This is a genomic window from Brachybacterium endophyticum (assembly GCF_003130585.1).
Classification (GTDB): domain Bacteria; phylum Actinomycetota; class Actinomycetes; order Actinomycetales; family Dermabacteraceae; genus Brachybacterium; species Brachybacterium endophyticum.
Map to the genome: position 1 here is coordinate 226,900 of NZ_QFKX01000005.1, position 56,912 is coordinate 283,811.

50 protein-coding genes, 1 tRNA gene and 1 pseudogene (2 of these 52 only partly in view) are annotated in these 56,912 nt (G+C 71.7%); 36 read left to right on the plus strand and 16 right to left on the minus strand.

The genetic code is table 11. The features are described 5' to 3' along the window. Positions 1-271: the beginning of a ribokinase gene (locus tag DEO23_RS13155; protein WP_109276472.1), read on the minus strand. 716 nt of this gene lie to the left of the window's left edge; 271 of the gene's 987 nt are visible here — the first part of the coding sequence; the start codon lies at positions 269-271; its stop codon lies off the left edge, out of view. 87 nt (positions 272-358) lie between these two features. Here DEO23_RS13155 and DEO23_RS13160 point away from each other — a divergent pair, with 87 nt between their 5' ends. The 8 genes from DEO23_RS13160 to DEO23_RS13195 all read left to right on the plus strand — a co-directional run bounded on the left by DEO23_RS13160 (position 359) and on the right by DEO23_RS13195 (position 7,447). Next, entirely contained in the window at positions 359-1,780 is a 1,422-nt protein-coding gene (locus DEO23_RS13160; RefSeq protein WP_109276473.1) for a glutamate-5-semialdehyde dehydrogenase, read from the plus strand. Positions 1,781-1,896: 116 nt separating this feature from the next. Continuing rightward, complete coding sequence (locus DEO23_RS13165; RefSeq protein WP_109276474.1) at positions 1,897-2,118, plus strand: hypothetical protein; 222 nt, start codon at positions 1,897-1,899, stop codon at positions 2,116-2,118. A 33-nt stretch (positions 2,119-2,151) separates the two neighbouring features. Next, on the plus strand, positions 2,152-2,730 hold the full coding sequence (gene nadD / locus DEO23_RS13170; RefSeq protein WP_240613402.1) for a nicotinate-nucleotide adenylyltransferase: 579 nt from the start codon (positions 2,152-2,154) through the stop codon (positions 2,728-2,730). Continuing rightward, on the plus strand, positions 2,723-3,613 hold the full coding sequence (locus DEO23_RS13175; protein WP_109276476.1) for a hypothetical protein: 891 nt from the start codon (positions 2,723-2,725) through the stop codon (positions 3,611-3,613). The genes nadD and DEO23_RS13175 overlap by 8 nt, the downstream gene beginning before the upstream one ends. Next, a complete protein-coding gene (rsfS, locus tag DEO23_RS13180; protein WP_109276477.1) occupies positions 3,610-4,014 on the plus strand; it encodes a ribosome silencing factor in 405 nt (134 codons plus the stop codon). Before DEO23_RS13175 ends, rsfS begins: the two co-directional genes overlap by 4 nt. Further along, a complete protein-coding gene (locus DEO23_RS13185; RefSeq protein WP_109276478.1) occupies positions 4,011-4,646 on the plus strand; it encodes a histidine phosphatase family protein in 636 nt (211 codons plus the stop codon). Before rsfS ends, DEO23_RS13185 begins: the two co-directional genes overlap by 4 nt. Positions 4,647-4,719: 73 nt before the next feature. Continuing rightward, positions 4,720-4,792 (plus strand) — tRNA-Ala (locus DEO23_RS13190). 99 nt (positions 4,793-4,891) lie between these two features. Then, on the plus strand, positions 4,892-7,447 hold the full coding sequence (locus DEO23_RS13195) for an excinuclease ABC subunit UvrA (RefSeq protein WP_109276479.1): 2,556 nt from the start codon (positions 4,892-4,894) through the stop codon (positions 7,445-7,447). An 83-nt stretch (positions 7,448-7,530) separates the two neighbouring features. Here DEO23_RS13195 and DEO23_RS13200 read toward each other — a convergent pair. The 3 genes and pseudogenes from DEO23_RS13200 to DEO23_RS13210 all read right to left on the minus strand — a co-directional run. Continuing rightward, positions 7,531-8,568: pseudogene (locus DEO23_RS13200) on the minus strand (pyridoxal-phosphate dependent enzyme); the annotation flags it as partial. Positions 8,569-8,743: 175 nt separating this feature from the next. After that, positions 8,744-9,166 (minus strand): DUF6314 family protein, encoded by a 423-nt coding sequence (locus DEO23_RS13205; protein ID WP_205678969.1) that lies wholly within the window; start codon positions 9,164-9,166, stop codon positions 8,744-8,746. Further along, positions 9,163-9,747, minus strand: a complete 585-nt coding sequence (locus DEO23_RS13210) for a hypothetical protein (RefSeq protein WP_109276481.1) — start codon at positions 9,745-9,747, stop codon at positions 9,163-9,165. Before DEO23_RS13210 ends, DEO23_RS13205 begins: the two co-directional genes overlap by 4 nt. Positions 9,748-10,027: 280 nt before the next feature. Between DEO23_RS13210 and DEO23_RS13215 the strand changes: the two genes are divergently transcribed. From DEO23_RS13215 to DEO23_RS13235, 5 genes are all read left to right on the plus strand, one after another. After that, the gene (locus DEO23_RS13215; RefSeq protein ID WP_109276482.1) at positions 10,028-11,545 is read left to right on the plus strand and encodes an MDR family MFS transporter; all 1,518 of its coding nucleotides are present in this window, start codon (positions 10,028-10,030) and stop codon (positions 11,543-11,545) included. A gap of 61 nt (positions 11,546-11,606) precedes the next feature. Next, a complete protein-coding gene (locus DEO23_RS13220; protein ID WP_109276483.1) occupies positions 11,607-12,380 on the plus strand; it encodes an HAD family hydrolase in 774 nt (257 codons plus the stop codon). A gap of 158 nt (positions 12,381-12,538) precedes the next feature. After that, the gene (locus tag DEO23_RS13225; RefSeq protein ID WP_109276484.1) at positions 12,539-13,396 is read left to right on the plus strand and encodes a siderophore-interacting protein; all 858 of its coding nucleotides are present in this window, start codon (positions 12,539-12,541) and stop codon (positions 13,394-13,396) included. 6 nt (positions 13,397-13,402) lie between these two features. After that, entirely contained in the window at positions 13,403-14,089 is a 687-nt protein-coding gene (locus DEO23_RS13230) for a DNA-3-methyladenine glycosylase I (protein WP_109276485.1), read from the plus strand. A gap of 97 nt (positions 14,090-14,186) precedes the next feature. Next, positions 14,187-15,506 carry an O-acetylhomoserine aminocarboxypropyltransferase/cysteine synthase family protein gene (locus DEO23_RS13235; RefSeq protein WP_109276486.1) on the plus strand — a complete coding sequence of 440 codons (1,320 nt, stop codon included), beginning with the start codon at positions 14,187-14,189 and terminating at the stop codon, positions 15,504-15,506. Here the strand turns inward: DEO23_RS13235 and DEO23_RS13240 are convergent. From DEO23_RS13240 to metG, 3 genes are all read right to left on the minus strand, one after another. Next, a complete protein-coding gene (locus tag DEO23_RS13240; protein WP_109276487.1) occupies positions 15,478-15,684 on the minus strand; it encodes a hypothetical protein in 207 nt (68 codons plus the stop codon). The genes DEO23_RS13235 and DEO23_RS13240 overlap by 29 nt on opposite strands. Before the next feature lie 92 nt (positions 15,685-15,776). Beyond that, positions 15,777-17,270 carry a phytoene desaturase family protein gene (locus tag DEO23_RS13245; RefSeq protein WP_109276488.1) on the minus strand — a complete coding sequence of 498 codons (1,494 nt, stop codon included), beginning with the start codon at positions 17,268-17,270 and terminating at the stop codon, positions 15,777-15,779. Positions 17,271-17,318: 48 nt separating this feature from the next. Continuing rightward, on the minus strand, positions 17,319-19,112 hold the full coding sequence (gene metG / locus DEO23_RS13250) for a methionine--tRNA ligase (protein WP_109276489.1): 1,794 nt from the start codon (positions 19,110-19,112) through the stop codon (positions 17,319-17,321). A gap of 85 nt (positions 19,113-19,197) precedes the next feature. On the opposite strand from metG, the gene DEO23_RS13255 reads away from it, so the two are divergent. Further along, positions 19,198-20,577, plus strand: coding sequence for a UTP--glucose-1-phosphate uridylyltransferase (locus DEO23_RS13255; RefSeq protein ID WP_109276490.1), 1,380 nt, complete (start codon positions 19,198-19,200; stop codon positions 20,575-20,577). Between the two features lie 117 nt (positions 20,578-20,694). Here DEO23_RS13255 and DEO23_RS13260 read toward each other — a convergent pair whose 3' ends face one another. Together DEO23_RS13260 and DEO23_RS13265 are read right to left on the minus strand one after the other, a co-directional pair. Further along, positions 20,695-22,017, minus strand: a complete 1,323-nt coding sequence (locus tag DEO23_RS13260; RefSeq protein WP_133249880.1) for an acyltransferase family protein — start codon at positions 22,015-22,017, stop codon at positions 20,695-20,697. A 90-nt stretch (positions 22,018-22,107) separates the two neighbouring features. After that, complete coding sequence (locus DEO23_RS13265; protein WP_109276492.1) at positions 22,108-25,560, minus strand: bifunctional proline dehydrogenase/L-glutamate gamma-semialdehyde dehydrogenase; 3,453 nt, start codon at positions 25,558-25,560, stop codon at positions 22,108-22,110. Between the two features lie 247 nt (positions 25,561-25,807). Here DEO23_RS13265 and DEO23_RS13270 point away from each other — a divergent pair, with 247 nt between their 5' ends. After that, complete coding sequence (locus tag DEO23_RS13270) at positions 25,808-26,182, plus strand: hypothetical protein (RefSeq protein ID WP_109276493.1); 375 nt, start codon at positions 25,808-25,810, stop codon at positions 26,180-26,182. A gap of 209 nt (positions 26,183-26,391) precedes the next feature. Here the strand turns inward: DEO23_RS13270 and DEO23_RS13275 are convergent, their stop codons facing one another. Both DEO23_RS13275 and DEO23_RS13280 read right to left on the minus strand, forming a co-directional pair. Continuing rightward, entirely contained in the window at positions 26,392-27,003 is a 612-nt protein-coding gene (locus DEO23_RS13275; RefSeq protein WP_109276494.1) for a thymidine kinase, read from the minus strand. A 100-nt stretch (positions 27,004-27,103) separates the two neighbouring features. Continuing rightward, positions 27,104-28,339 (minus strand): GNAT family N-acetyltransferase, encoded by a 1,236-nt coding sequence (locus DEO23_RS13280; RefSeq protein WP_109276495.1) that lies wholly within the window; start codon positions 28,337-28,339, stop codon positions 27,104-27,106. A 111-nt stretch (positions 28,340-28,450) separates the two neighbouring features. Here DEO23_RS13280 and DEO23_RS13285 point away from each other — a divergent pair, with 111 nt between their 5' ends. From DEO23_RS13285 to holA, 8 genes are all read left to right on the plus strand, one after another. Beyond that, entirely contained in the window at positions 28,451-29,449 is a 999-nt protein-coding gene (locus DEO23_RS13285) for a sugar phosphate isomerase/epimerase family protein (RefSeq protein WP_109276496.1), read from the plus strand. Between the two features lie 142 nt (positions 29,450-29,591). Next, on the plus strand, positions 29,592-30,620 hold the full coding sequence (locus DEO23_RS13290) for a 3-oxoacyl-ACP synthase III (protein WP_109276497.1): 1,029 nt from the start codon (positions 29,592-29,594) through the stop codon (positions 30,618-30,620). Beyond that, positions 30,617-33,298, plus strand: coding sequence for an alpha/beta fold hydrolase (locus DEO23_RS13295; RefSeq protein ID WP_240613403.1), 2,682 nt, complete (start codon positions 30,617-30,619; stop codon positions 33,296-33,298). Before DEO23_RS13290 ends, DEO23_RS13295 begins: the two co-directional genes overlap by 4 nt. A gap of 32 nt (positions 33,299-33,330) precedes the next feature. Continuing rightward, positions 33,331-34,296, plus strand: a complete 966-nt coding sequence (locus DEO23_RS13300; protein ID WP_109276587.1) for an NAD-dependent epimerase/dehydratase family protein — start codon at positions 33,331-33,333, stop codon at positions 34,294-34,296. 10 nt (positions 34,297-34,306) lie between these two features. Then, positions 34,307-34,984, plus strand: a complete 678-nt coding sequence (locus tag DEO23_RS13305) for a vitamin K epoxide reductase family protein (protein ID WP_109276499.1) — start codon at positions 34,307-34,309, stop codon at positions 34,982-34,984. Between the two features lie 93 nt (positions 34,985-35,077). Then, entirely contained in the window at positions 35,078-36,100 is a 1,023-nt protein-coding gene (locus tag DEO23_RS13310; protein WP_109276500.1) for a ComEA family DNA-binding protein, read from the plus strand. A gap of 3 nt (positions 36,101-36,103) precedes the next feature. Beyond that, positions 36,104-38,449, plus strand: coding sequence for a ComEC/Rec2 family competence protein (locus DEO23_RS13315; RefSeq protein WP_109276501.1), 2,346 nt, complete (start codon positions 36,104-36,106; stop codon positions 38,447-38,449). 63 nt (positions 38,450-38,512) lie between these two features. Then, positions 38,513-39,499, plus strand: coding sequence for a DNA polymerase III subunit delta (holA, locus tag DEO23_RS13320; protein WP_109276502.1), 987 nt, complete (start codon positions 38,513-38,515; stop codon positions 39,497-39,499). 79 nt (positions 39,500-39,578) lie between these two features. On the opposite strand, the gene rpsT is transcribed toward holA, so the two are convergent. Beyond that, complete coding sequence (gene rpsT, locus DEO23_RS13325) at positions 39,579-39,845, minus strand: 30S ribosomal protein S20 (RefSeq protein ID WP_109276503.1); 267 nt, start codon at positions 39,843-39,845, stop codon at positions 39,579-39,581. Positions 39,846-40,163: 318 nt separating this feature from the next. Next, positions 40,164-40,790, minus strand: a complete 627-nt coding sequence (locus DEO23_RS13330; RefSeq protein ID WP_109276588.1) for a type II toxin-antitoxin system PemK/MazF family toxin — start codon at positions 40,788-40,790, stop codon at positions 40,164-40,166. A gap of 107 nt (positions 40,791-40,897) precedes the next feature. Between DEO23_RS13330 and DEO23_RS13335 the strand changes: the two genes are divergently transcribed. The 5 genes from DEO23_RS13335 to DEO23_RS13355 all read left to right on the plus strand — a co-directional run bounded on the left by DEO23_RS13335 (position 40,898) and on the right by DEO23_RS13355 (position 47,214). Beyond that, the gene (locus DEO23_RS13335; RefSeq protein ID WP_109276504.1) at positions 40,898-42,670 is read left to right on the plus strand and encodes a circularly permuted type 2 ATP-grasp protein; all 1,773 of its coding nucleotides are present in this window, start codon (positions 40,898-40,900) and stop codon (positions 42,668-42,670) included. Next, complete coding sequence (locus DEO23_RS13340) at positions 42,660-43,586, plus strand: alpha-E domain-containing protein (protein ID WP_109276505.1); 927 nt, start codon at positions 42,660-42,662, stop codon at positions 43,584-43,586. The genes DEO23_RS13335 and DEO23_RS13340 overlap by 11 nt, the downstream gene beginning before the upstream one ends. Positions 43,587-43,725: 139 nt before the next feature. Next, positions 43,726-45,618 carry a translation elongation factor 4 gene (lepA, locus tag DEO23_RS13345; RefSeq protein WP_109276506.1) on the plus strand — a complete coding sequence of 631 codons (1,893 nt, stop codon included), beginning with the start codon at positions 43,726-43,728 and terminating at the stop codon, positions 45,616-45,618. A gap of 5 nt (positions 45,619-45,623) precedes the next feature. Then, positions 45,624-46,814 carry a radical SAM family heme chaperone HemW gene (gene hemW / locus DEO23_RS13350; protein WP_109276589.1) on the plus strand — a complete coding sequence of 397 codons (1,191 nt, stop codon included), beginning with the start codon at positions 45,624-45,626 and terminating at the stop codon, positions 46,812-46,814. Between the two features lie 28 nt (positions 46,815-46,842). Continuing rightward, positions 46,843-47,214, plus strand: a complete 372-nt coding sequence (locus DEO23_RS13355) for an iron chaperone (RefSeq protein ID WP_109276507.1) — start codon at positions 46,843-46,845, stop codon at positions 47,212-47,214. A 124-nt stretch (positions 47,215-47,338) separates the two neighbouring features. On the opposite strand, the gene DEO23_RS13360 is transcribed toward DEO23_RS13355, so the two are convergent. Both DEO23_RS13360 and DEO23_RS13365 read right to left on the minus strand, forming a co-directional pair. Beyond that, the gene (locus tag DEO23_RS13360; protein ID WP_109276508.1) at positions 47,339-48,298 is read right to left on the minus strand and encodes a DUF4870 domain-containing protein; all 960 of its coding nucleotides are present in this window, start codon (positions 48,296-48,298) and stop codon (positions 47,339-47,341) included. Between the two features lie 145 nt (positions 48,299-48,443). Next, the gene (locus tag DEO23_RS13365) at positions 48,444-49,334 is read right to left on the minus strand and encodes a DUF3097 domain-containing protein (protein WP_165831838.1); all 891 of its coding nucleotides are present in this window, start codon (positions 49,332-49,334) and stop codon (positions 48,444-48,446) included. A 146-nt stretch (positions 49,335-49,480) separates the two neighbouring features. On the opposite strand from DEO23_RS13365, the gene hrcA reads away from it, so the two are divergent. From hrcA to DEO23_RS13395, 6 genes are all read left to right on the plus strand, one after another. Beyond that, entirely contained in the window at positions 49,481-50,494 is a 1,014-nt protein-coding gene (gene hrcA, locus DEO23_RS13370; RefSeq protein WP_109276509.1) for a heat-inducible transcriptional repressor HrcA, read from the plus strand. 62 nt (positions 50,495-50,556) lie between these two features. Then, a complete protein-coding gene (dnaJ, locus tag DEO23_RS13375; protein WP_109276510.1) occupies positions 50,557-51,684 on the plus strand; it encodes a molecular chaperone DnaJ in 1,128 nt (375 codons plus the stop codon). A gap of 24 nt (positions 51,685-51,708) precedes the next feature. Beyond that, the gene (locus DEO23_RS13380) at positions 51,709-52,497 is read left to right on the plus strand and encodes a 16S rRNA (uracil(1498)-N(3))-methyltransferase (protein ID WP_109276511.1); all 789 of its coding nucleotides are present in this window, start codon (positions 51,709-51,711) and stop codon (positions 52,495-52,497) included. 119 nt (positions 52,498-52,616) lie between these two features. Beyond that, the gene (locus DEO23_RS13385) at positions 52,617-53,615 is read left to right on the plus strand and encodes an ABC transporter ATP-binding protein (RefSeq protein WP_109276512.1); all 999 of its coding nucleotides are present in this window, start codon (positions 52,617-52,619) and stop codon (positions 53,613-53,615) included. Positions 53,616-53,749: 134 nt separating this feature from the next. Further along, positions 53,750-54,490 (plus strand): ABC transporter permease, encoded by a 741-nt coding sequence (locus DEO23_RS13390; protein WP_165831839.1) that lies wholly within the window; start codon positions 53,750-53,752, stop codon positions 54,488-54,490. Then, positions 54,483-55,346 carry an ABC transporter permease gene (locus tag DEO23_RS13395; protein ID WP_133249881.1) on the plus strand — a complete coding sequence of 288 codons (864 nt, stop codon included), beginning with the start codon at positions 54,483-54,485 and terminating at the stop codon, positions 55,344-55,346. Before DEO23_RS13390 ends, DEO23_RS13395 begins: the two co-directional genes overlap by 8 nt. A 138-nt stretch (positions 55,347-55,484) precedes the next feature. Here DEO23_RS13395 and DEO23_RS13400 read toward each other — a convergent pair whose 3' ends face one another. Beyond that, positions 55,485-56,027 carry an NADPH-dependent FMN reductase gene (locus tag DEO23_RS13400; protein ID WP_109276515.1) on the minus strand — a complete coding sequence of 181 codons (543 nt, stop codon included), beginning with the start codon at positions 56,025-56,027 and terminating at the stop codon, positions 55,485-55,487. A 147-nt stretch (positions 56,028-56,174) separates the two neighbouring features. Between DEO23_RS13400 and DEO23_RS13405 the strand changes: the two genes are divergently transcribed. Further along, on the plus strand, positions 56,175-56,534 hold the full coding sequence (locus DEO23_RS13405) for a histidine triad nucleotide-binding protein (protein ID WP_420808028.1): 360 nt from the start codon (positions 56,175-56,177) through the stop codon (positions 56,532-56,534). Then, positions 56,531-56,912, plus strand: the start of a protein-coding gene (locus DEO23_RS13410) for a PhoH family protein (protein WP_109276516.1). It continues 683 nt past the right edge of the window; 382 of the gene's 1,065 nt are visible here — the first part of the coding sequence; it begins with the start codon at positions 56,531-56,533; its stop codon lies beyond the right edge, outside the window. The genes DEO23_RS13405 and DEO23_RS13410 overlap by 4 nt, the downstream gene beginning before the upstream one ends.

Here is a 56,912-nt window from a genome sequence, read left to right on the forward strand (position 1 = left end):
GGGCATCGGAGGCCATGGCGTCGGTGCCCACGGCACCGACCATCGCCACCCGGCCTCCCATCAGAGCGGCCGCGGCCGCCTGGTTCGCACCCTTCCCTCCCGGGCGCACCTGGCCGCCGGTGCCGTGCAGGGTCTCGCCCGGGCGGGGATGACGAGAGACCCGGGTGCTGAGGTCGGCGTTGATGGAGCCGACCACGACGATAGGGGCGGAGGCCCCGGACTCCGAGGGGAGATCGGTCGGACCGGCAGCAGGGCGGACGGAGTCGTTCATGCCCTGATTGTCCCGCACCGCCGAGGTCGATATCGCCGTCGGCGGACGCCGCTGGGGTTCGCGGGGCGGTCCCTCTAGTCTGGAGTTATGGACGAGACGACGACATCGACGCCCATCACGAACACCGCGGCACCGGCCGGGGCCGCCCCCTCGGTCGCGCCCGCTGCCGCGAGCGGTGACAGCAGCGCGCAGGCCCCGAGCGCCGGCGATGCCTCGACGCCCTCCGTCGAGAGCGCCGTGCTGGAGGCCGCAGCACGCGCGAAGGACGCCCAGCCCGCTCTCGCCGCCCTCAGTCGCGAGCGCAAGGACACCATGCTGCGCGCGATGGCCGATGCCCTCGTGGCCCGCGACACCGAGATCATCGAGGCCAACGCTCGCGACATCGCCGAGGCCGACGCCACCGGGATCGAGGCCGGTCTGCGGGACCGCCTGCTGCTGGACTCCGACCGCGTGGCGGCGATCGCGCAGCAGTTGCGCGACGCGGCATCCCTTCCCGATCCCATCGGCGAGGTGGTGCGCGGCGGGCTGCTCGCCAACGGCCTCGAGCTGCGCGAGGTGCGAGTGCCCCTCGGCGTGATCGGCATGATCTACGAGGCGCGCCCCAACGTGACCGTGGACGCAGCGGGACTCTCGCTGAAGGCCGGCAGCGCCGTGGTGCTGCGCGGCGGCTCGGCCGCTCTGCACTCCAACACCGCACTGATCGCCGTGCTCCAGGACGTCCTGGAGGAGCAGGGACTGCCGCGGGACCTCGTGGTCGGCATCGACGAGCACGCGCGCGCAGGGGCCGACGTGCTGATGCGCGCCCGCGGCCTGGTGGACGTGCTGATCCCGCGCGGCGGAGCGGGCCTGATCCGTCGCGTCGTCGAGACGGCGAAGGTGCCGGTGATCGAGACCGGCACCGGCACCACGCACGTCTTCGTCGACGCCTCCGCCGACGTCGAGCAGGCCGCCGCCATCGTCGAGAACTCCAAGACCCAGCGGATCGGCGTGTGCAACGCGCTCGAGACGCTGCTGGTGCATCGCGATGCCGCCGAGCAGGCGCTGCCCGAGATCGCGAGCGCTCTGGCCCCGCACGGAGTCACCCTCCACGCCGACGAGACCGCGCAGGGCATCCTCTCCCGCGCCGAGGGCGCCGACTCGCGGCCCCATCCGGTCGTGGTCCCCGCGACGGAGGAGGACTGGGAGACCGAGTACCTCTCGCTGGACCTCGCCGTGCGCGTGGTCGAGGACATCGACGAGGCGATCGCCCACATCCGCCGCTACTCCTCGGGGCACACGGAGTCGATCCTGACCCGCGACCTCGCCTCCCAGCGCCTGTTCACCACGGCCGTGGACTCGGCGGTGGTGATGGTCAACGCGGCCACCCGCTTCTCCGACGGCGCCGAGTTCGGCTTCGGCGCCGAGATCGGGATCTCCACCCAGAAGCTGCATGCCCGCGGGCCGATGGGTCTGCCCGAGATCACCTCCACCAAGTGGATCGTGATCGGCGAGGGCCATGTGCGCCCCTGATCGCTCGGGCGGGGGCCGCCCCTGAGAATCCGCGCACGACGCGGACGGCCGACGGGGCCGAGCCCGCGCAGGCTATGGGATGATGGGCGCGTTCACGTTCATCGAAAGGTGCACTCATGCTCGACCACGTCATGATCCTCGCCGAGGGTGCTTCTCACGCGGAGGAGGGCGGCGTCCCGCCGATCCTCGTCGGCGGAGCCATGTTCATCGGCCTGCTAATCCTCCTGGGCATCACCTACCTGTTCAGCGGCCAGAACCAGCGCCCCGCGAGGGGGCACGGCAGCTCGCATGAGCGCGAGGGCCAGGGGTCGACGTCCTCGGACTCCACCCGGCACTGACGGATGGAGGGCCAGCGGCGACGGATTGGCGTGATGGGCGGGACGTTCGACCCGATCCATCACGGCCACCTCGTGGCCGCCAGCGAGGTGCAGAGCGTCTTCGGTCTCGACGCGGTCGTCTTCGTCCCCACCGGCCGGCCGTGGCAGAAGGCCGAGAAGGACATCTCGGACCCGGAGCACCGCTATCTGATGACGGTGGTCGCGACGGCGGCCAATCCCGTGTTCACGGTCTCGCGCGTCGACATCGACCGCCCCGGCGCGACCTTCACGATCGACACCCTGCGGGACCTGCACGACCAGCACCCCGATGCCGACCTGTTCTTCATCACCGGTGCGGACGCCCTGCAGTCCATCCTCACCTGGAAGGACACCCGGGAGATCTTCGAGCTGGCGCACTTCGTGGGGGTCACCCGACCGGGCCACGAGCTCGAGACCGAGGGGCTCCCCGCCGACCGCGTCACCCTGATCGAGGTCCCCGCGATGGCGATCAGCTCGACGGACTGCCGCGAGCGCGTGGCCGCCGACCAGCCCGTGTGGTACCTGGTGCCCGACGGCGTGGTCCAGTACATCAACAAGTACGCCCTGTACACAGGAGGTGACGGCAATGAGTGAGAGCGACGCCGAGCAGTCGACCCGACGCCACGGACGCCGAGCACGTCGGCTCACGCCGGAGGAGACCGCCCAGCAGCAGGTCCTCGCGGCCCAGCACACCGGGGAGCAGCCGCGCACCTCCGCGTCACCCTCGGAGCCGTCGCACGACGAAGCCGGGCCCGCCGATGCGGCTGCCGCGTCCGCGGGCAGCTCCCATGTCGACGAGGGCACGAGCAGCTCGGCCCTTCCCGCCGGCAGGCCCGCCTCCCGCGGTGCGGTCGCGCCGCCCACGGCCGACGCCCCCGTCCCCAAGCTCCGCAAGTTCGGCAAGCGCGCCCGCATCGTCGAGGTCGAGCCGGATCCGGACGAGGCGCGCGACGACGCGACGGCCGGCGACACGGACGGCTCGGCGCAGAGCAGCGGCGAGAACGCCGCGGCGGCCGACGGGGCTGCGGAGGCCGACGGGGCCGGCGCCTCACGCGGCGAGCACTCGAGCGCCGGGGGCCACGCCCCCGCGAGCGCGTCGCGGTCCACGTCCGGTCCCGCCGCATCCGCGCCCTCGAGCTCCTGCACGTCCACCGCCACCATCGAACGGGACGCCGACGGCGTCGAGCTCGGCGAGCTCACCGTCTCCGAGGCGCCGGGCCCCAAGCCCGCGCCCCGCTTCGAGGGTCGTGTGCTCAGCCGCCCGGAGCAGGGCCGGGGACGGCCCCTGCTGTGGATCGTCTGGGTGCTGATCGCCCTCGCCATCATCGCCCTAGTGGTCCTGCTCGCCACGGGCGTCCTCGGCCCCGGCTCCGCCCAGGCGCAGGGTCTCGCCGATCATCTCTACGGTGCGGCCGCCGCAGCCGATCCGTCCCCGTCACCCGCCACTCTCTCCGACCTGGAGGTCACCTCCGCGTGAGCGCTTCGCCCGAATCCCTCGACCTCGCCCGCGCTGCCGCGCAGGCCGCCTCCGACAAGCTCGCCGGGGAGGTCATCGGCCTGGACGTCTCCGAGCAGGTCGTGATCACCGACGTGTTCATCGTCTGCAGCGGCTCGTCCGAGCGACAGGTCAGCGCCATCGTCGGCGGCGTCGAGGAGGAGCTCATCAAGGAGCACTCACGCAAGCCGCTGCGCCGGGAGGGGGAGCGCGACGCCCGGTGGGTGCTGCTCGACTACGGCGACATCGTCGTGCACGTCCAGCACTCCGAGGACCGCGCCTTCTACGCCCTCGAGCGCCTCTGGCGCGACGCGCCCGTCGTCGACCTTCAGCTCGACGAGCACCACGGTCCCGAGGCGGACGGATCCGGCGCCCCGGCATGAGCGATCCTCGCAGCCGGCTGCTGCTGGTCCGCCACGGGGAGACCGACCACAACCGCGAGGGGCGCCTGCAGGGACAGGTGGACATCCCCCTGAACGCGACCGGTCGGGACCAGGCCCGTGCGATCGGCCGGACCCTGGCCGGCCACCACTTCGACGCCGTGCTCAGCTCCCCGCTGGGGCGCGCCCGCGACACCGCCCAGGTGATCGCCGAGGCATGCGGCCTCAGCGACATCGAGATCGAGCCCGGCGTCATCGAGCAGAGCTTCGGGTCCTGGGAGGGACTGACCGGGGAGCAGATCCGGACGGACTGGCCGGATCTCCACACCCGCTGGCGGGCGGGTCAGCCGGTTCCGGGCGTGGGGATCGAGGACCGCGCGGTGGTGGGGGAGCGGGTCGCCGCCGCATGCCTGCGCGCTCTCGAGGAAAGGCCCGGCGGGACGGTGCTCGTGGTCTCCCACGGCGCGGCGATCCGCGCGGGCGTGACCGCCCTGATCGGGCTCGACCCGCGGGCCTTCCACGGCATCGGCGGGATGGGGAATTGCCACCGCAGCCTGCTCGAACCCTTGCGCAGCGATGCCGACGGACTGCTGATGAGGTTGCTGTCACACAACGTCCCACCCGATTTCACGTGATGCTGGGGAGCCTGTAGACTCATCGAGTCGTTGCGGCGGACCGAGAGGTCAGAACCGCTCCGGCACCCGATACGGGGCTATGGCGCAGTTGGTAGCGCGCTTCCATGGCATGGAAGAGGTCAGGGGTTCGATTCCCCTTAGCTCCACTCGAGAAACCGTGAGACAGTGACTCGTGTCGAAGGCCCCCACCGGATGGTGGGGGCCTTCGTCGTCCGAGCGGCCCCGGCCCCGAGAGCGAGGAGCATATGGACACCGAATCCGAGCGCCCGCGGATCGACCGCATCTCAGTGCGCGGAGCGAGCGAGCATAATCTGCGCGACCTCGACGTGGACATCCCCCGCGACACGGTGGTCGCCTTCACGGGCATCTCGGGATCCGGGAAGTCCTCGCTCGCCTTCGGGACCCTCTACACCCAGTCCCGTCAGCGCTATCTCGAATCGGTCTCGCCCTATGCGCGTCGGCTGATCGATCAGGGCGCCGCACCGCGGGTGCGCCGCATCTCCGGACTGCCACCCGCGGTGGCCCTGCGCCAGCAGCACAGCGCCGGCTCCCGCTCCTCGGTGGGGACGGTCTCGAGGATCTCCAACGTGCTGCGCATGCTCTTCTCCCGCTCCGGCACCTATCCCGAGGGTTACCGGCCCGCGGACCTCGCCGGATCCTTCCCACGGGATGCCGCCCCGCTGGACTCCGACAGCTTCTCGCCGAACACGGCCGTGGGCGCCTGCCGGGTGTGCTCGGGACTGGGGCGACAGCTCCAGGTCGACGAGTCACTCCTGGTGGGGGATGCGGACCTCAGCATCGAGGACGGCGCCATCGCCGCCTGGCCAGGTGCCTTCGGCGGCAAGAACTACCGCCGCATCCTGCGGATCCTCGGCGTGGACGTCGACGCCCCCTTCCGGAGCCTCCCGGCCGGGACCCGCCATTGGGTCCTCACCACCGACGAGCAGCCGACGGTGGCGGTGGACCGGCGTTACAAGGGCACCTACATGAGCCCGAAGCGGTGGGTCGAGCACACGTTCAAGGACTCGCCCTCGGCGCGGAACCGCGCCAAGGCCGCCGCGTTCATGTCCGACCAGGTGTGTCCGGCCTGCCACGGCAAGCGACTGAACCCCGAGGCCCTCGCCGTCACCATCGCCGGGCACGACATCGCCGAGGCCTCCCAGCTGCCGCTCGTGGACCTGCGGGAGCTGCTGGCGAGCGCCCGCACCCATCCCGACACCCAGGAGCTCGCCGCCGAGCGGCACCAGGCCGCGCTCGCCCTCGTCGACGTGCTCGAGGAACACCTGGCGACCCTCATCGACCTGGGGCTCGGCTACCTCGCCACCGGCCGTCCCACCTCGACCCTCTCCAGCGGAGAGCTGCAGCGCCTCCACCTGGCCACGCAGCTGCGCAGCGGACTGTTCGGCGTGCTGTACGTGCTCGACGAGCCCTCCGCCGGCCTCCACCCCAGCGACACCGAGCTGCTGCTGGACGCCCTGGCCCGCCTGCGGGACGAGGGCAACACCGTCTTCGTCGTCGAGCACAGTGCGACCCTGATCCGCTCCGCCGAGTGGATCGTGGACATGGGCCCCGGGGCCGGGCGCTACGGAGGCGACGTCCTGTTCAACGGGCCCGCCGAGGGGCTGGGCGACGTCACCGGCTCGGCGACGGCCCGTTATCTGCGCGAGGACCCACCCGTCGTGCCCGGGCCACCCGCCCCGCGCACCCCGAGCGGTTGGATCACCGTGCACGGCGTCACCGGCCACAACCTGGACGGGGCCGACGTGCGCCTCCCGCTGGGCGCTCTCAGCGCGATCACGGGCGTGTCCGGATCGGGCAAGACCAGCGTGCTCACGGTGCTGGCCGACGCCGTCCGCGATCGGCTCGACGAGTCCCCCGCCGACGACACGGAGAGCACCGCCGGCGAGTCCGCGACCGATGCGCTCACCGAAGGCGTGCCGCTGTGGGACCTCGGCGTCGACGAGCTGCACAGCACCTCGGCCGAGGGCCTGGAGGCGATCGACCGTCTGGTCGTCGTCGACCAGAAGCCGATCGGCCGCAGCTCCCGCTCGAACCTCGCGACCTACACCGGTCTCTTCGAAACGGTGCGCCGCCTGTTCGCGAGCCTGCCGGCGGCGAAGGAGCGCGGCTTCGGCGTCGGGCGCTTCTCCTTCAACCAACCGCAGGGACGCTGCCCGCACTGCCTGGGCGACGGCGTGGTCAGCATCGAACTGCTCTTCATGCCCACCGAGACCACCACCTGCCCCGTGTGCCGGGGCCGGCGCTACAACCCCGAGACCCTCGAGGTCGAGTACCGCGGGCACAGCATCGCCGACGTGCTGGCCATGAGCGTCGACGACGCCGCCGAGCTGCTCGCCGACGTCCCCGCCGCACACCGCATCCTGCAGCTGCTGACCGGCATCGGTCTGGGCTACGTGTCGCTGGGGCAGAGCGCCCCGACGCTCAGCGGGGGAGAGGCTCAGCGCATCAAGCTGGTCTCCGAGCTGCATCGCGCCCCGCGCGGGCACAGCCTCTACCTGCTGGACGAGCCGACCACGGGATTGCACCCGGCCGACATCGACCTGCTGATCGGCCAGCTGCAGAAGCTCGTGGACGGCGGCAGCACCGTCGTGATCGCCGAGCACGACGTGCGCACCCTCGCCGCCTGCGACCACCTGGTCGACATGGGACCGGGCGCCGGGGACGACGGAGGACAGGTGATCGCCGAGGGCACGCCCGATGCCGTCGCCACGACGGAGCACAGCCGCACCGCACGCCACCTGCGGGCGGCGGTCGAGAAGCGACGCGCAGCCGCCGGCTGACGTCGAGCACCCCCACCGGCTCCTCCGGGCTGCGACAGGCGGCTGCGACGTCCGCCGGAGGGCTCGACGGGCAGGTCTCAGACGCTCGGGTGCTCGAGCGACTCGGCGAGCTCCCGGCGGACCTCCTCGGGCACCAGGGAGGTCTGCTCCTCGACGTCGAAACCGTGCTCGCGCATCCAGTCGTCCGCGAAGATCTTGCCGAGGTAGCCCCGGCCATGATCGGGGAGCACCGCGACGACGACCGCCTCGGCGGGCAGCTCCCGCGCCGCCCGCAGCGCCGCGACGACGGTCATGCCGCTCGATCCGCCCACCAACAGCCCCTCCTCGCGGGCGAGCCGTCGGGTCATCGCGAAGGACTCGGCGTCGTGGACGCGGTGGAAGGCGTCCACGATCACGGGGTCGAAGGTCTCGGGGAAGAACGTGAGCCCGACGCCCTCGACGAGGTTGGCGTGGACCTGGTCGGGATCCGAGGGGTCGGCCGAGTAGACGGATCCCTCGGGATCCGCGCCGATCACCTGGACGCGCCCCTCGGACGCCTCCTTGAGGAACCGGCCCGCTCCCGTGATCGTCCCGCCGGTCCCGATGCCGGCGACCAGGTGAGTCACCGTCCCGTCGGTGTCGCGCCAGATCTCCGGGCCCGTGGTCTGGAAGTGGGCCAGCGGCCCGCCCTGGTTCACGAACTGGTTGGGCTGGAAGGCACCCGGGATCTCGCGGGTGAGGCGGTCGGCCACGCTGTAGTAGGAGCGAGGGTCCTCCTTCGCCACGGCGGCGGGTGTCACCACCACCTCGGCTCCGTAGGCGGTGAGGATCGCCCGGCGATCCGCGCCGACCTTGTCGGGCACCACGAAGACCGTCCGGTAGCCGCGCTGCTGGGCGATCAGAGCCAGCCCCACACCGGTGTTCCCGCTCGTGGGCTCGACGATCACGCCGCCCGGGCGCAGCCTGCCCTCCCTCTCGGCCGCGTCGATGATGGTGCGAGCGATGCGGTCCTTGGAGGACGCACCGGGATTGAGGTACTCGACCTTGGCCAGGACGGTCGCGTCGATCCCCTCGGTGACGCGACGCAGACGGACCAGGGGAGTGGAGCCGACGAGATCGGCCACGGAATCGGCGTAGTGCACGGACGTTCCTCGGGTAGGACCAGGCTGTACCGCAGCGCACCGGCGGTGCGTGAGGGGTCAACCGTAAGCATCGCGCCGTCGGCGGCCAAACGGTGGCCGGCGTGAGCGAACTCCCTCGCGCGGGTGCGCCCGCGCGGGTGAGCCCGCTCGGCGGCGTCGTGGTCGCGTGGCGGCGTCAGCTCAGGGTGCTGCGGATGCTCAGGTCCTTCCGAGGCCCCCGTACGTGCCAGGTCACGTGCCAGCTCCCGTCCCCGGGCACGTCGATGCGTCCGTCGTAGACGTCGCTCCCGCACGGATGCACCACCTGTGTGCCCGGCGCCCAGGAATGGAACTCACGGCCGTCGGCGAACAGCACCATCCATCCCTCCACCCGTTCCTCGACGAGCAGCTCGCGGCTGACCGGGATGCGGCTGCCGTCACCGCGCACCATGGTCCCGGTCTCGGTCCACGCCACTCGTCCGTCCTCCCGCCGGGAGAGCTCGGTGCTGCCGGTGACGTGCAGCCGCTCGCCGGAGGCTCGGTCCTCGATGGTCCGGGTCAGGGTCCAGGTGCCCAGCAGGTCCGGCGGTGTGGTCCGCTGGGATGCAGCGGCCGTCACCGGGGCCGGCCCTCGCTCCCGTCGGCCGGCGCCGCTCCCTGGCGTGCGTGCCATGCCTCGCGCCGACGCGCCCGCTCGGCCTCGTCGGCCTCGCGCGTGCCGCGCACCCAGCGGCTCGACGCGGGCAGGTACAGGAGGACGAGGACCGCGATCCACAGCAGGATGGTCGGCGCGAGGCCGTTGCCGGCGTTGTAGAAGATCTGGCCGAGGACGAGGAACGTCAGCCACGTCCTCGTGCCGGTGCCGACGCTGCGGGGGAGCCGTGCGACGAGCACGGCGACGATGGCGAGGACCATGAGATGCACCAGCGCGATGATGACGCTGACGAACGATGCACCCAGTTGCTGGCCGGTCGGCGAGACCCCGGTGAGAGCCCCGCGAACGGCCATGAGCACGACGCCGATCACCGACAGCGCGAGCGCGATCCAGCTGATCACCACCGCCGCGGTCACCGTGCCGGGGGCCCCGGGGCGTTGCACGGGGGAGCTCGTCCCCTGGGCCGACCCCTGGCCGCGCTGAGCTGCGGGTGTCGGTGCGGGTGCCGGTCCGGTCGGCAGGTGCTGGTGCTGCTGGTCGCTCATCCCTCGAGGCTAGCGGCCGGGACGCACGCCGGCAGCGGTTCACCGCCCGCGGTGGAAAAGCCCGTGACATCCGGGCCGCCACGCGGGAATACTTCCCCGGGCGCCGACGTTCCCCGAGGTGCCGTTCCGCGCAGATGCCTGGCGCCGGATCCGGCGCTGTCGTCATCGGGGCGGCCCGTACCTCGTCACCGTCACCCCATCGCCGATCCCGACGCGCTCGAGGATCCTCCGACACCGCGTCCCACGCTCCGGCGTCCGCCGCCCTGACCCCAGGAGAACGATGTCCTCCTCCGATGCCTCCCGCACCGCGCCGTCGGCACCCGAGATCGACCCGCAGGGGATGCGGGTGATCTGGCTGCTGCTGATCGCCGCCTTCGTCGCGATCCTCAACGAGACCACGATGGCGATCGCCATTCCGCACCTGAACGCCGACCTGGGCGTCGCTCCCGAGAACGGCCAATGGCTCACCAGCGGGTTCATGCTCACCATGGCCGTGGTCATCCCGACCACGGGTTTCCTGCTGCTGCGCCTGACCACACGGCAGGTCTTCCTCGCCGCGATCACCGCCTTCTCCCTGGGCACCCTGATCTGCCTGACGGCGCTGGGCTTCCCGCAGCTGCTGGTGGGAAGGGTCGTGCAGGCCGTCGGCACCGGCATCATGATGCCGCTCCTGATGACCACCATCATGAACGTGGTCCCCGCCCACTCCCGCGGCCGGATGATGGGCCGCGTGGGCCTCGTGATCTCGCTCGCCCCCGCCATCGGCCCCACCCTGTCCGGTGCCGTCCTGGACACCCTCGGGTGGCGCTACCTGTTCGGGATCGTGCTGCCGATCGCCGTGATCGCCCTGCTGCTCGGCGCCCGCTGGATGACGAACCTGGGGGAGACGCTCCGCGTGCCCCTGGACGTGCTCTCCGTCGTCCTCTCCGCGCTCTCCTTCGGCGGGATCGTCTACGGGCTGAGCCTGCTGGGCTCCGCCGAGTCCGCGGGGTCCGGAGGCGGGGGCTCCACGCTGCCCGGCCTCGGTGCGGCCGGATCGGCCGCGGTGCTGATCATCGTCGGCCTGGTCCTGCTCGCCCTGTTCAGTCTGCGCCAGATCTCGCTGCAGCGCCGTGACGACGCCCTGCTGGACCTGCGGGTCTTCCTCTCGCGGAACTTCACCCTCTCGGTCGTGATCATGGGCGTGGTCGCGATGGCGATGTTCGGGACCCTGACCCTGCTGCCGCTGTACCTCCAGAACGTGGCGGGGCTGGACGCGCTGCTGTCCGGTCTGATCCTGATGCCCGGCTCGATCCTGATGGGCGTGCTGGGCCCGTTCATGGGCAGGCTGTACGACAGTCACGGCCCGCGGGTGCTGCTGATCCCGGGCACCATCGTGGTGGCGGCCTCGCTGCTGTTCTACTCGACGGTCGGCGAGGACACCGCCTGGCCCGTGCTGATGGTCGTGCAGACCGTGATGTCGGTCGGGCTGGCGATGACCTTCACCCCGCTGTTCTCCGCCTCGCTCGGCTCGTTGCGCCGGCGTCTGTACTCCCACGGCTCCGCGGCCCTGAACACCCTGCAGCAGGTGGGCGGCGCGGCCGGTGTCGCGGTGCTGATCGGCCTGTACTCCTCGATCCTGCACCAGGGGGAGGCCGAGGGCCTGAGCACGAGCGCGGCCGGGGCCCCCGGCGCCCGAACGGCCTTCCTGGTCGCCGGGATCATCGCGCTGGTCCCGGTGGTGCTGGCCTGGTTCGTCCGCGCTCCCGAGGAGAACGAGGAGACCGACGCCGAGGTCCCGCTCGAGGCCGTGGCCTGAGCATCCCTGTGCACCCGCTCCCGAGCCCGCGCTCAGCGGCCCGGCGCTATCGTCGCTGAGCATGGATGACGCTCCGACCCTGGGACTCGACCTCGACGCCACCTTGATCCACGGCGCCCTGGGCACCGTTATCGCCGACCTCGGCCGCGACATCGAGGTCGAGCAGGGCATCGCCGGGATCCACGACCAGGTGATCGCCGAGGGGCACCGCCTGGTGGGGGAGGACCCTGCCCTCGCCTACGACTGGCAGGCCACCGTGGCGCGCATCTGCGCCACACGCGAGGCCGTCGTGCCCTTCGACATCGCCGAGCGTCTCGCCGAGGTGGCCGACGAGCGCACGCTCCTGCTCGAGGACGCGACCGTCCCCGTCCTGCGCACGATCGGCGCCCGGGGCTGGAGACGGGTCGTGCTGACCAACGGCTGGCGCCGCTACCAGGACCCCGCTCTGCGCGCGGTGGGACTGACCGAGGTGATCGACGACGTCGTCACGGCCGACGCCGTCGGCGCCCCGAAGCCCGCCGCCGCGATGTTCGCGGCGGCACGGGGTGAGCACGGCGGAGGGCTCGTCCACCTCGGCGACCGCCTGGACGACGACGTGCTCGGCGCGCACGGCGCCGGCGCGCGAGCGATCCTGTACTGCCCCTGGGCGCCGACCGCCGTGCACGGCCCCTGCGACGAGGTCGGGCAGGGCGCCCTGCGGGGCTTCCTCCGCGACCTCGCGCAGCGGCAATCGGCACGGGTGCACCCCGCGGATCCCCAGGTGCGGCCCGATGCGGTGATCACCACGATCGAGGACCTCCCGGCGCTGCTGCCGGCCTTCGCAGAACCCGTCTGAGACCGCTCCGGGACAACTCTCCACGGCCAGTCCTCAGCCGCCCGGCGGGAGCTGATCCGAGGAGGCGCCGCACCCGGTGCCGGACATGTCCCCACACGGCGTGCGACCTGCACCGCAGCCATGGATCGGACTCCGCCGCCTGCCGTAGAGTCGAGGACATGACGCATGCGAACGGACCGGACACTCCCGCCGCGGAGCAGGACGAGCGCCCCCAGCGCCCCAAGCGCGTGCAGGCGGTGCTCGAGGTCATCGGCAAGCAGCGGATCACCCCGAATCTCTTGCGGGTGGTGCTGGGCGGCGAGCAGGTGAGCCTGCTGCGCGACAACGACTGCACCGACAAGTACGTGAAGCTGCTGCTCGCCCAGCCGGGCAGCGGCCTTCAGCCTCCCTACGACCTGGAGGGCCTGCGCGAGAGGGCGCCCGAGTCCCTGCCCTCGCGCCGCACCTACACCGTGCGCCACTGGGACCGCGAGAAGGGCCAGATCACGCTGGACTTCGTCATCCACGGGGAGGGCACCATCGACGGCATCGCGGCGGCCTGGGCCGATGCCGTGCTGCCCGGCGACGTCATCGCCGTCAGCGGCGCGGGCGGCAAGTACTCGCCGAACCCCGACAGCGGCTTCCACCTGCTGATCGGCGACCATTCCGCGCTGCCGGCGATCTCCTCGGCCCTGGAGGCCATGGATCCCGCCGCGCGCGGCGTGGCCCTGATCCACCTCGACCACGCGGAGGACAGGCAGGAACTCGACCACCCGGCAGGCATCGACGTGCGATGGGTGCAGGGCGAGCGATCCCAGCTCGTCGACGAGGTCGCAGAGCTCGAGATCCCGACCGACGACGTCCAGGTCTTCGCGCACGGGGAGCGCGGTGTCATCAAGCAGATCCGACGGAACCTCGTGAAGGAACGGGGCATCGAGAAGTCGCGGGTCTCGATCTCCGCCTACTGGGCCGACGGCCGCATCGAGGACCAGTTCCAGGCCGAGAAGCGCGAGCCCGTCGGCCGCATCGAGGACTGAGCGGCGATGGACGAGACCGCGGGTGAGCCCCTGCAGGAGCTGGTGATCGGCGAGGACGGGCTGGCCCGACCTCTCTGGGCGAGCAGGCACCAGGACCTGCAGGACTACTACGACCATGAATGGGGGATGCCCCTGTACGGCGAGGACGAGGTGTTCGAGCGACTCGCCCTCGAGGGCTTCCAGTCCGGCCTCTCCTGGGCGACGATCCTGCGGCGGCGCGAGGGGTTCCGGCGCGCCTTCGCCTGCTTCGATCCCGACGCGGTCGCCCGCTTCGACGAGGACGACGTCGCCCGGCTGCTCGCCGACGAGGGAATCATCCGTCACCGCGGGAAGATCGAGGCGACCATCGCCAACGCGCGGGCCGCCCTCGCCCTGCGCGGCACCGAGGGGATCGGAGCACGCGGCGACCTGCCCGCGGGCTCCACCCTCGCCGATCTGGTGTGGTCCTACCGGCCCCCTCGCAGCCCGGCGCCCCGGACCTTCTCCGAGGTCCCCACCACCTCCGAGGAGTCCCGAGCGCTCGCCCGGGAGCTGAAGAGCAGGGGCTTCCGCTTCGTGGGCCCCACCACGATGTATGCGCTGATGGAGGCCCTGGGCATCGTCGACACCCACCTGGTGGGCTCCCACCGTCGTGGCAGCTCCGGGCTGTGGGACGAGAGCGGCGCACCCCGGGATCGCACCGGAGCGGACTGACAGGACCCCGTCGGACGGACACACGCGGTCACACTGCTGGGACCGGCGCCGCCGTGCGCGCCACAGTGGGGGAGTCCGTTCCACGGGAGGAGAGGTCATGTCGACGCAGGCTGTGCATGCCGGATGGGACGCCCGCGGGGAGCACGGACCGATGGTGCCCCCGGTCTACGCCACGTGCGCCTACGCCCACCCGTCGCACGACTCCCTGAAAGCGCTGTTCGCGCGCGAGACCAAGGGGTTCGCCTACTCCCGCTCGGGCAACCCCACCACCCGGGTGCTCGAGGAGAGGATCACGGCGCTGGAGGGCGGCGTCGATGCGATCGCCGTGGCCAGCGGCCAGGCCGCCATGACGATCGCCCTGTGCGCGCTGCTCGAGCCGGGCACGCACGTGGTGGCCTCCTCGCGCCTGTACGGCGGGACCACGGAGCTGCTCGACGACACCCTCGCGGACCTGCGGGTCGATTGGACCGCCGTGGACCCCGCGGATCTCGACGCCTGGCGCGCGGCGCTCCGTCCCGAGACCCGCGTGCTGCTGGTGGAGTCGATCGCCAACCCCGGGGCCGAGCTCGCCGACATCGACGCGATCAGCGAGATCGCCCATCGGCACGGGGCGGTCGTGGTCGCGGACTCGACCCTCGCCAGCCCCGCGCTCTACCGGCCGGGAGAGCACGGCGCCGACGTCGTCGTCCACTCGGCCACGAAGTACCTCGCCGGCCACGGCGGGACCTTCGCCGGTCTGCTCGTGGACACGGGCTGCTTCGATCCGCGGCGATGTCCCGAGCGCTGGCCCCGACTCACGGAGCCGAACTCCCGCTTCCATGTCACCTTCGCCGACGAGTACGAGCGCGGAGGATCCGGCCTGATCGCCTATGCACGTGCGAAGTACGTGACCGACTTCGGGGCGACCCTTCCCGCCCAGAGCGCACGCGAGGTCCTCGTCGGCATCGAGACCCTCGACCTCCGACTCGAGCGGATCAGCGCGAGCGCGCTGAGCATCGTCGGGGCCCTGCAGGACTCGCAGGGCATCGAGCGGGTCAACCACCCCAGCTCCCCGGGCCGCCCCGACCGTCACCTGCTCGCGCGGGACTTCCCGCAGGGTGCCGCAGGGGTGTTCTCCGTGGACCTGGCCGGAGGGGAGGTGGCAGCGGCCGCCTTCTGCGACGCGCTCGAGCTGTTCTCCCTGGCCGTCAACATCGGTGACGTGCGCTCTCTCGTCTGTCATCCGGCGAGCACGACCCACGTGCACCTGCGCGAGGAGCAGCGCGCCGCCTGCGGGGTCGGGCCCGGAACGGTGCGCCTCAGCATCGGGCTCGAGGACGTCGAGGACCTGCTCGCGGATCTCGGACGCGGGCTCGCAGCCGCTCGAGGAGCCGCTGCCGGGGAAGCACTCAGCTCCCGGAGCGCCGCCCTCGTGTGAACTTCTTGACCCGCTCGAACCAGCCGGCGGTGGCCACGGCTCCGCCGACCCCGCCGTTGACGGCGCCGCCGACCGATGCCGCGGTGAGACGGTCCGCGCAGCGCGAGCACAGGGTGCGGCCCGTGATCGATGTCCGGGCCGTGCCTCGGATCTTCTGTCGGCACTGTTCGCATCGCATGGGTCCGATGGTGCCAGATCTCCACCCCGAGCGTCCGCGATCGACCGGGTGTTCCTCGGGCGCCGGGTCGTCCTCGGTCGGACGGCCTGTGGTCAGGCGCCAGGACCGAGCTCCGGCAGCCGCCGGATCCCGAAACTCTCCCGCAGCACTCGCCGGGCGGCGTGCAGACCGCTCATGCCGTGCACACCCGGCCCGGGCGGCGTCGCCGAGGAGCACAGCCACGCGCCGGTGTCGCCCAGTCGATAGGGGTCCCAGGCGGCCGTCGGCCGGACCACCAGGTGTGCGAGGTCCGCGCGGCCCTGGGTGATGTCACCGCCCACCAGCGAGCGATTGTGCCGGGACATCTCCGCCGCGGGGATGCCGTGCGCGGCGACCACGAGGTCCCGCACCCCCGGGGCCGCCTCTTCCAGGCGCTGCAGCACGGCCTCGGTCGGGTCGCGCGGGTCCCCGAGCGGCACGTGCGCGTACGCCCAGATCGGCCGGAGGCCGTCCACCTCACGCGAGGGGTCCACGAGTGTCGGGTCGCTCAGCAGCACCATCGGCTTCTCGGGCATGCGGCCGGCGGTGACCTCGAGCTCTGCGCGCTCCATCTCCGCTCGGGTCCCGCCCAGGTGCACGGTCCCGGCGCGTCCGACGTCCGGGTCTTTCCAGGGGATCGGGCCGGAGAGCACCAGGTCGACGGTGGCGGCGGCGGCGCTGCCGGCGGGGAAGCGACGGATCGCCCGCGCAAGTCTGCGCGGTGCCCTCGTGGCCAACATCCGCAGGGCGACGTGGGCCGGCGTGTCCAGGAGGACGGCGCGGGAGGGTGGCAGCTCCCGCAGGTCGCGGACGGGGGAGTCCGTGAGCACCTCGCCCCCGTGGGCGCGCAGGTCCTCCAGGAGCGCGGCGGTGATCGCCTGCGACCCGCCGACGGGGATCGGCCAGCCCGGCCCGTGTGCGAGCGCGGCGAGCATGATCGCCGTCCCGCCCGCACCGAGCGAGGGCAGCGGGCTGATGGTGTGGGCGGAGACGCCCGTCAGCAGGGCCCGGGCACGTTCGGTGCGCAGCGAGAGGTCCCAGGCGCGGGATCCCTGGGCGAGGGTGCCCAGGCCCAGGGCCGCGGCGGTGGCCAGTCCGCGAGGGGACAGGGTCTGCGGCGGGATCGAGCGCTTGTCACCGAGGGCCAGCGCGGCCAGCGCGCCCGGGTTCGCGGCCGCGACGCCGAGCAGGCGCCGCCAGGCCGGACCGTCCCGTCCCAGGTCGGAGGCGGTGCGCTCGAGGTCGTGCCACGCGATCGCAGCGGGCTCGTCGGTCAACGGCTGGGCGTAGGAGGCCTCCGGGACCACGAGCTCGACCCCACGGGAGGGAAGGTCGAACGCGCCCAGGAACGGGCTCGCGATCGCGAGAGGATGGACGGCCGAGCAGATGTCGTGGACGATCCCCGGGGCGAGCCCCAGGTCGATCGTGCGGGCACCGCCGCCGGGCACGTGCTCGGCCTCGTGGACCTGCACCGACAGGCCCGCACGGGCGAGCACCACCGCCGCGGCCAGCCCGTTGGGGCCGGAACCGACGACGACGGCGTCCGGGCTGCTGGCGGCCGAGGTCATGGGAACGAGCCTAGACGCCTGCCGCGGAGCGGGGTGAGGCGAGGGGCCTCAGGCCTCCGTGTCGAGCCTGTCGAGCTCCTCGTCGACGACCTTCGGATCGAGCTTCACGAAGATCGGCGAGGGCTTGGCGACCGGACGCCCGACCTCGACCTCGCGGTGCTCCCAGGCCGGGACGCCGGTGTAGTCGCCCGTGATGATCGCGTAGGAGGGGCCGCCGTCGAGATCGTCGACCTCTCGTGCTTCCGGCAGCGGAGCGATCACGCGCGCACCGCCCAGCGCCTTCTCCACCTGGTTCGCGGAGAAAGGCAGGAACGGCGAGAGCAGCGTGTTCAGATCGGTGACGGCCTGGGCGAGCACGTGCAGCACCGTGCGCAGGCGCTCCTGCTGCTCCGGGGCCTTGAGCTTGAAGGGCTCGGTCTCCGAGACGTAGCGGTTCGCCTCGCCCACCAGGCGCATCGCCTCGGCGATGGCGGCTCGCTGCCGGTGGATCTCGATCAGATGGCCGACGGTCGTGAAGCCCTCGCGGATCTGGTCGAGGAGTGCGCGGTCGACGTCCTCGAGCTCACCGGCCGCGGGGATCTCCCCGACGTTCTTCGCGATCATCGCCGCGGTGCGGTTGACGAGGTTGCCCCACCCGGCGACCAGCTCGTTGTTGGTGCGCGAGACGAACTCCGACCACGTGAAGTCGGCGTCCTGGCTCTCCGGACCCGCCGCGGAGATGAAGTAGCGCAGTGCGTCGGGCTGGTAGCGCTCCAGGACGTCCCGCACGTAGATCACGATGTTCTTGGACGAGGAGAACTTCTTGCCCTCCATCGTGAGGAACTCGCTGGAGACCACCTCGGTGGGCAGGTTCAGCTCGCCGAAGCGGCCCGGCTGTCCGCCCTTGTCGCCCTTGCCGTTCTGCGCGATCAGCTCGGCGGGCCAGATCTGCGAGTGGAAGACGATGTTGTCCTTGCCCATGAAGTAGTAGGTGAGGGCCTCGGGATCGTTCCACCACTTCCGCCAGGCCTCCGGATCGCCCTGGCGGCGCGCCCACTCGATCGAGGCCGAGAGGTAGCCGATGACGGCGTCGAACCAGACGTACAGGCGCTTGGTGGGCTGGGACTCCCAGCCCGGCACCGGGATGCCCCAGTCGATGTCGCGGGTCATCGCGCGCGGCTTGATGTCCTTGAGGATGTTCTGGCTGAAGCGGATGACGTTCTGGCGCCACAGACCGGTCGCCTCGCGCTCGTCGAGCCAGCGACCCAGCTCCGCGGCCAGCGCCGGCAGATCCAGGAAGTAGTGCGTGGTCTCGATGAACTCCGGCGTCTCCCCGTTGATGCGGGAGACGGGGTCGATGAGGTCGGTCGGGTCCAGCTGGTTGCCGCAGGCGTCGCACTGGTCGCCGCGCGCACCCGGCGTGCCGCAGATCGGACAGGTGCCCTCGATGTAGCGATCGGGCAGCGTGCGACCGGTCGAGGGAGAGACCGCCCCGGAGGTCGTCTGCTCGAGCATGTAGCCGTTGTCGCGCACCGCGACGAACATGTCCTGCACCACCTGGTAGTGGTTGCGGGTGGTGGTGCGGGTGAACAGGTCGTAGGACAGGCCGAGTGCGACCAGGTCGTCGACGATGATCCGGTTGTTGCGGTCGGCGAGCTCACGGGCGCTCACGCCCTCCTTGTCCGCCTCCACCAGGATCGGCGTCCCGTGCTCGTCGGTGCCGGAGACCATGAGCACGTCGTTGCCCGCCATGCGCATGTAGCGGGAGAAGACGTCGGAGGGGACGCCGAAGCCGGCGACGTGACCGATGTGGCGGGGACCGTTGGCGTACGGCCAGGCGACCGCGGACAGGACTGTGCTCATGGTCCCCGATTCTACGGACCCGCCGGGCCCCCGCGGACCCGACGTGCCGCAGGAGGGGTTCGGTGAGGACCGATACGCTGGCCGCATGAGCACCCAAGGCCTTGCCGCAGCACAGCAGAAGATGCGCGACGGGGGCGTCGCCCCGACGGCGATCGACGTCTTCTCCCGCTACTACCAGCAGCTCGAGGAGGGCGTGACCGGATCGATCCCCGAGGACACGATCCAGCCCTACCTGGACCCGCCGCGTCTGGACGACGTGACGATCGACCCCTTCCAGGCGAAGGAGGCGTTCGACCGCCTCGCCATCATCAACCTCAACGGCGGCCTGGGTACGTCGATGGGCATGGACCGCGCGAAGTCCCTGCTGCCCGTGCGGGACGGGAAGTCGTTCCTGCAGATCATCGTCGAGCAGGTGCTCGCCGCCCGGCGCGGCACCGGCTCGTCCCTGCCGCTGCTGTTCATGGACTCCTTCCGCACCCGCGACGACACGCTCGCGGTGCTCGAGCAGTACCCCGACCTGCCCGTGGGCGATCTCCCGCTGGACTTCCTGCAGAACAAGGAGCCCAAGCTGCGGACCGACGACCTCACGCCCGTGAGTTGGGGCGCCGATCCCGATCTCGAGTGGTGCCCGCCCGGTCACGGCGACCTCTACACCGCCCTGCAGACCTCGGGCGTGCTCCGGAAGCTGCTGGATGCGGGGTACCGCTACGCCTCGGTCTCGAACTCCGACAACCTGGGGACCCTGCCCAACCCGGTGCTCGCCGGCTGGTTCGCCGCCTCCGGCGCGCCCTACGCCGCCGAGCTGTGCCCGCGCACGCCCGCCGACCGCAAGGGCGGGCACCTGGCCGTGCGTCGTTCGGACGGTCGCCTGATCCTGCGGGACACGGCGCAGACGCCCGAGGAGGAGATGGACTTCTTCACCGACGAGCACCGCCACCCCTTCTTCCACACCAACAACCTCTGGCTCGACCTCGAGAAGCTCGACGAGGTGCTGCGCGCGAACGACGGCGTGATGCCGCTGCCGCTGATCCGCAACACCAAGACCGTCGACCCCTCCGACAAGACCAGCCCGGAGGTCTACCAGATCGAGTCCGCCATGGGCGCGGCGATCGAGGTGTTCGAGGGCGCGAGCGCGATCGTCGTCGGCCGGGATCGCTTCCTCCCCGTCAAGGCCACCAGCGACCTGCTGCTGGTCCGCTCGGACGCCTACGAGCTCGACGAGAAGCAGGCGCTCGTCCAGCAGGTGGAGTCGGCGCCGAGCGTCTCGTTGGACTCCGATCACTACAAGCTGATCGGCGACTTCGACGCCCGCTTCCCCCAGCGCGTCCCGTCGCTGAAGGAGGCCACCTCGCTGCGCGTCGAGGGGCGACACACCTTCGGGAAGGACGTCGTGGCGCGGGGCGATGCCGTGGTCGGTCCGGACGACCCGGAGCAGATCCCCGACGGGACCGTGCTGGGCGGCTGAGCGCCCGCCGAAGAGCCACGAGGGCCCCGATCCGCAGCGTGCGGGTCGGGGCCCTCCGTGTCCGTGCGCAGGGTCCGCGTGCGCAGGACCCGCGTGGGAGGCGGTGGCGTGCCGGGGCTACGGCTTCGTCGCGGCCGGCGCCGTGCTGCGTCCCTCCGGCTCGCGCACCAGGAACTTCTCGATCGGGGGAGAGGTCACCCAGGAGAGCGCACGCACGACGGGGCCGCGCGAGAGGAGCACCACCAGGGCGAGCGCCATCGCCACCGCGATCACCGTCTGCCAGTCCTTCGTGACCGCGTCCGACCACTCGAGGTTCCTCGGGATCTGCAGCAGAGCCGCGTGGGCCAGGTAGATGGTCAGGGACTGCACGCCGATCTCGGTGTACCAGTGGTGGCGCCGCGGGGAGACCATCACCACGGCGAGGGAGAGCACCGTCCCGCAGATCAGCACCATGATCCGGGTGACGACCCCGTACCAGGCGGCCACGTCCATGTCGGCGTAGCTGCGGGAGAGGGTGAAGATGTCGGTGCTGAACATCCCGTGGGTGAGGACGGCGACGAGGAAGGCGCCCACCAGGGCGACCGCTCCGATCGCGCGCGCACCGGGCAGGTCGCGCAGCTTGCGCAGGTGCTCGGGGGTGGCGACGAAGCCGAGCACGAAGAACGGCAGGAAGCTGAGCACGCGGGCCCAGGTGAGCTCCGTCCCGACCTGCGAGTCCAGCGGGGCGATCACCGAGATGGCGACGGCGAACACGAGGGGGTAGCGCAGCACGCGCAGCACGGGCGTGAACAGCCGCCAGAAGACCAGCGCGAGCAGGAACCACATCGTCCACGACGGGTCCCACAGGCTGATCGAGATCGGCTTGCCGTCGATCACGTTGTTCTCGACGGTGTGGATGACCTGGAAGATCAGGTAGGGGATGAGCATGCTCGTGAGCAGGCGGGCGACCTGGCGCGGCTCACTGCGGTAGGAGCGCGAGAGGAACCCGGTGATGACCACGAACGCCGGCATGTGGAAGGAGTAGATCCACGTGTAGACGATCTCCGCGAGCGGGGTGTGGATCTGCTCGAGCGTGTGGCCGACCACCACGAGCGCGATCAGGATCGCGCGGGCGTTGTCGAGCAGCGGGTCGCGGGCCTTCTTCTTCGGAGCGGGCGATGCGGCCTCCGGCCCCTGGGGCGACGCTGCCGGTTCCGGCGGGGGTGTCGGCGCCGCCTGGCCGGACGTGGGAGCCGCCTGCTGGGAGGACGCCGACGCCGCGGCCGGTGCGCTGCTCGTGCTGCGCCGCTCCACGGCGGGCCCCTCCGAGCGGTGGGAGCGCGGGGCTCGCCGCGGCCGGGTGACCGAGGAACGCTGCGGGACGGGCCGCTGAGCGGCGCCCGCACCTCCTGGCTGATCCTGCTCGGAGGACCCTGGGGGTGGATCCGTCTGTCCGGACATGGCCGTCCTTCTGCTCGGGGGGCTGCATGGACGGGCCGATGCTAGGACTCGGTGGCGGCGCGGCCCAAACCGCCGCGCCGCCACGTGGGATCAGTCGCGTCCGCGCTCGTAGCCGCGGCCGCCCGTGACGTCGAGCCGCTCGGGCAGGATGTTGCCGTAGCGGTGGTCGGTCGCGCTGATCGCCTGCTCGTGCAGGAAGCTCAGCAGCTCGATGCGACCGCTGGCCGTGACGGCTCCCCGGAACAGCGCCACCTCGACGCGCCGCGAGATCGCCTCCAGCAGCGCCTCGTCGGCCGTGCCGACGAGCCGGATCCGCGTGCGCTCGAGGGTCTCGACCCGCTCGGCGAAGTCCTCGGCGGACTCGACGCGGACCTCGACGCCGGAGCCGGCATCGGCCGAGGCGATCTCGCGCAGTGCCTCCTCGGCCACGGAGACCTCGATGTCCGCGCCGACGGTGCGGGCGGCGTGCAGCACGCGGCGCAGCTCGACGGCGCGGGAACCCTCGGCGGCGCGGACCACGGTCGGGATCTGCACGTACCGCAGCACGTTGATCTCGCCGTGCAGGTCCTGGGGATCCCGGGCCACGAAGGTGCTCGCCCAGTGCGCACGGTCCGAGGTCCGCGCGGTGGTCAGCCACGCCTCCTCGTCACGGATCGTGCCGTCGGGCGCGCGGCGGCCGACGACGTCCGAGGCGTCCATCAGGTGCACGAGGTAGTTCGGGCCGCCGGCCTTCGAGGTCTCGCCGATCGCGGAGCGCTTCCAGCCGCCGAACGCCTGGCGCTCGACGATGGCGCCGGTGATCCCGCGGTTGACGTACAGGTTCCCGGCCTCGACGTGCTGGGTCCACCAGGCGATCTCCCCGTCGTGCAGGGAGTGCAGGCCGGCGGTGAGCCCGTAGGCCGTGCCGTTCTGGATCGCGGTCGCCTCCTCGAGGGTGTCCGCGTTGACGATGCCCAGGATCGGTCCGAAGTACTCGGTGAGGTGGTACTCCGAGCCCTCCTTCACACCCTCGCGCACACCGGGGCTCCACAGCAGGCCGCTGTCGTCGAGCATCTGCGGCTGGGCGAGCCAGCGCTCCCCGTCGCCGAGCGTGTGCAGGCCGTCGGCGAGCTTGCCCTCGGGCTTCTCGATCACGGGCCCCATCTGCGCGGTCGGATCCGTGGGGTATCCGACGTGCAGGCTCATCACGGCGTCGGCGAGCTGCGAGGAGAAGCGCCGCGAACGGGCGACGGAGCCGACGGTGATCACCAGGCTCGCGGCCGAGCACTTCTGGCCCGCATGGCCGAAGGCGCTCATCGCGACGTCCTTCGCGGCCAGGTCGAGATCCGCGTGCGGGCTCACGATGATCGCGTTCTTGCCGCTGGTCTCGGCCTTGATCGGCAGCTCGGGGCGCCAGGACGCGAACATCGCGGCGGTGTCGTAGGCGCCGGTGAGGACCAGCTGGTCCACGCGCGGATCGGTGATCAGCGCCTTGCCCACCTCGTCCTCCGGCACGTCGACGATCTGCACCAGGTCCTCGGGGATGCCGGCCTCGTGGATGAGCTTGCCGATGAGTGCACCGCAGCGCTTGGCCTGCGGGGCCGGCTTCATGACCACGGCGCTCCCGGTGACCAGCGCGGAGAGCACGCCCCCGGTGGGGATGGCGACGGGGAAGTTCCAGGGCGGGGTGACCAGGGTCAGGGCGCGGGGCGTGAGCACCGCGTCCTCGAGCTCCTCGAGCATCTCCGCCTGCTCGGCGTAGTAGAGGGCGAAGTCCATCGCCTCGCTGATCTCCGCGTCGCCCTGCTCGAGGACCTTGCCGGTCTCCGAGGCCATCACCTCGAGGAGGTCGGCGCGATGGGCTGCGAACACGCGGGCCACGCGGCGCACGGCCTCGGTGCGCTCGCTGGACCCGCGGGCGGCCCACTCCTTCTGGGCCGCGAGCGCCCTGGTGTAGACGGCGTCGACGCCGTCGTGGGTGCTCACGTGCGCGGCCTCGATCTCGTCGATGCCCAGACGCGAGGTGCGCACCCGGTGGATGATGCCGGCCGCCCAGGCCTGGTTGACGGCCGTGGACATGTCGGTGTCCGGCGTGTTGGCGAAGGCCCCGGGCAGCGCCGGGATCACGGACGAGCCCAGCTCGGGGAGGTCGCCGCGCGCCTCGGCCGCGCGGTCCTGATCGCGGTTCGTGGCCACGGGCTCCTGCTCGATCGCCCGCGCGAGGGAGGCCTCGAAGCGCTTCTGCTCGCGTGCGAACAGCTCCTCGCTGTCCTCGAGCTCGAACACGGCCGACATGAAGTTCTCGCTCGAGGCGTTCTCCTCGAGACGACGCACGAGGTAGGACACGGCCACGTCGAACTCGTGAGGGGTCACCACCGGCACGTACAGGCGCATGGAGCCCACGGCCTCGCGCACGACCTGCTGCTGACCGGGGGCCATCCCGGCGAGCATCTCGAACTCGACCGCGTCGGTGCCCTCGAGACCGCGCTCGCCCATCAGCAGGTGGGCGAAGGCGACGTCGAACAGGTTGTGGCCGGCGATGCCCAGGTGGACGGCCCGGAGGTTCTCCTCGGTCAGGGAGTCCAGCAGGATCCGCTTGTACTGCGCGTCGGACTCCTCCTTGCTGTGGAAGGGGGCGCGGTCCAGTCCGTGCAGGAAGGCGTCGACCCGCTCGAGAGCGAGGTTCGCACCCTTGACCACGCGCACCTTGATGGGGGCGCCGCCGCGGGCCACGCGGTCCGTGGCGAAGCGACGCAGGCGCTCCATGGCCGCGCTCGAATCCGGCAGGTAGGCCTGCAGGACGATGCCGGCGTGCAGGTCCATCAGCTCGGGGCGGTCCAGCAGCTTCTCGAACACGTCCAGGGTGAGCTCGAGGTCCCGGTACTCCTCCATGTCCATGTTGAGGAAGGTGGGGGAGTCCTGGCGGGCCGCATCGAGGTAGAGCGGGAGCAGCGTCTCCACGACGTGGTCGACGGTCTCCTCCGCACCCCACAGCGAGAGGTGCTCGACGATCGAGGAGACCTTGATGGAGACGTAGTCGACATCCTCGCGGCTCACCATCGAGCGCACCGCGGCGAGTCGCCGCCCGGCCTCGCGGGTGCCGAGCACCGCCTCGCCGAGCACGTTGATGTTCAGGTCCGTGCCCTCGTTGCGCAGGCGTCGCACGGAGCGCGCCAGGTACGGGTCACGGGAGTCGAGGATCAGGTGCGAGACCATCCGGCGCATCACGGCCTGGGCCGTGGGCACCACCACGTGGGGGAGCGTGCGCGCGGTCGCGCCGCCGAACGAGATCACGCGGCGCAGGGGAGCGGGCAGGAAGGCCGGCGGGTCGGCCGCCAGACGCCTCAGCTCGCTCGCGGCGGCCCGCGGGTCCTCGGTGCGGATCACGCGATCCACGAAGGCGACGGTGAAGTCCAGCCCCTTGGGGTCCTTCAACAGATCTGCCAGCAGCTGGGCGGAGCGGGGGACGGGCCGATCGGCGGCCTCGTGGACCCAGTCCCTGACCTGCGCAGCGACCGTCTCCGGGGCAATGGACGTGGTGCGGATCCCCGTGGTGGTGGGCAACGCTGTTCTCCTGGTTCGTCAAGCTCATCGCGGCGGGCACTCCCCGCACGCTCCCACCGGAGCCGGAGCGGAGCAAGGACGGTGATCATCCCGCCCGTGGCGGGTGCGGGCGACGGTGCCCGGTTCGTCCCAGGACTCGTGCAATCCCGTGGGACCGTCATCGTACGTCTGCGCACCGGGTGGTGTGTGCCACGATGGGTCCATTGCGGCAGTGTCCGAAGCTGCCCCGGACGGAAGGCAGAACATCATGAAGAAGGTCATCTTCCTGCTCGGCCTCGTGCTCGGCTTCTTCGCCGGCTCCCGCATGGGCCGCGGACCGTACGAGACGCTGGAGACCAAGGCCCGCGAGCTCGCCGACGATCCGACGGTGCAGCAGAAGGCCGCCGACGCGAAGGAGAACGCCGGCGCCTTCGCGCAGCGCGCGAAGGAGAAGGCCCCGGACGTCGCCGACTCCGTCAAGGGAGCGGCCACCGGTGCCGCCTCCGCGGTGAAGGACCGTGCGACCCATCGCGGCGATGAGGGCAACGGTGCGAGCAGCTCCGATTCCTCCGCGTCCACCGACAGCACGGCCGGTGGCGACGCCGAGGTCGGCGACAAGCCGCTGAGCGCCGGGGACCGCTGAGCCCCTGCACCGCGGGTCGCGGCATCCCCGATGCAGCGACCCGCGGTGCCCATCACGTCAGCGAGCGCGCCGACCCCGCGGGGTCGGCGCGCTCTTGTGTTGACGGCAGGGGCAACCGGGCCGGCAGGGGCAATCGGGTCGGCAGGGGCAACCGGGCCGGCGGCTCCGGGCGTGCGCCGGCGGCTCCGCTGGTCCGCCCGCCGCTCGGATCAGCCGATGACGCGGACGCCCGCCCGCTCCTGCTCCTGCATGAAGCAGGCCCCGCACAGGGATTCGTAGCGCACCTCGGCCCGGTCCTCGATCTCGACCTGGTCGCCGGAGAAGACGGGACGCCCGTCCACGGTGCGGCAGTTGAACTCGGCCTGGGAGCCGCAGCGACACATCGTCGGCAGCTTCTCGAAGTTGTCGGCCAGCTCGAACAGACGCCTGCTGCCGGGGAACTCCCGGGTCAGGAAGTCCGTGCGCAAGCCGTAGCAGATCACCGAGATGCCCTCGGTCTTGGCGATCAGGAACAGCTGGTCCACCTGCAGGGGCGTCAGGAACTGGGCCTCGTCCACGAGCACGCAGTGCAGCGGCCGGGCCTCGAGCTCATCGGCCGCGGCCGTGATGCGGGTGCGCAGGTCGTCGTCCTCCGCGACGAGGACGTCTACCCGGCGGCTGGCGCCACCGCGGGCCACCACCCAGTCCTCGCCCTTGGTGTCGATCGAGGGCTTGACCGTGAGGGTCGCCAGGCCCCGCTCGGCGTAGTTGAACGCCGTCTTGATGAGGGTGTCGGACTTCCCGGAGTTCATCGCTCCGTACTTGAAGTGCAGCTTGGACATGGGGTGGCGGCTCCGGGGTCTCGGGTGTGGTCGGGAGGCGGGAGATCGGGCGATCGGGCGATCGTGGAGGGGGCAGCACGGATCCGGGCCGCCGGTCGGGTCAGAAGGCGTCCATGACGCTCGGGCGCGGCCCGGCCAGCACGGCGTCGAGCAGGCGCTCGGCCGGAGGATCGGACTCGGCCCTCAGCCCCAGGCGGCGGGCATCGGCCAGCGAGCGCCCACCGCTCAGGAGGAGCGCGGCCGCGTGCACGTCGAGCTCGACGCGGCCGAGAGAGCCCTCGAGCGACGCGGGAGCGGCATCGGGATCCAGCTGCTCGACCTCGATCGCCCCGTCGTGCACGTCCACTCGCCAACCACCGGCGGCACGACAGGAGGCGGCGGCGGGCGTCGTGTCCTCGACCCACAGGTCCAGCGTCCCGCGACAGTGCTCGGGAGCCGGCCTGGCGCGCAGCGCACGGGCGGTGTCGACCAGCCGCATCATCACCAGCGGGACGATGTCGTCCGGGGTGCGCAGCCCCCCGCCGGGGAGCAGGTCGAGGACGGGGTCCTCGGTGCGCAGGCGGAGCCGTGCCGCGTAGGTGACCGTCGACCAGCTGCCCAGGTGGTGCAGCAGAGCCAGGAGGTCCTCGCGATCCCGGCCCAGGACCTCGTGGACCTCGAGGCCGGCGCCGTCGGACCCGGGGGAGATCCTGGAGAAGGAGAGGTAGCCGCGATCCCGGCCCTCGTCGTCCTGCAGCAGGATCGCGCCCCACGGCGCGGCGGGGAGGCCCTCGGGGAACAGCGGACCTCTCCGGCGGAGCATCCCGTTGTCCCCGGCGGTGAGCTCCTCGTAGAGCGCACGGAGCCGGGGCATGGTGTGCTCGGTGACCGCGACCGTGCGTCGCCCGGGCACCCGGGCGACCCGCTGCAGCTCGCCCAGCGGCAGGACGATGGCGTGTGTGCGCGCGATCAGCTGGTAGCCGTGGCGCCGGTAGATCGCCGGGTTCGAGGGGTAGAGCATCGAGAACGCCATGCCCTCGGCGGCGCAGCGGCCCAGGGCGGCATCGATGAGCTCGGAGAACAGGCCGACGCCGCGATGGGCGGGATGGACGGCGAGTCCGCCGATACCCCCGCAGGAGGCCGTGCCGCCGCCCAGTGCGATCTCGTCGCGGCGGATGCAGGCACCGGCGGCCAGCATCGTCCGCTCGTCCCCGGGGACGACGGCGGCGTCGATGCCGATCGGGATCTGGGCCGGGGAGAACGGCGCGGGCACCTCGGAGGGGACGCCCCCGAAGGCCTCGGCCGTCAGCCGTCGGTAGGCTGCGAGGTCCTCGGTCGTCAGATCGCGTGCGGGCATGCGCAGAAGTCTAGGGGCGGCTCCTCCCGGCCGACGACCGGCTGATCCCCAGGCGGTGCCCCGGTGGGCTGGCTTAGGGTGAGCGTCGTCCCCGGCCCGAAGGAGAGACTCGTGAAAGCACGCTCCCGGCATTCGACGCTCCACCAGCGCGCGCCGCGCAAGCCCATCACCCGGACCAACACGGCCAAGCACACCGGCCGCGAGGACCTGACGCGTCGCCTCAGCGCGGGAGCCGCCCTCAGCGAGCAGCAGCCCCGGCGCCACATCCCGGTGGGCCTGTCGACCTCCTCGGTGTTCCCGCTCGGGGTCGAGGACTGCTTCCGTCTGGCCTCGCACATCGGCTACGACGGCGTCGAGGTGATGGTCTCGGTCGACAACGCCAGCCGGGACCCCGACCTGCTGCGCGCCTACGCCGAGGAGTACGACCAGCCGATCCTCTCGTTGCACGCGCCGACCCTGTTCTTCCTGCAGTTCGTGTGGGGGCGTGACCCGTGGGTGAAGCTCGAGCGCACCGTCCAGATGGCCGTGGAGGTGGGCTGCCCGACGGTCGTCGCGCACCCGCCGTTCCGCTGGCAGGGCGAGTACGCACGCGACTTCGTGGGCGGCGTGCATCGCCTCGAGGAGGAGTACGGGATCGCGATCGCGGTGGAGAACATGTACCCGTGGCGCCTGGGCGTGCGCGAGGCGATGGTCTACCTGCCCGACCACGACCCCACCGACGAGGAGTACGACCACGTGACCGTGGACCTCTCCCACGCGGCCACCGCGGGCGACGACGCGCTGGCGATGGTCGACCGGCTCGGGGACCGTCTGAGCCACCTGCACCTGGCCGACGGCACCGGGCGCACCACCAAGGACGAGCACCTGCCGCCGGGGGAGGGCACCCAGCCCTGTGCCGAGGTGCTGCGGCGCCTGGCCAACCGCGGCTGGCAGGGATCCGTGCTGCTGGAGATCAGCACCCGCGGCGGATCGCGCAAGCGCCCCACCCATCGCGAGGACCTGCTGCGCCAGAGCCTGCTGTTCGCCCGGCACCACCTCGGCCACCATCTGGACGAGCGGCTGCTGCGTGGAGGATCGGCGCCGGAGGACAGGGCCGAGAGGACGGGCTGACCACCCGCCTCCCTGCCCACGGGACCCGGGTGTGATCGGACACGGGCCCCGCACCGCCCCAGGATCGGGGTGAAAGAATGCCGCGAGCGGACCCTCTGCCCCGGGGACGCCGCAGAGACTACGACGCGCGAAGGTGACCGGTGTGAGCGAGAACTCGGGATTCGTCCATAGGAACACGGCGCTGCTGGCGGTGGAGGCCACCGAGGCCCAGGTGCCCGTGTCCTCCGACGAGATCGACGAGATGCTCGCCCCCGCCCGCCGCCGCCTGCGCCTGCCGCGAGGGATCCTCCAGCGCGTCGCCGGGGTCCACGAGCGCCGCTGGTGGCGCGACAAGGAGTCCGGCTGGAAGCAGGGCATCGTGCTGGCCGCAGAGCGCGCCATGTCCCGGGCCGGCATCACCCGCGACCAGGTGGGCGTGCTGATCAACGCCTCGGTCTCCCGTCAGCACCTCGAGCCCGCCGTCTCGACCTCCGTGCACGACGCACTCGGCATGCCCCGCAGCTGCATGAACTTCGACATCACCAACGCCTGCCTGGGCTTCGTCAACGCGATGACGGTCGCCTCCGGCATGATCGAGTCCGGCCAGATCCAGTACGCGCTGATCGTGGGCGCCGAGGACATCGAGGAGGTCCAGCACGGCACCATCGGGCGCCTGAACGCCAAGGGCGCGACGCGCGAGGACTTCAACAACCAGTTCGCCTCGCTGACCCTCGGCTCCGGCGCGGCAGCGGCCGTGCTGGGGCGCGCCGACGCCCACCCCGAGGGCCACCGGATCACGGTCACCCAGGCGCGGGCAGGCACCGAGCACCACGAGCTGTGCATCGGCGACATGGACGACATGCGCACCGACAGCGAGGGCCTGCTGGAGAACGGGATCGAGCTGATCCTGGACACCTGGAAGGACGCCAACGCCGCCGGACACGACTTCGCCTCCATCGAGCACGTCATCCCGCACCAGGTCTCGATGGTCTACACCCGCAACTTCTCGAAGATCACCGGGGTGGGCATGGAGCGCATCCCGATCTCGTTCCCCGAATGGGGCAACGTCGCCTCCGAGGCGGTCCCGATGACCCTGGCGCGACACCAGGAGAACATCGCGCGCGGCGAACGCGTGCTGCTGCTCGGGGTCGGCTCCGGTCTGAACACCGCGATGATGGAGGTCCAGTGGTGAGCGCAGCCTTCGCCCGCACGCCCCGCGCCGCCGCCGGTGCGCCCGAGCTGCCCGGGGTCGATCCCCGGGCCTCCCGGGTCGTCGAGGCCCGCGATCACGACGGCGAGCTGCGCAGCTGGCACCTGCTGGACTCCGCTCCGCTGCTCGCCGAGCGCGGCGTCACGCCGCGCGGCACGCTGCTGGCCGTCCACGGCAACCCCACCTACTCCTTCCTGTACCGCTCACTGATCCGCGAGGACATCCCCTGGCGGGTGATCGCCGTGGACCAGCTGGAGATGGGCTTCTCCGAGCGCACGGGCACCGAGCGCCGCCTGCAGGACCGCATCACCGACCTCTCGCTGCTCACGGACACGCTCTCGCTGCGCGGCCCGGTGGTCACGGTCGGCCACGACTGGGGCGGGATCGTCTCGGTGGGGTGGGCGCTGGACAACCGCCACGACGTCGCCGGCATGATCCTCACCAACACCGGCATCCACCAGGAGCTCGGCGAATCCCTCCCGCGGGCCCTGCAGCTGGCGACGGCCCCGGCGATGCTGCCGCTCAGCACCTCGGTGACCGACGCGTTCCTGCGCACCACCCTCGCGCTGTCGAACCCGCCGCTTCCCCGCGAGGTCCAGGACGCCTACCTCGCTCCCTACCGCACCCGTGCACGTCGTCGCGGCATCGAGACCTTTGTCGCCGACATCCCCGCGAGCGCGAACCATCCCAGCCGCGCCACGCTCGAGCGACTCGCGGGCGGCATCACCGGGATGGACGTGCCCACCCTGTTCGCCTGGGGACCGCGCGACGTCACCTTCTCCGACCACTACCTGCGGGACCTCGTCGAGCGCGTCCCGCACGCCGACGCGCACCGCTTCGAAGGCGCCTCCCACCTGGTGTGGGAGGACGCCGACGTCGCAGGGCTCGTCTCCGACTGGCTCGCACGGACCTTCGGTGACGCCGGTGGCCCCCGTGAGGGCGGGGACACGCTGCGACCGGTCTCCAACTACGCGCAGCAGGCGCCGGAGATGCACCTGGGCGAGGCCATCAGTCGCCGCGCCTCGGATCCCGCCACCGCCCGGCTGCCCGCCGTGGTCGAGCTGGGGGAGGACGGCGAGCCCTCCCGAGAGATCAGCTGGTCCCTGCTGGCCCAGCGCACCGAGGACATCGCCGCAGGGATGCGCGCCCACGGGATCATGCCGGGGGACCGCGTGAGCGTGCTGATCACCCCCGGCGCGGACCTCACGGCCGTGCTGTACGCGTGCCTGCGCCTGGGGGCGGTCGCGGTCATCGCCGACGCCGGACTCGGCACCGACGGGCTGACCCGGGCCGTCGTCGGCTCCCATCCCGACTGGATCATCGGCATCGAGAAGGCCCTCGTCGGAGCCCGCACCCTGGGATGGCCCGGACGCCGCATCAGCGTCCCGCAGCTGCCCACGGTCGACCGCGCGGCCCTCGGCGTGGACACGTCGATCGCGGAGCTCGCCACCCAGGGTCGCGAGATGCGCGCGCTCGGGGCGTCGCTCGATGCACCCTGGCCTGACCAGGACGCCGACGCGGCGGTCCTGTTCACCTCCGGCTCCACGGGCCCCGCCAAGGGCGCGGTCCTCACCCACCGCCAGATGGGGGCTATGTTCGCCGCCGTCGGCGACACCCTGGAGCTGGAGGCCGACCGCGGGCTGGTCGCCGGGTTCGCCCCGTTCGCGCTGCTGGGGCCCGCGCTGGGCGCGCCCTCGGTGGTGCCCTCGATGGACATCACCCGCCCCGGAGACCTCACGGCCCCCGCCCTCGCCGCGGCCGTCGACGCGCTCGGCTCCCCGGCCGTGTTCACCGCCCCGGCCGCGCTGCGCAACATCATCGACACCGCCGACGACCTCGACGAGACGGGACGCGCCGCGCTCGCCCGGGTGCCGAGCTTCTTCTCCGCGGGCGCCCCGATCCCGGCTCCGTTGCTGCGTGAGCTGCGGCAGGTGATGCCCGCAGCGCGTGCCCTCACCCCCTACGGCATGACCGAATGCCTGGCCGTGGCCGCCATCGACCTCGAGGGCATCGAGGCGGCCGGGGACGGCGCCGGGGTGTGCGTGGGAAGGGCCGTGGCACGCACCGAGATCGCGATCGCCGTGATGGACGAGAACGGCGCCACCACGGGAGAGATCAGCACCGATCCGGGCCGCACCGGCGAGATCCTCGTGCGCGCGCCGCACGTGCGCGACCGCTACCTGATGCTGTGGGGCACGACGGCGAAGGCCAGCCGATTCGAGGGCTGGCACGCCACCGGGGACGTCGGCCACCTCGACGAGTCCGGACGGCTCTGGGTCGAGGGCCGCACGGCCCACGTGCTCGCGACCGCCGACGGCCTGGTGACGCCGGTGCGCGTCGAGGCCGCTGCCGAGTCCGTCCCCACGGTGCGCCGGGCCGGTGCCGCGGCCGTCGGACCCCGCGGCACCCAGCAGGTGGTCGTCGTCCTCGAGACCGAGGACGGCTACCGCCCCGGCCGCGCCCGCACCCCGCGACCGGCCGAGGTCCCGCTCCAGGAGGCCGTGCGCCACGCCGTGCAGCAGGCCACCGGCCTCGAGATCGCCGCCGTGTTCACCACCGCGTCGCTGCCCACCGACATCCGTCACAACTCCAAGATCGACCGCGCGAAGCTCTCCGCCTGGGCGGAGCAGACGCTGCAGGGCCGGAAGGCGGGCCTGTGAGCCGCACCGTCCTGGTCACCGGCGCCTCCGGCATGCTCGGCGGCGCCGTGGCCCGCGCCCTGCGTGACTGCGGCGACGAGGTGCGGGCCTTCCAGCGCCGCGGCGCGGACATCCCCGGCGTCACGGACGTGCGCGGATCGCTCACCAGCGCCGCGGACGTGCTCGCTGCGGCCGACGGGGTCGACGCGGTCATCCACCTGGCGGCGAAGGTCTCCTTCGCCGGGGACGTCGCGGACTTCCGTGCGGTGAACATCGACGGCACCCGTCACGTCCTCGACGCCCTGCGCGCGCAGGGGGGCGGGCGTCTGGTCAACATCTCCTCGCCCTCGGTCGCACACCTCGGCACCTCGATCGTCGGACTCGGCGCGACTCCCGCCGACCCCGAGCGCGCCCGGGGCAACTACGCCCGCACCAAGGCCGCTGCAGAGCTCGAGGCGATGGCGGCCGACGGCCAGGACGGCCTGCTCGTCACCAGCGTCCGTCCCCACATCGTGTGGGGACCGGGGGACACCCAGCTGGTGGGTCGGATCGTGGACCGCGGCCGCCGCGGCACCCTCCCGATCCTCGATGACGGCATGGCCCTGATCGACACCACCTACGTGGACAACGCCGCCGACGCGATCCTCGCCGCCCTCGACCGCATCGACCACGTCCACGGCGAGAGCTTCGTGGTCTCCAACGGAGAGCCCCGCACCGTGCGCGACGTGCTGGGAGGCTTCTGCGAGGCGGCCGGGGTCCCGCGACCGAGCCTGCACGTGCCGGGCTCCCTCGCGCGCCTGGCAGGACGCCTCGCCGAGAAGGTCTGGGCGATCCGCCCCGGGCAGGACGAGCCGCCGATGACGGAGTTCCTCGCCGAGCAGATGTCCACCGCCCACTGGTTCGACCAGCGACGCACCCGCGAGCGCCTGCAGTGGATCCCCGCCGTCGGCTTCGACGAGGGGCTCGAGCGCCTCGCGGCCTGGTACCACGAGCATCCCCTGGAGCCCGCCCATGCCTGAGGAGGATCCGATGAGCCAGAGCAGCCCCGACGCCGCCGCGGACGAGGCGGCGCTGCGCGCCGAGGTCGATGCCGAGCTCGCGGCCGAGCGCGCCGCGAAGAAGCGCGCGGGCGACCGCCGCGTCGGACTGGTCCTGCTGGTCGGAGCGGTGATCGGCTGGATCGCCGCCCTCGCGCTGTTCATGGACAAGATCTTCCTGAGCGCCAACCCCGGCGCCCAGCTCGGCTGCGACGTCAACCCCTTCATCTCCTGCGGGACGGTCATGGAGACCTGGCAGGCGAGCGCGCTGGGCATCCCGAACATGGCGATCGGCCTGGGCGGCTACGCGATCATGGGCGCCACCGGCGCCCTGCTCGCCTCCAGAGCGGCCCTGCCCGTCTGGTTCCGCTGGGCGGCGCTCGGCGGGATGGTCTTCGCCTTCGCCCTCGTGCACTTCCTCGCGATCTCCGCGATCTTCGTGATCCACGCCCTGTGCCCCTGGTGCCTCGTGGTGTGGGTCGTGACCGCCCCGATGTTCTTCGCCCTGCTCGCCAGCACCGTCGAGCGCGGGATCCTCCCGGCGCGGGGCGTGCTCGGCCGGGTCCTGCGGCATTGGATCGTGCTCACGGTGGCGTGGTACCTCCTGGTCGCCATCGTCATCCTCGCCGGCTTCTGGAGGCAGTGGCTCGCGGTCCTCGGGCTGGGCTGACGGGCCGCTCCCGCAGTCCTCCCCAGGGTGCGGTTGTCCCCATCCTGGCTCCGGCACGCGCGGCCGCGCGCTCGCGTCCCTACTGTCGCGGGCATGTCCCGACACCCGCGCTCCCGTCAGCGTCAGACCGCACAGCCCCCGTCCGGACGTGCCGCCGGGGCCGTCGCACGGGGCAGCGCCGGGCACGCTCAGCGAGCCCGTCCCGGCCGCCACCGACGACGGGACGAACGCCCCGAGCCGCTCGTCGAGGTGCGAGCGCACCGTGAGGCCGCCGCCGACCCCTGGTGGCAGCGCATCCCTCGTCCCTCACCCGCGGCCCTGGCAGGTCTCGCCGTCCTGGTGCTGATCGCCGTGGGCGCCGTCCACCTCACCTCACGGGGGAGCGCCGTGGCGACCGCAGGAGCGGATCCGGTGGCATCTGCGCCCGCCGGGGCGAGGTCGACGAGCGACTCCGCTCCGTCCGCCGCGGACCGCCCGCCGACCGGTGCCGAGCACGAGTCGGAGGGAGGCGCCCCGCCGGTTCCGCAGGGCTCCGCCGAGGACGCCCGCGCGGACAAGGGAGGGCGCGGGGCGGCGGTGGCCGAGGCACAGGAGACCGCTGTCGGCACCGACGAGTCGTCGACGGTCGTGGTCTACGTCTCCGGCGCGGTGAAGGAGCCCGGCGTGGTCGAGCTGCCCGCCGGTGCACGTGTCGCCGACGCCATCGAGGACGCAGGCGGGCGGACGGCGAAGGCCGATCTGACCTCGGTGAACCTGGCCCGCGTGCTCGTCGACGCCGAACAGGTCCACGTTCCCACCGAGGGGGAGGCACCCGCTGCCGCAGCCGGTGCCGGCGGGCCCGCGGCGGGCAGCGAAGAAGGAGACACCGCCGCGCCGGATCCCATCTCGGCAGGGCCGGGGGCGGAGGAGGGACCGAGCGCAGGCGCCGCGGTCGACATCAACACCGCCGATGCGACGGGACTCCAGGAGCTGCCCGGCGTGGGCCCGGCGATCGCCGAGCGGATCGTGGAGCACCGCGAGCAGAACGGACCCTTCGCGAGCGTCGACGACCTCACCGAGGTCTCCGGGATCGGCCCGGCGACCCTCGAGAAGATCCGCCCCCGGGCGACCGTCTGACCGATGGGGACCCGCGCAGATCTGCGGATCCTCCCCGCAGCGACGGCACTCTGGGGGCTTGCCGTCCTGGGCATCGCCACCGGCGTGCGCATCCAGCTGCTCGCGATGCTCGCTCTGGCCCTGCTCGCGCTGCTCGTCGCGGTCTGCGTCCGCCGGCCGCGGGTGCTCCGGGCCGTGGGCGCTCATCTCGTCCTCCTCGCCCTCGGTGCCGTCCTGCTGGTGCCCGCGACCGGGCGACAGGAAGCCGCAGCGCTCACCCTCGAGGATGCCGCGGGCAGCGGCCGCATCCTCGAGGCACAGGCCGTCGCGAGCGGCGACGCCGCCGCGAGCTCCTCGTCACTGCCAGGGGCACAGGACCGCCGCCAGGTCATGGCGCGCCTTCCCGCCGGTCCCGTGCGTATCGGTGTCGACGCCGCAATGCTCTGGGCCTCCTCGAGCGTTCTGCTGACGGGCGACCAGGAGACGCTCGGAGCCGTTCGGGATCACGACCACCTGCGGCTCCGCGCGACGGTCGCCTCCGCCGACGGCTTCGTCGTCCTCGCGGTCACGCGTCTCGAGGTGGTCTCCACGCCGCACGGACCGGCGGCGAGGATCCGGGAGAGCGCACGGGGATCGACCTCCGACCTGCCCGCCGACGAGGCCGCTCTCGCGCGCGGCATGACCACCGGGGACACCAGCGGGATGAGCGAGAGCACCGAGGAGATCATGCGTCGCGCGGGCATCTCGCACCTCGTCGCGGTCTCCGGCGCGAACATCGCGCTGGTCCTGGGTGCGGTGCTGGTGCCGTGTCTGCTGCTGGGCATCCCGCGCAGACCCCGCCTGGTGCTCGCAGGCCTCGCGGGCGCCGCCTATGTCGCCCTGGTCGGGGACGAACCCTCCGTCCTGCGCGCCGCCACCATGGCCGCACCGATCCTCGTCGCGCGCTTCCTCGGGGTTCGTGTTTCACCGCTCGCGGCTCTCAGCGCGACGATCGCCCTGTGGTCGAGCCTGGACCCGGCCCGGGCCGCGTCGATCGGCTTCCTGCTCTCGGCACTCGCGACCGGTGCGATCCTGCTGCTCGCTCCCGTGCTCGCGCGTGCACTGGTGGCGGTGAGCGGGGAGAGAGTCTCCCGCACCTGGGCGCTCGTCCTCGCGGTCCCCTTCTCCGCGCAGGCCGTGTGCACGCCGGTCCTGATCCTGCTCACCCCCGAGATCTCGATCTGGGCGGTCGGGGTGAACATGGCCGTCGCCCCGATCGTCGGGCCCGCCACCGTGATCGGCATGGTCGCGACGGTCCTGAGTCCGTTCGTGCCGGGTATCGCCCATGTGCTGTGGCAGGTCTGCGCCGGCGGCGCACACCTGATCATCCTGGTGGCGCGGACCGCGGACGGGCTGCCCGGCTCGAGGATCGCCGTCCCGGAGGGCGCAGCCGGTGTCGTGCTCGCTCTCGGCGTGCTCGCACTGGTGGTGATCGCCGCACTGGGCCACCGCAGCCGGGCGGTGCGGTTCGTGCTGGCGGCGGTGCTGGTCGCCGTCCTGGCGCCGCCGGTCTACCAGCGCCTTCCGCTGCCGGGCTCGGGAATCCAGGACTGGCGTGTCGCCGCCTGCGCCGTGGGCCAGGGCGATGCCGTCCTGCTGCGCGAGGACGCCGCAAGGGGCGAGGACCCGGCGACCGTGCTGGTGGACACCGGACCCGATCCGGATGCGCTGCGCCGCTGCCTGGACAGGATGCAGGTGCAGCGCATCGACCTGCTGGTCCTCACGCACCCGCATGCCGACCACGTGGGCGGCATCGAGGCACTGACGGGCCGGCGGACGCCCCTGGCCCAGTGGGTCTGCCCCCTCCCCGAAGCCGCTGCTCGAACGGTCCCCGGCGCGCCGACGCAGGTCGCGACGACCGGCACCACCAGCCGCCAGGGCGACCTCGGGCTCGAGGTGCTGTGGCCACCCTCTGCGGCGACCGTGCGGGAGGCCTCCTCCCGGGAGACCGGGGGAGAGGACGACGACTTCAACGACTGCTCGGTGACGATCGCCGCGACCTGGCCCGACGGCACGCGGTACGTGGGCCTCGGCGACCTCGAACCGATCGCCCAGGCGCAGCTCCTCGCCGGCGGCGTGCGCGAGGCCGACGTCGTCAAGACGGCGCACCACGGCTCGCGCCGTCAGGAGCCGGCGCTCTACGACGCGCTCTCCCCACAGCTGATGCTGTTCACCGCGGGCAGGGACAACAGCTTCGGCCACCCCACGGCGCAGGCGCTGGGGATCGCCCGGCGCGAGGGTGCCGGCAGCGCCCGCACCGACGTCGACGGCACCGTGGTCCTCACCTCCGACCAGCCTCTGGTGCCGCGAGGCGTCGGGCGGCCCGGATAGGATCGTTCAGCCGTACCCCACCCCGCCCGATCCGCTCACTCCACGTCCCGAAAGGAGCTGCCGATGGCCGACGTCGCCTGGCACAGCGTCGACCTGGCCCCCGTGGTGCTGATCCACGGCACCGAGCCGCTGATCGCCGCGCGCGCCGTGGAGCGCCTCAAGCAGCTCGCGCGGGAACGCGACCCCGAGGTCGCAGTGCACGAGATCGGCGGGGAGAACGCGGTCGCCGGCGCCCTGATGCAGGTCGCCAGCCCGTCGCTGTTCGGGGAGGGGCGCCTGGTGCTGGTTCCCGACCTGCAGTCCGCCCCCGAGGCGCTGGTCAACGAGATCTCCGGGTACATCACCGCACCCGAGGACGACGTCACCCTGCTGCTGGTCCATCGGGGCGGCAACCGCGGGAAGAAGCTGCTCGATGCGCTCAAGAAGGCAGGCGTCCCGCGCGTTCCCTCCGACCCCCTCAAACGGGCCGGGGACAAGCAGACCTTCGTCACCGCCGAGTTCACCCGCGCCGGTCGCCGCATCCAGCCCGATGCGGCGGCGGCACTGGTGGACGCCTTCGGCACCGATCTCTCGGAGCTCGCCGCGATCAGCCGCCAGCTCATCGAGGACACCACCCCGGAGGAGGGCGAGCAGGCCGGGCCGGTGACGCTGGAGCACGTGCGGGGCGTGACCGCCGGCCGGGTCGAGACCACCGCCTTCGCGGTCGCGGACGCGACGATCGCGGGACGCGAGGCCGAGGCGCTCGTGCTGCTGCAGCAGGCGCTGCTGGCCGGAGCCGACCCGGTCCCGCTGGTCGCCGCGATGGCCTCCAAGATGCGGGGCCTGGCCAAGGTCAGCGCGCCCGGCGCATCAGCCAGGAGCCTGGGCATGCCGGACTGGATGATCCGGAACCTCTCCCGTGACGCCCGCGCCTGGAACGACCGTTCCCTGGCGCGGGCCCTCGACGCCGTCGCGCAGGCCGACCACGAGGTCAAAGGTGCCGCACGGGACCCGCGCTGGGCCGTGCAGCGCATGATCATCGAGATCTCGCGCGCCCAGCGCTCCCGCTGACCGCCCGGGCCGCCCGGCCCGAACGCACGAGGGCCCCGCACCGATCGGTGCGGGGCCCTCGTGAGCGGCAGGGGCTGCCTCAGGCGGCGACGCCTGCGACGAGCTTCGCGAGACCGGACTTGCGGTTCGCGGCCTGGTTCTTGTGGATGACGCCCTTGGAGACGGCCTTGTCGAGCTTGCGCGAGGCGACCTGGAGAGCGGACTGCGCACCGGCGGCATCGCCCTCGGCGACGGCAGCGCGCACCTTGCGCGAGTAGGTCTTCAGCTCGCTCTTGTACGCGCGGTTGCGCAGGCGGGCCTTCTCGTTGGTCTTGTTGCGCTTCATCTGCGACTTGATGTTTGCCACGGGACTCTTCTCTTGCTCTGGGGTGTGGTGGAACGTCCGCGGCTGCAGAGGAACGGCCTCGACGGGGACGGGCGGTGGGGATTCGCCTGGAGACGTCGGTGCCGGGTCGCTGCCGCGGTCACGCACCCGGGAACGCTCACTCCGGCGCGCCCAGACACGGCGGGCTGCCGGGTGTGCATACACCGGGCGGTATGTCACACATACAAGCCAGGATGTTACCAGCCACGCGGCGTTTCACCGCACCCATGTGACGTGTCGCGCCAGGAGCGGCGAGCGGGTGCACCCGCAATCGCGGCCCGTGTCCCAGGGCCGGGCGGGTCAGCGCCAGCCGTGCACGCGCCCGGTCTCGGCGACGACCGTCTCGAAGCGCGAGCGGTCGATGCTCGCACCCTCGCGTCGCACGGCGGAGGCGGGCAGCCGCAGCAGCCGGTCCACCCGCACCTCGGAGGGGCGCTGCTCGCGGTCCCACGCGCCGGTCCCGATGTCGACGTAGGTGGAGCCGTGGGCATCGGTGTGGGTGCCACTGCCGCGATCGCGCGAGGTGAGCATCAGGCCGATGACGACCTGGCCGGACCCGTCGTGCCCTCCGACCGCGGCGTCCTCGAGGGCGAGGACCAGGACGGGCCGGTCCTTGCCCTTGCCCATGTCCTCCTCGAAGGGGACCCAGCCCCAGACGATCTCGCCGGGGTCGGCGTCACCGTCCGCGCTGGGGGAGTACGAGATGCTCGGCGCGGGCGAGGAGGAGCGGTCGGCGAGCGCGGCATGGCCGCCGGCCTCGCGCGAGGAGCGTCCGTCGGCCGGGGCATCGCCGGCGCGGGCGCCGCGGTCCTGCCTGCCCTGGATCGCCTCGACCGCGCTGCGACCCAGGTCGCGGGCTGCGCGACGGGCGGTGCGGGACCGCGCGAGACGGGTGAGGATCGAGCCGAGCTGTGAGCCGAGGGCCATGCGGGGAACTCCGGGGTCGGGATCGGTGAGGGGGCGGATGCTGCCCTGTCGCGCCGGAACGGTGGTCGGGACCTGCTTCGCGCCGAGCACCATGGTAGACAGAGCGCATGTCCAGCACACCCCTGTTCTCGAGCTACCAGGGCTCGACCGGCACGGACGAGATGTTCGACGCCGACGGAGGAGCCCGCGACAGCTGTGCCTTCCTCGCCGATGCGCTCACCACGCTCGGGGAGGAGGAGTTCCGCGTCCGCGCCGAATCCCTGGCACGCGCCTACCTCGACCAGGGCATCACCTTCGACTACGCGGGGGAGGAGCGACCCTTCCCGATCGATCCGATCCCGCGCGTGATCGACGCCGAGGAATGGTCGATGGTCTCGAGCGGCGTCGCCCAGAGGGTGCGTGCCCTCGAGCATCTGCTCGACGACGTCTACACCGACCGTCGTGTCGTCGCCGACGGTGTGCTGCCCGCCGAGCTCGTGGAGTCCTCGACCTACGTGGTCGAGGCGATGCGCGGCTACCGTCCGCCCAACGGTGTGCGCGTGCACATCTCGGGCATCGACCTGGTGCGCGACGGTTCCGGGGGGTTCCGGGTGCTGGAGGACAACGCGCGAACGCCCAGCGGTGTCAGCTACGTGCTCTCCAATCGCCGGGCGATGGCCCGCACCTTCCCCGAGCTCTTCAGCCAGCAGCCCGTGCGCCGGGTCGACGAGTACCCCGGGCGGCTGCTGCAGACCCTGCGCGCGGCTGCACCGGAGGACACCGAGGGGGAGCCCACCGTCGTCGTGCTCACCCCGGGACGGTTCAACAGCGCCTACTTCGAGCACTCCTTGCTGGCCCGCACCATGGGCGTCGAGCTCGTCGAGGGACCCGACCTCGTGGTCTCCCATGACCGCGTCTACATGCGCACCACCGCCGGGCTGCGCCGCGTCGACGTGATCTACAAGCGCACCGACGACGACTTCCTGGACCCGGAGGTGTTCCGTCCCGACAGCATGCTGGGGGTCCCCGGCATCGTGCGGGCGATCCTGGCGGGCAACGTCGTGGTCGCCAATGCGATCGGCAACGGCGTGGCCGACGACAAGCTGACGTACACCTACATGCCGGACCTGATCCGCTATTACCTGGCAGAGGACCCGATCCTGCCCAACGTCGACACCTGGCGGCTGGAGGATCCGAGCTCCCGCGAGGAGGTCCTGGACCGGCTCGACGAGCTCGTGGTCAAGCCCGTGGACGGCTCCGGGGGCAAGGGCATCGTCATCGGTCCCTCGGCGTCCGCGACCGAGCTCGACGAGCTGCGGGTGAGACTGCAGAAGGACCCGCGCGGCTGGATCGCCCAGCCCGTCGTCCAGCTCTCGACGATCCCCACCCTGGTCGAGGAGGGGCCCGAACCGCGCCACGTCGACCTGCGCCCCTTCGCCCTGAACTCCGGCGACGACGTCTGGGTGCTGCCCGGCGGACTGACCCGGGTGGCCCTGCCCAAGGGCGAGATGGTCGTGAACTCCTCGCGCGGTGGCGGCTCCAAGGACACCTTCGTGCTGTCCTCCCGCGGTCGCCCGACCCAGGGTGGGGGAGCCGTCACCCAGGGTCAGTCACAGAGCACGGACTCGTCCCGCTCGGAACAGGGGTCCGAGGACCTCGAACCGGTCGAGGGCGAGCAGGAACCCTCGTTCACGGCACGGGAGCGGGAGCGGAGCGAGCCCGCCACGGCCACCGCCGCGATCCCGATCCTCGACGAGGACGAGCTGCAGGAGCTCGAGGAGGAGCAGGGAACGCCGGACGAGCCGGGCACGTCGGAGGAGCCGGACTCGCCGGAGGGGCCGCAGTGCGCGGACGGCCAGGACACCGGGACCGAGCAGGAGGCACGTCGCCATGCTGAGTAGGATCGCCGACTCCCTGTTCTGGATCGGCCGGTACGTGGAGAGGGCCGACCAGACCGCACGCATCCTCGAGGTGAACCTCGAGGCCATCATGGAGGACACCGGCTCCGAGCGCGGCCCCCGCTGCGCCGAGGTGATGAGGATCTTCGGTGCCGCCCACGAGGAGGACCAGGACCTCTCGGTGCAGGCCGTGCTCGACGAGCTCGCGATCGACCGCGGGAACCCGTCCTCGATCGCCGGGGCGCTGAAGGTCGCGCGGGAGAACGCGCGGGGCGCCCGCGAGGTGCTGCCCACCGAGGTCTGGGAGTCCCTGAACACCACCACCCTCGAGCTGCCGCGCAGCCTGCGGCCCGCTCGCATGCACCGTTTCTTCCAGACCACGAAGGACCGCTGCGCGGTGGTGACCGGCCTGGTGGACGCCTCCCTGCCCCGGGACGAGGCCTGGCTGTTCCTGCGCCTGGGGCAGCAGCTCGAGCGCATCGACATGTTCTCGAGGATCCTGCAGTCCCACGACCCCACGGACACCACTGGCGCCACCACCATCATGCTGCTGCGATCGTGCAGCGCCGACGAGGCCTACATCCGTTCCTTCCGCGGCCAGGTGCGCGTCGACGACGCCGTCGCGTTCCTGCTGCTGGACCGGATCTTCCCGCGCTCGATCGCGCACTGCCTGCTGCAGGCCGACGAGGCCCTCGAGGTGCTCGGGAAGCTCCACGGTCAGACCTTCGACCGCTTCGGCACCGAGGACGCCGCCCGCCGCATCGTCGGCCGCATCGAGGCGAGCCTGCGGTTCCGGCCCCTCGCGGATGTCATGGAGGACTTCGAGAGGGAGATGGAGCAGGTCCAGATCGCCGCCTCGGCGGCCTCGCGGGCGATCGACGCCCAGTACTTCGATCCCGACCTGCCGCCGGGGGCCTGAGCGCGAGGCCGCCGACGCCGTACGTGAGATCGGCGGCCCGCTGTCCGGGGGTGGCGTCGGCCCGTGAGACCATGGGATGACGTCCCGGGGCCCCGCGCGCCCCGGGCTCGACCCCACTCAGAGCGCGACGGAAGGACGGATGCCGGTGACCCCGAGGATTACCGCCGAGGAGGCGCGCGACATCCAGCCCGCCTCGACGCCCTCGCAGTGCATCCGGAACTTCTGCATCATCGCGCACATCGATCACGGCAAGTCGACGCTCGCGGATCGGATGCTGCAGCTGACGGGCGTGGTCGAGGAGCGCGCGATGCGTGCCCAGTACCTCGACCGCATGGACATCGAGCGTGAGCGTGGGATCACCGTCAAGAGCCAGGCCGTCCGCATGCCCTGGCAGGTCGACGGCGAGAACTTCGCGCTGAACATGATCGACACCCCCGGGCACGTCGACTTCACCTACGAGGTCTCGCGCTCGCTCGCCGCCTGTGAGGGCGCGATCCTGCTGGTCGACGCCGCCCAGGGCATCGAAGCCCAGACGCTGGCGAACCTGTACCTGGCGATGGAGAACGACCTCACCATCATCCCGGTGCTCAACAAGATCGACCTGCCCGGTGCCGAGCCCGAGAAGTACGCCGCCGAGATCGGCCAGCTCGTCGGAGTCGAGCCCGACGAGGTGCTGCGGGTCTCCGGGAAGACCGGCATGGGCGTCCCCGAGCTCCTCGACCACGTGGTGCGCACCCTGCCGGCGCCCACCGGCGATGCCGACGGTCCCTGCCGGGCGATGATCTTCGACTCCGTCTACGACACCTATCGCGGTGTCGTCACCTACGTGCGCGTCTTCGACGGCGAGCTCTCCGCCCGCGAGCGCATCGAGATGCTCTCGACCGGGGCCGAGCACGATCTGCTCGAGCTCGGCGTCATCTCGCCCGAGCCGATCCCCACCAAGGGGCTGGGCCCCGGCGAGGTCGGGTACCTGATCACCGGCGTGAAGGACGTGCGCCAGTCCAAGGTCGGCGACACCGTCACCTCGTCCCGCCGCGGCGCCGACGAGCCGCTGCCCGGCTACGACGAGCCCAAGCCGATGGTCTACTCGGGCCTGTTCCCCATCGACGGCTCCGACTACCCGGTGCTGCGTGACGCCCTGGACAAGCTCAAGCTCAACGATGCCGCCCTGAACTACGAGCCCGAGACCTCCACGGCGCTCGGCTTCGGCTTCCGCGTGGGCTTCCTGGGCCTGCTGCACCTCGAGATCATCCGCGAGCGGCTCGAGCGCGAGTTCGACCTCGACCTGATCGCGACCGCCCCCAGCGTGATCTACAAGCTCACCATGGAGGACGGCACGGAGGTCGACGTCCTGAACCCCTCGGACTTCCCCGAGGGCAAGGTGCGCGAGATCCGCGAGCCCATCACCCGTGCGACCCTGCTCGCCCCGAGCGAGTTCATCGGCGCGATCATGGACCTGTGCCAGTCCAAGCGCGGCAACCTCCAGGGCATGGACTACCTCAGCGAGGACCGGGTCGAGCTGCGCTACACCCTGCCGCTCGCCGAGATCGTCTTCGACTTCTTCGACCAGCTGAAGTCCCGCACCAAGGGCTATGCCTCGCTGGACTACGACGTCGAGGGCGAACAGGCCGCGGACCTGGTCAAGGTCGACATGCTCCTGCAGGGCGAGCCGGTCGACGCCTTCAGCGCGGTCGTCCACCGGGACCAGGCGTACCACTACGGCGTCCAGATGGCCGGCAAGCTCAAGAACCTGATCCCGCGCCAGCAGTTCGAGGTGCCGATCCAGGCCGCGATCGGTTCGCGCATCATCGCCCGCGAGAACATCCGTGCGATCCGCAAGGACGTGCTCTCCAAGTGCTACGGCGGCGACATCTCCCGTAAGCGCAAGCTGCTCGAGAAGCAGAAGGAGGGCAAGAAGCGCATGAAGAACATCGGGTCCGTGGAGGTCCCGCAGGAGGCCTTCATCGCCGCGCTCTCCTCCGACGGCGGCGGCGACTCGGGCGACAAGGGCAAGGACTCGAAGAAGAAGTGAGCGCGGTGGCCCCCGCAGCCGCGCCGACCGCGGGCGGTCACGTGGGCTCCCGAGACCTCTCGGTCTACATCCACGTGCCGTTCTGCGCGGTGCGCTGCGGGTACTGCGACTTCAACACGTACACGGCGACCGAGCTCGGCGGCGGAGGATCCCAGCGCGAGTACCCCGCCAACGCCATGCGCGAGATGGACCTGACCGTGGCCGACGACGCCGCCCACGGCGTCACCTACGACCGCGTCTCCACCGTCTTCTTCGGCGGCGGCACCCCGACCCTGCTGCCGGCCGACGACCTGGTGGCGATGCTCGGGCACCTGCGCTCGCTCGTGCCCTTCGCCGAGGACGTCGAGGTCACCACCGAGGCGAACCCCGACTCCGTCACCCCCGAGTCGCTGCGCACCCTCGTGGACGGCGGCGTCACCCGGGTCTCGTTCGGGATGCAGTCCGCGGTCCGCTCGGTCCTGGCCACGCTCGACCGCACCCACGATCCCGAGCGCGTGCCGCAGGCCGTCGCCTGGGCGCGCGAGGCCGGGCTCTCGGTGAGCCTCGACCTGATCTACGGCACGCCGGGGGAGACGCTCGAGGACGTCGAGACCTCCGTGCGCTCCGCTCTCGCCTGCGGGGTCGACCATCTCTCCACCTACTCGCTGATCATCGAGGGCAACACCGCCATGGCCCGGCGGCTGCGACACGGCGAGATCGCGGCTCCGGACCCCGACGACATGGCCGACAAGTACGAGATGATCGACGACCTCGCCGTGGCGGACGGGCTGGGCTGGTACGAGGTCTCGAACTTCGCGCGCACGCCCGAGCAGCGCTGCCGCCACAACCTCGCCTACTGGCGGGGCGCGGACTGGTGGGGGATCGGGCCGGGGGCGCACCGCCATCGCCGCGGCATGAGGGCCTGGAACGTCAAGCATCCCAGTCGCTACGCCGGGCTCCTCGCCCGCGACGAGCTGCCCGTCCAGGAGTCCGAGCAGCTCAGCGAGCACGATCGCCTCCTCGAGCGGATCATGCTGGAGCTGCGGATCGTGGACGGCCTCGCCGTCGCGGAGATCCCGGAGCAGACCCGCGGCATGCTCGCTGTGCACCGCGACCGCGGACACCTCGATGCGACGGCGCTCGCCGATGGCCGGGCGGTGCTCACGCGGGAGGGACGTCTGCTGGCGGACGCCGTGATCCGCGATCTGGTGCCCTGAGCATCCACGGCGGTGCCACACTGGCGCCATGAGCAAGCCGACCACGGTGCGCGAGTACTTCGAGCAGCTGCCCGATCCCGCACGGGAGACGGCGACTCGGATACGCGAGCTCGCCCGGGAGACGGTCCCCGACGCCGAGGAACAGCTGAAGTGGGGCAACCCCGCCTGGGTGCACCCCGGGACCATGATCCTGTTCGTGCTCAGCACGCACGCCCGGCACGCCAACGCCGTCTTCACCCCCAGCACCCGCGAGGCCTTCGCCGAGCGTCTCACCGGGTTCGAGACCGGCAAGGGCAGCGTCAAGTTGCCCTACGACGCCCCGGTCCCCACGGACCTGCTGCGCGAGATGATGCTCTACCGCCTTCGCGAGTACGAGGATGACGGGGTGACCTGGAGGTGACGGCGGCCCCTGGGCCGAGCGCTGTCGGGAGCGCTGCGGTCGCGCATGCACGAGGCCCCGGATCCGAGCGGATCCGGGGCCTCGCACCTTTTGCGGCGACGTGCGCCGGTGACCTCGCGTCAGCTCACTTCACGAAGCGGATGTTCAGCGGGTAGTTCCACCACTGGCGATCGTTCGCCTTCACCGCGCCGATGATCGCGAAGATGATGTGCAGCAGGGGCGGGATCCCGACGAGCGGGAAGAGGACGCTGCCGAACCCGAGAGTGATCACGGCGAAGATTCCCAGGACGATCCACAGGACGATGGAGGCGATGACAACGGCGATCGCCGCATTGAGCGCCTCTGCGGCGTTGTAGCGGACGAAGCGGTTGCGGTCCTTGTAGACCAGGAAGATGACCAGCGGGCCGAGCCAGCCGAGGAATCCGAGGCCGATCAGGTTGCCGACGATGGAAGCCACCTGGGCCAGGATCGACCAGAGCTTCACGTCCGGCTCGCTGACCGGCTGTCCGGTCATGGCCACGGGGGAGACGCCCTTGATGTGGGGCGGGGGAGTGTTCGACCAGTCGCCCGACGGAGCCGCCCCGGGCGCCTGCTGGTAGCCGCCCTGCTGCTGGTATCCGCGCTGCTGCTGGTATCCACCGGGCTGCTGGTTCCCACCGGGCTGCTGAGCGGAACCCTGGTCCTGGGCGCCGCCCGGATACTGGTAACCGCCCGGCCGGGCGCCGCCGGCCTGTTGGTGAGGACCGTCCTGACCTGCGCCGTACTGCTGGTATCCGCCCTGGTCAGCGGGAGAACCCTGGCCATAGGGCGCGGACGGGTCCTGGGCAGTGCTCTGCTGGGACGACGAGCTCGCGCCATCCCCCGAGGGGCGCGGTGCCGAGAACTCGTTCTCGATCGAGCCGGAGCCGGGGGCGCTGCTGGAGCCGGATGCCGCCACGGATCCGTCGGCTGCGGACGTGCCCTCAGGGGATCGGGCGGCGCCGGGCTGCGGGGAGAGGCCCTCCCCGTCGCTGTGCTGGGCCCAGCTGTCCTTGCCGTCGGGCCGGGGGCCGTAGGGGTCGACGGGGTCGGTGTTCTCACTCATCAGGTCGCTCCTCGTCCGTGTGGTCCGCGACCCCACGTCATGTGCGGGCGCTGCGGGTGGTCCGTACGACACGACAGTACCGGGACGGAAGCGCTCGCGCGCGGGGGAGAGCCTGTGCAGCTACCGGGGGAAGACCCCCAGGGGACTACGACTCCGTGGTCACCCAGTCGATGAGCTCCTCGATCCGTCCCGAGAGGGTCGGCTCGACGTCGGCGTAGGAACGGACCGTCGACAGGATCCGCTGCCAGCCCTGGGCGATGTCGGCCTGCTCGGCGTGCGGCCAGCCGAGGGCCCGCAGGGTGCCCACCTTGATGTCGGTGCCGCGCGGCACGTGCGGCCATTCCTGCAGACCCACGCGGGCGGGCCGCACGGCCTGCCAGACGTCGACGTAGGGGTGGCCGAGGATGAGCACGTTCCCGGCGGCGCCGGGCAGACGCATGGTCTCCTCCGCCAGGCGTGTCTCCTTCGACCCCTTCACGAGGTGGTCGACGAGGACGCCCAGCCGCCTGTCGGGCCCGGGGGCGAAGTCGCGCACCCGCTCGGCGAGGTTGTCGGCGCCGTCGAGCATCTCGACCACCACGCCCTCGATGCGCAGGTCGTGCCCCCAGACCTTCTGGACGAGCTCGGCGTCGTGCTTGCCCTCGACCCAGATCCGGGAGGCGCGGGCCGTCCGTGCGCGAGCCCCCTGCACGTAGACCGACCCCGATGCCGAGCGCTGACGCGCAGGCGCGGGCGCGGCGCTGCGCTGCGGCGGCAGGAGACGCACCGGTCGCCCGTCGATCATGAACCCCGGGCCCATCGGGAAGCCGCGCCGGCGGCCCTTGGCGTCCTCGAGCTCGACGACGAGCTCCCCGGCGATCTTCTCCAGGCGCACGATGGCACCGGTGAAGCCGGTCGCGGCCTCCTCGACGACGAGGTCGCGGGTGGCGGGGACGTCTGTGACCTGCGGTGCGCGGCGGTGGTGCGCGGGCGCGGGCGAGGACAGGACGTCCTGGCCGTAGCGGTCGGGGAAGGATCGCGGTGACACGGCCGACACCGTACACCGGTGGCGAACACCTCCCTGTGAACCCCGGCCCCGGCGCGTAGGATTGGCACTCGGAAGCCAACAGTGCCAGCGTGTCGGTGGCCCGGCGCGCTCGAGGGCACGCACGGGCCGGAGGAGCAGCAGCAGGAGGTGAGTAGATGGAGGAGCGCAGACTCCAGATCTTGGGCGCGATCGTCGAGGACTACGTCGCCACCCGTGAACCCGTCGGCTCGAAGTCCCTGCTGGACCGTCACGACCTCGGTGTGTCCGCTGCGACGGTCCGCAACGACATGTCGCTGCTCGAGGAGGAGGGGCTGATCACCCAGCCCCATACCTCGGCCGGCCGCGTTCCCACCGACAAGGGCTACCGGGCGTTCGTCGACCACGTCGCAGCGGTCAAGCCGCTGTCCTCTCCGGAGAAGCGGGCGATCCGCTCCTTCCTCGACGACGCCGGGGATCTCGACGACCTCCTCACCCGGACGGTGCGTCTGCTCGCACAGCTCACCCAGCAGGTGGCGCTCGTGCAGTACCCGGCCGTCCGCCAGGCCCGCGTGCGCCACGTGGAGCTGGTGAAGGTCGCCGACGCTCTCCTGCTCGTGGTCCTGATCACGGAGTCCGGACAGGTCGACCAGCGCACCATCCCCCTGGTGGCCGGTCGCGGGCCGGAGTACGACACGGACTTCTTCGCCGATCTGCGTGCTCGGCTCAACCAGGCCGTCGTCGGCCGCGAGGTCACCGCCCTGGACAGCCCTCTCGGTGACCTCCTGGCCCGCACGCCTCCGGGGAACCAGGACGCCGTCCGCGAGGTGGTCGGGGCGCTGCAGTCGCTCGCCCAGAACCGCACCGAGGACCGCATCATCATGGCCGGCGCCGCGAACCTCGCCCGCTCGGCCGTCGACTTCCCCATCCAGGTCGAGCCGTTGCTGGACATCCTCGAGGAGCAGCTCGTGCTGCTGCGCCTCCTGGGGTCCATGCAGGCCGAGCCGGGCGCCGTCGAGGTCCGCATCGGCCAGGAGATCCACGACAACGCGCTCGCACAGACGTCGGTCGTGGGAGCCGGGTACCGTGACGGCTCGCACCTGGCGATCCTCGGCCCCACCCGGATGGACTACGTCACCGGCATCTCCACCGTGCAGGCCCTGGCACGGTACGTCTCCCGCTTCCTGGCCTGAGAGAGCCTGCTCCCACCGCGCACGCGCCCCAGAGAACCACCGCCACAGCAAGGAACTCCTTCGTGAACGACGACTACTACGACCTTCTCGGTGTCAGCCGCGAGGCCTCGACCGACGAGATCAAGAAGGCCTACCGCAAGCTCGCCCGCACCCTCCACCCGGACGTGAACCCGGACCCGGAGGCGCAGGACAAGTTCAAGAAGGTCTCCCAGGCCTACGAGACGCTCTCGAACCCCGACCGGCGCCGCCAGTACGACATGGGCGGCGGCCCGGGCATGGGCGGCTTCCCGGGCGGGGCCTCCTTCGACTTCTCCGACATCTTCGACATGTTCGCCGGCGCCTCCGGCATGCGCGGGCGCGGTCAGGGTCCGACCCCGCGTCAGCGCCGCGGCGGCGACGTGCTGCGTCGCACGCAGGTCTCGCTGCGCGACGTCGTCTTCGGCACCGAGCAGGAGGTCTCCTTCCGCACGGCCGTCGGCTGCGACCGCTGCCAGGGAAGCTGCTGCGAGCCCGGAACCTCCCCGAAGCGCTGCAGCAACTGCAGCGGCTCGGGCCACGTCCAGAAGGTCGCCCAGTCGCTGCTGGGCCAGATGGTCACGATGGCGCCGTGCCCCGTCTGCGGCGGCCACGGCGACGTGATCGAGTCTCCCTGCACCCAGTGCTCGGGCCACGGACGCGTCCCCAGCGAGCGCACCGTGACGGTGCGCATCCCCTCCGGCGTCGAGGACGGCACCCGCATCCAGCTGCGCGGGGAGGGCGAGGTCGGCGAGGCCGACGGGCCCTCCGGCGACCTCTTCGTCGAGCTCTCGGTCACCGACCACGACGTCTTCGTGCGCGAGGGCTCCGACCTGGTCACCCGCCTGTCCATCCCGATGACGGCCGCCGCCCTCGGTGCCAGCATCCCGCTGGAGACCTTCGACGGCGAGCGCGTGGTCGAGGTCGAGCCCGGCAGCCAGCCCGGCGAGGAGATCACCCTCAAGGGACTGGGGATCACCCCGCTGCGCCGCGCCACGCGCGGTGACATCCGCGTGGAGCTGGACGTGAAGATCCCGACCCGCCTCGACGAGGAGCAGCGCGACCTGCTCGAGAAGCTCGCGAGCGTGCGCGACGAGGAGAAGCCCGCGGCCACCTCGGGCCGACGCGGCCACACCATGTTCGGCAAGCTGCGCGACCGCCTGCGCGAGCGCTGAGCCCCGACCGCTCCAGGAGCCCACGTGCCAGACACCCCCGCCTCCTTCCTGGTGCTCGACGACGCCCTCGTCGACCTCGCCGAGGGCAGCGCGTACGTGCTCGCAGGGGAGGAGGGGCGTCACGCCGCGAAGGTCGCGCGGATCCGCGCAGGCGAGCGGGTGCTGCTGACCGACGCCGCGGGCCGGCAGGCCCTCGCCGAGGTGAGCGAGGCCCGCAAGGAGCAGCTGGACCTGCGGCTCCTGCAGGCGCCCTCGGAAGGCGTCGACCGGCGACCCCGCCTCGCCCTCGTCCAGGCGCTCGCCACGGGCGGCCGCGACGAGCAGGCGATCGAGTCGGCGACCGAGCTGGGCGTCGACCGGATCACCCCGTGGATCGCCCAGCGCTCGGTCTCCGTGTGGAAGGGCGAGAAGCTGCGCAAGGGGCGTGAGCGCTGGCTCGCGACCGTCCGTGCCGCCGTCAAGCAGTGCCGCCGCCGCGGCATCCCCGAGGTCGACGAGGCACGCACGACGCCCGGCCTCGCCGACGACCTCGCGGAGCGGACCGCCGACGGCGCGTTCGTCCTGGTCCTGCACGAGCAGGAGTCGGTGGGACTGATGAGCCTCGCCGAGGAGATCTCGCGCTCGGCCGCCGGTGACCGGGTGCCCGAGATCGTGGTGGTCGTCGGCCCCGAGGGCGGCATCGCGCCGACCGAGCTCGACAGCCTGCGCGAGGCAGGCGCCCGCAGCGTCCTGCTGGGGCCCGAGGTGCTGCGCTCCTCGACAGCGGGACCGTCGGCGATCGCCGTGCTGAGCACGCTCGTCGGCAGGTGGTGACCGACCCGCACCGAATGTGCTTGTGTCCTGGGTCACGGCCTGCAAGTCTTCTGACCCATGTGCGCCACTGCCGACACCCGCCGTTCGCGAGAGACCCCGCCGGCTGAGGCGACGCTCCGATGATCCTCGCCGAGCACCTGGTCAAGGAGTTCAGCAGGCCCGCCCGCGTCGACGGACCGCTTGGCGGCCTGCGGTCCTTCCTCAGCACCTGCCGCGTCGCCACGCGCGCCGTCGACGACATCTCCTTGAGGATCGACGACGGGGAGATCGTGGGCTACCTCGGTCCGAACGGCGCCGGAAAGTCGACCACGATCAAGATGCTCACCGGCATCCTCGTGCCGACCTCGGGTCACGTCGAGGTCGAGGGCATCGTGCCGTGGAAGGACCGCCGCACCAACGCCCGCAACATCGGAGCCGTCTTCGGACAGCGCTCACAGTTGTGGACGGACCTGCCGCTGCGTGACTCCTTCGAGCTGATCTCACGGCTCTACGGGCTCGGCCGGGCCGACTACCGACGCTCGCTCGAGGAGTTCGTGGACCTCCTGGAGATGGGCTCCTTCCTGGACACGCCCGTGCGCTCGCTCTCGCTCGGCCAGCGCATGCGCGGCGACATCGTGGCAGCGATGCTCTACGAGCCACCCGTGCTCTACCTCGACGAACCCACCGTCGGACTGGACGTGGTGGCGAAGGTGCGGATCCGCGAGTTCATCGCCGAGCGCAACCGTGAACGGGGCACCACCGTGCTGCTGACCACCCACGACATCGCCGACATCGAGCAGCTCGCCCGCCGCGTGGTGATCATCGACGAGGGCCGAATCCTCTACGACGGCACCATCGAGGCGCTGCGGCGCGGCTACGCGCCCTACCGTGAACTCGTCGTGCGCACCCCACACGAGGTCCCGTTGGACGTGGCCGTCGATGGAATCGACGTGCGGGCGAGTCGGCGTGACGGCGACGAGGTCCTGTCCACGTTGCGCTTCGATCCGGTGCAGCTCGCGCCGCCAACGGCGATCAGCAGGGTCACCGACGCGCTCCCGGTCCTCGACATCACCTCCCGCGAGCCCGACGTCGAGGACATCATCCGGCGGATCTACCTGGCCGGGAGCGTGGACGCATGACCGGGGGAGCGCAGAGCGCGGCGAATGTCCGCCCCCGTGTCCACAGGGCGCCGACTCGGACAGCGCGCCTGCCGGCGCCCCTCCTGCTGCGGGGGCTCGCCGCGAGCTGCAGGCAGGCCTGGCGGGCGCAGTTCGTGTTCCGTGCAGCGATCTGGAGCGGGATCGTGGGCGCGTGCCTCCAGGTCGTGCTGGTGTTCCTGGTCTGGCGGGCCGTCTACGGCACGCGCACGGAGGTCGCGGACGTCGATCATGCCAACGCGATCACCTACGCGATCCTCGGCGTTCTCGCCTCGATCGTCTTCCAACCATTCGTCTTCGACACCCTCTACGGGCGCCTGCGCACCGGAGCCATCGCCTTCGACGTGATGCGCCCGATCTCGGCCGTCCCCTCGGCGCTCGCGCAACAGGTGGGAGCCTCCCTCGCCCAGCTACCCGCAGTGCTCTGCGCCCTCGTGATCGGGCTCGCGATCGGGGCGATCGAACCTCCCGGCACCGTGGCTTCGGCACTGGCCTTCGCGGCCTCCCTCGCCCTGGGCTTCACGATCGTGCTGATCCTGAACTTCACGGTGGGGCTGGTGGGCTTCTGGACCCTCGAGGTCGGCGGCGCTTTCCTCATCTACCGGATGCTCGCGCAGTTCAGCTCGGGGGCGCTGATCCCGCTGTGGTTCATGCCCGGGGGTCTGCGCACAGCGCTCGAGCTGCTGCCCTTCTCAGCGCAGGTGTTCACCCCGCTGAGCATCTACCTGGACCGCTCGCCGGGCGTTCACACGCTGCAGGCGATCGGTGGGCAGCTGATCTGGATCGTCGTGCTCGCGGCCCTGGCGGCACTCGTCTGGCGTCGGGCCGTACGCCGGCTGGTGATCTTCGGTGGCTGAGACGATCGCGCCCCGCCCCGCCTCGACAGCGACGTGGAGAACGCTCGCCCGGCCCGTGCCGCTCTGGCGCAGCTACGCTGCGCTCCTGCAGGGCACCTGGCGCAGCATGCGCGTCCACCGAGTGAACCTCGTGGTGACCTTCCTGGGCAGCGCCGCGCTGCAGGGCACGCAACTGGCCTTCATCGGGGTGCTTCTGCACGCCTTCGGGGCGATCGCCGGCTGGAGCGTCGGCGAAGTCGCCCTGCTGTACGGACTGCGACTGACGGCGCACGGCGTGTGCACGATCAATTTCGGGCAGCATCGCGGCAGCGCGCAGGCCATCCGCAACGGTGAATGGGATCGCTACCTGCTGCGCCCTGTCTCCCCGCTGGTCCAGATGCTCACGCGGTACTTCAACCCCGGGACCATCGGCGATCTCGTGCTGGGGCTCGCGATCCTGGTGACAGCCGCCCAGCTGGTCGACGTCACCTGGACCTCCGGGCGCATCCTCTACCTGGTCCTCGCGGCGGTCGGCGGCGGGCTCGTCGAGGCGGGCCTGCAGATCGGCATCTCCGGGCTGGACTTCCGCTGGGGGCCGGTGACCCGCATCAAGGACACCATCGACCGCGTGCTGACCGACTTCGGCGCGTATCCGATGTCGATCTTCGGAACCGTGGGCAACTGGCTGCTGACCTTCCTCGTCCCGCTCGCCTTCATGGCCTACCTGCCGATGACCGTGCTGCTGGGCCGCACCGACGAGCTGGTGGTTCCACTCCTGTTCGCGCAACTCTCGCCGTTCGTCGGGCCACTGGTCCTTCGCGCGGGCATCCTCGTGTTCAGCCGAATGTCCCGCTGGTACTCGAGCCCCGGCAACTGAGCCCTGTGACGCCGTGCCGCCCACCTGCCACGGACCCCGCGCCTCGCGCCTCGCGCACGAACGGCCGCCCCGGCGGAAGCCGGGAGCGGCCGTTCATGATCTCTGCAGGGCCGTCGAGCCCTGCCTGTCTCCGGCGTCTCAGCCGACGGGCTGGAGCGCCTTCTGCTCGAGCACCACGATGCCGTCGCGCAGCTGCGCGGTCTTCTCCTCGCGCACGAACAGCTCGCCCTCGACCGAGAGGTCCTCGCGGAAGCCGAGTCCGATCGTGTCCACGACCTCGCTGCCCACGCGGGTCATCAGGGACTCCAGCATCGGCAGGACCTCGCCGGCCTCGCCCCAGCCGTAGCCGACCAGCAGCAGCGGCAGGCCGCTCCACTCGTTGTAGAGGAAGTCGACGGCGTTCTTGAGCGCACCGGTGTAGGCGCCGTTGTACTGCGGGGTGAGGATCACCGCGGCGTCGAGCGAGCCGATGCGCTCGCCCCAGCTGCGTCCGTGATCGGTGGTCTTGTCCGCACCGGACTTCGGGCTCTGGGGCTCGTCGAAGGCGGGGAGCGCGATGTCCTTCAGATCGATGACGTCGATCTCGAAGCGCTCGTCGACGGCGGACGAGACCCACTGGGCCACATGGTCCGCGACGCGGTTCGGACGAGCACTGGAGACGATGATGCCGAGCTTGGCCATGGGGGGAGGACCTCACGAAGTAGTTGACGAATGAACCATTCCGGACCAGTCAACGCCGAACCTGCCGAAGAATTCCAGGACTGTGAACCACCTGTGGTCGATTGCACGTCCGTGCCCGCACTCCACGCGGCCCGTAGAATCGGCGTCATGATGAGCACCGATCAGCACACCGAGACCGAGTGCGTCTTCTGCAGGATCGTCGGCGGGGAGATCCCCTCCGAGCGCGTCCACGAGGACGACCAGGTGATCGCCTTCAAGGACCTCGCCCCCAAGGCGCCGGTCCACGTGCTCGTCGTCCCGCGCGCACACCTGCGGGACGTCCGCGAGCTCTCCGAGGACCCGGAGCTGCTCGCCCACGTCACCCGGGTCGCGGGTCGTCTCGCCGACGATCTGGCCGACGGCGAGTTCCGCCTCATCTTCAACACCGGCGCGAGCGCCGGGCAGACCGTCTTCCACGTGCATGCGCACGTGCTCGCGGGCACCCAGCTCACAGAAGGACAGATGTGACAGACCCTCTCACCCCCGCACCGGGACCTGCTCCCGAGACCACCGAGCGCATCCTCGCGATCCCGGACCACCTCAGCCCCCTCCAGGTCCTCGGCGAGTCCGACAGTGCATTGAACACGCTCGAGGACGTGCTGCCGGGGGCCGACGTCGCCGTCCGCGGCCACCGCATCACCCTCCGGGGCGAGGAGCGGGCCGTGCGCCGCGCGGAGCACATCGTGCGCAGCCTGATCGAGGTCGCCCAGAGCGGGCAGACCGTCACTCCCGAGGCGGTGACCCGCGCCGCCGAGCTGTACGGCGACGACCGCGGCGCCGGTGAGCGGATCGAGACCGTGCTGGCCCGCACGGTCCTCTCCTCCCGCGGCCGTACGATCCGCCCCA

What these genes read in the sequence shown, in the direction of transcription:
- DEO23_RS13160 (WP_109276473.1), top strand. Translation starts at nt 359, where the DNA reads ATGGACGAGACGACGACATCGACGCCCATCACGAACACCGCGGCACCG.
- DEO23_RS13165 (WP_109276474.1), top strand. Translation starts at nt 1,897, where the DNA reads ATGCTCGACCACGTCATGATCCTCGCCGAGGGTGCTTCTCACGCGGAG.
- nadD (WP_240613402.1), top strand. Translation starts at nt 2,152, where the DNA reads ATGGGCGGGACGTTCGACCCGATCCATCACGGCCACCTCGTGGCCGCC.
- DEO23_RS13175 (WP_109276476.1), top strand. Translation starts at nt 2,723, where the DNA reads ATGAGTGAGAGCGACGCCGAGCAGTCGACCCGACGCCACGGACGCCGA.
- DEO23_RS13185 (WP_109276478.1), top strand. Translation starts at nt 4,011, where the DNA reads ATGAGCGATCCTCGCAGCCGGCTGCTGCTGGTCCGCCACGGGGAGACC.
- DEO23_RS13195 (WP_109276479.1), top strand. Translation starts at nt 4,892, where the DNA reads ATGGACACCGAATCCGAGCGCCCGCGGATCGACCGCATCTCAGTGCGC.
- DEO23_RS13210 (WP_109276481.1), bottom strand. Translation starts at nt 9,747, where the DNA reads ATGAGCGACCAGCAGCACCAGCACCTGCCGACCGGACCGGCACCCGCA.
- DEO23_RS13215 (WP_109276482.1), top strand. Translation starts at nt 10,028, where the DNA reads ATGTCCTCCTCCGATGCCTCCCGCACCGCGCCGTCGGCACCCGAGATC.
- DEO23_RS13220 (WP_109276483.1), top strand. Translation starts at nt 11,607, where the DNA reads ATGGATGACGCTCCGACCCTGGGACTCGACCTCGACGCCACCTTGATC.
- DEO23_RS13225 (WP_109276484.1), top strand. Translation starts at nt 12,539, where the DNA reads ATGACGCATGCGAACGGACCGGACACTCCCGCCGCGGAGCAGGACGAG.
- DEO23_RS13230 (WP_109276485.1), top strand. Translation starts at nt 13,403, where the DNA reads ATGGACGAGACCGCGGGTGAGCCCCTGCAGGAGCTGGTGATCGGCGAG.
- DEO23_RS13235 (WP_109276486.1), top strand. Translation starts at nt 14,187, where the DNA reads ATGTCGACGCAGGCTGTGCATGCCGGATGGGACGCCCGCGGGGAGCAC.
- DEO23_RS13240 (WP_109276487.1), bottom strand. Translation starts at nt 15,684, where the DNA reads ATGCGATGCGAACAGTGCCGACAGAAGATCCGAGGCACGGCCCGGACA.
- DEO23_RS13245 (WP_109276488.1), bottom strand. Translation starts at nt 17,270, where the DNA reads ATGACCTCGGCCGCCAGCAGCCCGGACGCCGTCGTCGTCGGTTCCGGC.
- metG (WP_109276489.1), bottom strand. Translation starts at nt 19,112, where the DNA reads ATGAGCACAGTCCTGTCCGCGGTCGCCTGGCCGTACGCCAACGGTCCC.
- DEO23_RS13255 (WP_109276490.1), top strand. Translation starts at nt 19,198, where the DNA reads ATGAGCACCCAAGGCCTTGCCGCAGCACAGCAGAAGATGCGCGACGGG.
- DEO23_RS13260 (WP_133249880.1), bottom strand. Translation starts at nt 22,017, where the DNA reads ATGTCCGGACAGACGGATCCACCCCCAGGGTCCTCCGAGCAGGATCAG.
- DEO23_RS13270 (WP_109276493.1), top strand. Translation starts at nt 25,808, where the DNA reads ATGAAGAAGGTCATCTTCCTGCTCGGCCTCGTGCTCGGCTTCTTCGCC.
- DEO23_RS13275 (WP_109276494.1), bottom strand. Translation starts at nt 27,003, where the DNA reads ATGTCCAAGCTGCACTTCAAGTACGGAGCGATGAACTCCGGGAAGTCC.
- DEO23_RS13280 (WP_109276495.1), bottom strand. Translation starts at nt 28,339, where the DNA reads ATGCCCGCACGCGATCTGACGACCGAGGACCTCGCAGCCTACCGACGG.
- DEO23_RS13300 (WP_109276587.1), top strand. Translation starts at nt 33,331, where the DNA reads ATGCTCGGCGGCGCCGTGGCCCGCGCCCTGCGTGACTGCGGCGACGAG.
- DEO23_RS13305 (WP_109276499.1), top strand. Translation starts at nt 34,307, where the DNA reads ATGAGCCAGAGCAGCCCCGACGCCGCCGCGGACGAGGCGGCGCTGCGC.
- DEO23_RS13310 (WP_109276500.1), top strand. Translation starts at nt 35,078, where the DNA reads ATGTCCCGACACCCGCGCTCCCGTCAGCGTCAGACCGCACAGCCCCCG.
- DEO23_RS13315 (WP_109276501.1), top strand. Translation starts at nt 36,104, where the DNA reads ATGGGGACCCGCGCAGATCTGCGGATCCTCCCCGCAGCGACGGCACTC.
- holA (WP_109276502.1), top strand. Translation starts at nt 38,513, where the DNA reads ATGGCCGACGTCGCCTGGCACAGCGTCGACCTGGCCCCCGTGGTGCTG.
- DEO23_RS13330 (WP_109276588.1), bottom strand. Translation starts at nt 40,790, where the DNA reads ATGGCCCTCGGCTCACAGCTCGGCTCGATCCTCACCCGTCTCGCGCGG.
- DEO23_RS13335 (WP_109276504.1), top strand. Translation starts at nt 40,898, where the DNA reads ATGTCCAGCACACCCCTGTTCTCGAGCTACCAGGGCTCGACCGGCACG.
- DEO23_RS13340 (WP_109276505.1), top strand. Translation starts at nt 42,660, where the DNA reads ATGCTGAGTAGGATCGCCGACTCCCTGTTCTGGATCGGCCGGTACGTG.
- lepA (WP_109276506.1), top strand. Translation starts at nt 43,726, where the DNA reads ATGCCGGTGACCCCGAGGATTACCGCCGAGGAGGCGCGCGACATCCAG.
- DEO23_RS13355 (WP_109276507.1), top strand. Translation starts at nt 46,843, where the DNA reads ATGAGCAAGCCGACCACGGTGCGCGAGTACTTCGAGCAGCTGCCCGAT.
- DEO23_RS13360 (WP_109276508.1), bottom strand. Translation starts at nt 48,298, where the DNA reads ATGAGTGAGAACACCGACCCCGTCGACCCCTACGGCCCCCGGCCCGAC.
- hrcA (WP_109276509.1), top strand. Translation starts at nt 49,481, where the DNA reads ATGGAGGAGCGCAGACTCCAGATCTTGGGCGCGATCGTCGAGGACTAC.
- DEO23_RS13385 (WP_109276512.1), top strand. Translation starts at nt 52,617, where the DNA reads ATGATCCTCGCCGAGCACCTGGTCAAGGAGTTCAGCAGGCCCGCCCGC.
- DEO23_RS13400 (WP_109276515.1), bottom strand. Translation starts at nt 56,027, where the DNA reads ATGGCCAAGCTCGGCATCATCGTCTCCAGTGCTCGTCCGAACCGCGTC.
- DEO23_RS13405 (WP_420808028.1), top strand. Translation starts at nt 56,175, where the DNA reads ATGATGAGCACCGATCAGCACACCGAGACCGAGTGCGTCTTCTGCAGG.